Source organism: Pararhodobacter sp. (genome assembly GCF_036802785.1).
Taxonomy (GTDB): domain Bacteria; phylum Pseudomonadota; class Alphaproteobacteria; order Rhodobacterales; family Rhodobacteraceae; genus Pararhodobacter.
Genome location: NZ_DAIRVN010000026.1, coordinates 1 through 51315 on the forward strand (window position 1 = coordinate 1; position 51315 = coordinate 51315).

General features: G+C 62.8%; 45 protein-coding genes and 1 tRNA gene. 10 read left to right on the forward strand and 36 right to left on the reverse strand.

Annotated features, from left to right (window positions below):
- Window positions 1-524 precede the first annotated feature (524 nt).
- Genes xth through V7Q53_RS10740 form a run of 3 tightly spaced genes read right to left on the reverse strand, consistent with a single transcriptional unit; the run spans window position 525 to window position 4768 of the window.
- Window positions 525-1316: an exodeoxyribonuclease III gene (xth, locus tag V7Q53_RS10730; RefSeq protein WP_333828541.1), complete on the reverse strand. Its 792-nt coding sequence runs from the start codon at window positions 1314-1316 to the stop codon at window positions 525-527.
- Between the two features lie 26 nt (window positions 1317-1342).
- Window positions 1343-2863 (reverse strand): anthranilate synthase component I, encoded by a 1521-nt coding sequence (gene trpE, locus V7Q53_RS10735; RefSeq protein WP_333828542.1) that lies wholly within the window; start codon window positions 2861-2863, stop codon window positions 1343-1345.
- A gap of 45 nt (window positions 2864-2908) precedes the next feature.
- A complete protein-coding gene (locus tag V7Q53_RS10740) occupies window positions 2909-4768 on the reverse strand; it encodes a peptidylprolyl isomerase (RefSeq protein ID WP_333828543.1) in 1860 nt (619 codons plus the stop codon).
- Between the two features lie 213 nt (window positions 4769-4981).
- On the opposite strand from V7Q53_RS10740, the gene V7Q53_RS10745 reads away from it, so the two are divergent.
- Complete coding sequence (locus V7Q53_RS10745) at window positions 4982-5266, forward strand: hypothetical protein (RefSeq protein WP_333828544.1); 285 nt, start codon at window positions 4982-4984, stop codon at window positions 5264-5266.
- Here V7Q53_RS10745 and V7Q53_RS10750 read toward each other — a convergent pair.
- The 12 genes from V7Q53_RS10750 to V7Q53_RS10805 form a co-directional block, all read right to left on the reverse strand.
- Window positions 5194-5514, reverse strand: a complete 321-nt coding sequence (locus V7Q53_RS10750; protein ID WP_333828545.1) for a DUF167 domain-containing protein — start codon at window positions 5512-5514, stop codon at window positions 5194-5196. The two genes, V7Q53_RS10745 and V7Q53_RS10750, sit on opposite strands and share 73 nt — an antisense overlap.
- Window positions 5515-5517: 3 nt before the next feature.
- A complete protein-coding gene (locus V7Q53_RS10755; protein WP_333828546.1) occupies window positions 5518-6468 on the reverse strand; it encodes a threonine ammonia-lyase in 951 nt (316 codons plus the stop codon).
- Window positions 6465-7286, reverse strand: coding sequence for an alpha/beta fold hydrolase (locus tag V7Q53_RS10760; RefSeq protein WP_333828547.1), 822 nt, complete (start codon window positions 7284-7286; stop codon window positions 6465-6467). The genes V7Q53_RS10755 and V7Q53_RS10760 overlap by 4 nt, the downstream gene beginning before the upstream one ends.
- Before the next feature lie 180 nt (window positions 7287-7466).
- Complete coding sequence (gene ureG, locus V7Q53_RS10765; RefSeq protein WP_333828548.1) at window positions 7467-8084, reverse strand: urease accessory protein UreG; 618 nt, start codon at window positions 8082-8084, stop codon at window positions 7467-7469.
- Window positions 8081-8713: an urease accessory protein UreF gene (locus V7Q53_RS10770; RefSeq protein WP_333828549.1), complete on the reverse strand. Its 633-nt coding sequence runs from the start codon at window positions 8711-8713 to the stop codon at window positions 8081-8083. Before V7Q53_RS10770 ends, ureG begins: the two co-directional genes overlap by 4 nt.
- Window positions 8714-9217 (reverse strand): urease accessory protein UreE, encoded by a 504-nt coding sequence (ureE, locus tag V7Q53_RS10775; RefSeq protein WP_333828550.1) that lies wholly within the window; start codon window positions 9215-9217, stop codon window positions 8714-8716.
- Window positions 9218-9305: 88 nt separating this feature from the next.
- Window positions 9306-9527 (reverse strand): hypothetical protein, encoded by a 222-nt coding sequence (locus V7Q53_RS10780; protein ID WP_333828551.1) that lies wholly within the window; start codon window positions 9525-9527, stop codon window positions 9306-9308.
- 182 nt (window positions 9528-9709) lie between these two features.
- The gene (gene ureC / locus V7Q53_RS10785) at window positions 9710-11452 is read right to left on the reverse strand and encodes an urease subunit alpha (RefSeq protein WP_333828552.1); all 1743 of its coding nucleotides are present in this window, start codon (window positions 11450-11452) and stop codon (window positions 9710-9712) included.
- Window positions 11453-11763: 311 nt separating this feature from the next.
- Window positions 11764-12069, reverse strand: a complete 306-nt coding sequence (locus tag V7Q53_RS10790) for an urease subunit beta (protein ID WP_333828553.1) — start codon at window positions 12067-12069, stop codon at window positions 11764-11766.
- Between the two features lie 4 nt (window positions 12070-12073).
- On the reverse strand, window positions 12074-12616 hold the full coding sequence (locus tag V7Q53_RS10795; RefSeq protein WP_333828554.1) for a HupE/UreJ family protein: 543 nt from the start codon (window positions 12614-12616) through the stop codon (window positions 12074-12076).
- Between the two features lie 9 nt (window positions 12617-12625).
- Entirely contained in the window at window positions 12626-12928 is a 303-nt protein-coding gene (locus tag V7Q53_RS10800; RefSeq protein ID WP_333828555.1) for an urease subunit gamma, read from the reverse strand.
- Window positions 12925-13746 carry an urease accessory protein UreD gene (locus V7Q53_RS10805; RefSeq protein ID WP_333828556.1) on the reverse strand — a complete coding sequence of 274 codons (822 nt, stop codon included), beginning with the start codon at window positions 13744-13746 and terminating at the stop codon, window positions 12925-12927. The genes V7Q53_RS10800 and V7Q53_RS10805 overlap by 4 nt, the downstream gene beginning before the upstream one ends.
- 470 nt (window positions 13747-14216) lie before the next feature.
- On the opposite strand from V7Q53_RS10805, the gene V7Q53_RS10810 reads away from it, so the two are divergent.
- The 4 genes from V7Q53_RS10810 (at window position 14217) to V7Q53_RS10825 (ending at window position 18308) form a co-directional block, all read left to right on the forward strand.
- Window positions 14217-15521 (forward strand): UDP-glucose dehydrogenase family protein, encoded by a 1305-nt coding sequence (locus tag V7Q53_RS10810; RefSeq protein ID WP_333828557.1) that lies wholly within the window; start codon window positions 14217-14219, stop codon window positions 15519-15521.
- Entirely contained in the window at window positions 15521-16525 is a 1005-nt protein-coding gene (locus V7Q53_RS10815; protein ID WP_442954430.1) for an NAD-dependent epimerase/dehydratase family protein, read from the forward strand. The genes V7Q53_RS10810 and V7Q53_RS10815 overlap by 1 nt, the downstream gene beginning before the upstream one ends.
- A gap of 183 nt (window positions 16526-16708) precedes the next feature.
- Window positions 16709-17551, forward strand: coding sequence for a methyltransferase, TIGR04325 family (locus V7Q53_RS10820; protein WP_333828558.1), 843 nt, complete (start codon window positions 16709-16711; stop codon window positions 17549-17551).
- A 127-nt stretch (window positions 17552-17678) separates the two neighbouring features.
- Window positions 17679-18308 (forward strand): hypothetical protein, encoded by a 630-nt coding sequence (locus tag V7Q53_RS10825; RefSeq protein WP_333828559.1) that lies wholly within the window; start codon window positions 17679-17681, stop codon window positions 18306-18308.
- Between the two features lie 12 nt (window positions 18309-18320).
- Here V7Q53_RS10825 and V7Q53_RS10830 read toward each other — a convergent pair whose 3' ends face one another.
- Entirely contained in the window at window positions 18321-20033 is a 1713-nt protein-coding gene (locus tag V7Q53_RS10830; protein ID WP_333828560.1) for a peptidase G2 autoproteolytic cleavage domain-containing protein, read from the reverse strand.
- A 233-nt stretch (window positions 20034-20266) separates the two neighbouring features.
- Here V7Q53_RS10830 and V7Q53_RS10835 point away from each other — a divergent pair, with 233 nt between their 5' ends.
- Window positions 20267-21556: a nucleotide sugar dehydrogenase gene (locus tag V7Q53_RS10835; RefSeq protein ID WP_333828561.1), complete on the forward strand. Its 1290-nt coding sequence runs from the start codon at window positions 20267-20269 to the stop codon at window positions 21554-21556.
- A gap of 347 nt (window positions 21557-21903) precedes the next feature.
- Window positions 21904-22614, forward strand: coding sequence for a hypothetical protein (locus tag V7Q53_RS10840; RefSeq protein ID WP_333828562.1), 711 nt, complete (start codon window positions 21904-21906; stop codon window positions 22612-22614).
- A gap of 62 nt (window positions 22615-22676) precedes the next feature.
- Here V7Q53_RS10840 and V7Q53_RS10845 read toward each other — a convergent pair whose 3' ends face one another.
- The 14 genes from V7Q53_RS10845 to V7Q53_RS10910 all read right to left on the reverse strand — a co-directional run bounded on the left by V7Q53_RS10845 (window position 22677) and on the right by V7Q53_RS10910 (window position 39271).
- Window positions 22677-23570 (reverse strand): hypothetical protein, encoded by an 894-nt coding sequence (locus tag V7Q53_RS10845; protein ID WP_333828563.1) that lies wholly within the window; start codon window positions 23568-23570, stop codon window positions 22677-22679.
- Complete coding sequence (locus V7Q53_RS10850; protein ID WP_333828564.1) at window positions 23567-28948, reverse strand: glycosyltransferase; 5382 nt, start codon at window positions 28946-28948, stop codon at window positions 23567-23569. Before V7Q53_RS10850 ends, V7Q53_RS10845 begins: the two co-directional genes overlap by 4 nt.
- A gap of 2 nt (window positions 28949-28950) precedes the next feature.
- Entirely contained in the window at window positions 28951-30039 is a 1089-nt protein-coding gene (locus V7Q53_RS10855) for an FkbM family methyltransferase (protein WP_333828565.1), read from the reverse strand.
- A 443-nt stretch (window positions 30040-30482) separates the two neighbouring features.
- Window positions 30483-30559: transfer RNA gene (locus tag V7Q53_RS10860), tRNA-Arg, on the reverse strand.
- A 90-nt stretch (window positions 30560-30649) separates the two neighbouring features.
- On the reverse strand, window positions 30650-31870 hold the full coding sequence (locus V7Q53_RS10865; RefSeq protein ID WP_333828566.1) for a cysteine desulfurase: 1221 nt from the start codon (window positions 31868-31870) through the stop codon (window positions 30650-30652).
- Entirely contained in the window at window positions 31863-32438 is a 576-nt protein-coding gene (locus tag V7Q53_RS10870; protein ID WP_333828567.1) for a YIP1 family protein, read from the reverse strand. The genes V7Q53_RS10865 and V7Q53_RS10870 overlap by 8 nt, the downstream gene beginning before the upstream one ends.
- A gap of 9 nt (window positions 32439-32447) precedes the next feature.
- Window positions 32448-32954, reverse strand: a complete 507-nt coding sequence (locus V7Q53_RS10875) for a YIP1 family protein (protein WP_333828568.1) — start codon at window positions 32952-32954, stop codon at window positions 32448-32450.
- A gap of 20 nt (window positions 32955-32974) precedes the next feature.
- Complete coding sequence (locus V7Q53_RS10880) at window positions 32975-34294, reverse strand: SufB/SufD family protein (protein WP_333828569.1); 1320 nt, start codon at window positions 34292-34294, stop codon at window positions 32975-32977.
- Complete coding sequence (gene sufC, locus V7Q53_RS10885; RefSeq protein WP_333828570.1) at window positions 34291-35049, reverse strand: Fe-S cluster assembly ATPase SufC; 759 nt, start codon at window positions 35047-35049, stop codon at window positions 34291-34293. Before sufC ends, V7Q53_RS10880 begins: the two co-directional genes overlap by 4 nt.
- 44 nt (window positions 35050-35093) lie before the next feature.
- The gene (locus V7Q53_RS10890) at window positions 35094-35936 is read right to left on the reverse strand and encodes a polysaccharide pyruvyl transferase family protein (protein ID WP_333828571.1); all 843 of its coding nucleotides are present in this window, start codon (window positions 35934-35936) and stop codon (window positions 35094-35096) included.
- A gap of 6 nt (window positions 35937-35942) precedes the next feature.
- Complete coding sequence (locus V7Q53_RS10895) at window positions 35943-36137, reverse strand: hypothetical protein (RefSeq protein WP_333828572.1); 195 nt, start codon at window positions 36135-36137, stop codon at window positions 35943-35945.
- A gap of 59 nt (window positions 36138-36196) precedes the next feature.
- Window positions 36197-37708: a Fe-S cluster assembly protein SufB gene (gene sufB, locus V7Q53_RS10900; RefSeq protein ID WP_333828573.1), complete on the reverse strand. Its 1512-nt coding sequence runs from the start codon at window positions 37706-37708 to the stop codon at window positions 36197-36199.
- A 55-nt stretch (window positions 37709-37763) separates the two neighbouring features.
- Window positions 37764-38810 carry a cysteine desulfurase family protein gene (locus tag V7Q53_RS10905; protein WP_333828574.1) on the reverse strand — a complete coding sequence of 349 codons (1047 nt, stop codon included), beginning with the start codon at window positions 38808-38810 and terminating at the stop codon, window positions 37764-37766.
- Window positions 38807-39271, reverse strand: coding sequence for an Rrf2 family transcriptional regulator (locus tag V7Q53_RS10910; RefSeq protein WP_333828575.1), 465 nt, complete (start codon window positions 39269-39271; stop codon window positions 38807-38809). Before V7Q53_RS10910 ends, V7Q53_RS10905 begins: the two co-directional genes overlap by 4 nt.
- 212 nt (window positions 39272-39483) lie before the next feature.
- Between V7Q53_RS10910 and V7Q53_RS10915 the strand changes: the two genes are divergently transcribed.
- Together V7Q53_RS10915 and V7Q53_RS10920 are read left to right on the forward strand one after the other, a co-directional pair.
- Window positions 39484-40143, forward strand: coding sequence for an alpha/beta hydrolase (locus tag V7Q53_RS10915; RefSeq protein WP_333828576.1), 660 nt, complete (start codon window positions 39484-39486; stop codon window positions 40141-40143).
- A gap of 183 nt (window positions 40144-40326) precedes the next feature.
- A complete protein-coding gene (locus V7Q53_RS10920) occupies window positions 40327-41952 on the forward strand; it encodes an alpha-D-glucose phosphate-specific phosphoglucomutase (protein WP_333828577.1) in 1626 nt (541 codons plus the stop codon).
- Between the two features lie 48 nt (window positions 41953-42000).
- On the opposite strand, the gene V7Q53_RS10925 is transcribed toward V7Q53_RS10920, so the two are convergent.
- Genes V7Q53_RS10925 through V7Q53_RS10950 form a run of 6 tightly spaced genes read right to left on the reverse strand, consistent with a single transcriptional unit; the run spans window position 42001 to window position 51032 of the window.
- The gene (locus tag V7Q53_RS10925) at window positions 42001-42894 is read right to left on the reverse strand and encodes a hypothetical protein (RefSeq protein WP_333828578.1); all 894 of its coding nucleotides are present in this window, start codon (window positions 42892-42894) and stop codon (window positions 42001-42003) included.
- Window positions 42895-42931: 37 nt separating this feature from the next.
- Window positions 42932-44377 (reverse strand): hypothetical protein, encoded by a 1446-nt coding sequence (locus tag V7Q53_RS10930; RefSeq protein ID WP_333828579.1) that lies wholly within the window; start codon window positions 44375-44377, stop codon window positions 42932-42934.
- A gap of 44 nt (window positions 44378-44421) precedes the next feature.
- Window positions 44422-45516 carry a glycosyl hydrolase family 8 gene (locus V7Q53_RS10935; RefSeq protein ID WP_333828580.1) on the reverse strand — a complete coding sequence of 365 codons (1095 nt, stop codon included), beginning with the start codon at window positions 45514-45516 and terminating at the stop codon, window positions 44422-44424.
- The gene (locus V7Q53_RS10940) at window positions 45513-47834 is read right to left on the reverse strand and encodes a cellulose biosynthesis cyclic di-GMP-binding regulatory protein BcsB (RefSeq protein ID WP_333828581.1); all 2322 of its coding nucleotides are present in this window, start codon (window positions 47832-47834) and stop codon (window positions 45513-45515) included. Before V7Q53_RS10940 ends, V7Q53_RS10935 begins: the two co-directional genes overlap by 4 nt.
- On the reverse strand, window positions 47834-50242 hold the full coding sequence (gene bcsA, locus V7Q53_RS10945) for a UDP-forming cellulose synthase catalytic subunit (RefSeq protein WP_333828582.1): 2409 nt from the start codon (window positions 50240-50242) through the stop codon (window positions 47834-47836). Before bcsA ends, V7Q53_RS10940 begins: the two co-directional genes overlap by 1 nt.
- A 46-nt stretch (window positions 50243-50288) precedes the next feature.
- Window positions 50289-51032, reverse strand: a complete 744-nt coding sequence (locus tag V7Q53_RS10950; protein WP_333828583.1) for a hypothetical protein — start codon at window positions 51030-51032, stop codon at window positions 50289-50291.
- Between the two features lie 64 nt (window positions 51033-51096).
- Between V7Q53_RS10950 and V7Q53_RS10955 the strand changes: the two genes are divergently transcribed.
- The coding region (locus V7Q53_RS10955) for a hypothetical protein (protein WP_333828584.1) at window positions 51097-51315 on the forward strand (219 nt) is incomplete at its 3' end.

The window sequence follows — 51315 nt, forward strand, 5'->3', positions numbered from 1 at the left end:
CCCGGAGATGTCCAGCGCCCACCTCGCCGTCGACACCCGCGCCTTCGCCCAGGCCCTGCGCGACGCCGGTGCCCTGCCGGAATAAACCTTCCTCCAGCGCAGCGGGCATCCCGCTGACCTGCCCGTTGACCAGATTGCCTGCTGCGCAGAAGTCTCTTTGTTCAAGAGAAGGGGGCGCTGCCCCCGCCGCTTCTGCGCTGCAGAAGCGACTCCCCCGGGATATTTCCAGACAGAAAATGATCTGACCCGAATCTCTTCCATTTTCTGTCTGCAAATATCCTGGGGGTGAATGGGTCGCAGACCCAGAGGGGGCAACGCCCCCTGACGCCGCGTGGCGCAGCCGCGCGGCCCGGCCAAACGGGATGAGCGTTGCGGCGCAGCCGGAATGCGAAGACGGGCGGGAGCGGCACCGGGTCAGCGCAATTTCCGGAAAAGTTGACAGACTATTCCGGTCAGCATTTACGGAAAATCAACATTCTGCAAAGTTGCTCTGCTTCCAACAATAACAGAACCGGTGCAGGGCGTTACAGGTCCAGTTCAACCCAGACCGGCGTATGGTCCGAAGGTTTTTCCCAGCCGCGCGGGCCGGTTTCCACCCAGGCGTCGCGCAGGCGGTCGGCGGCCTGCGGCGAGAGCAGCAGATGGTCGATGCGGATGCCGTCATTGCGCGGCCATGCACCGGCCTGATAATCCCAGAAGGTATAGAGGCCCGGCCCCGGATGGCGCAGGCGCAAAGCATCCGAGAGCCCCAGCGCCAGAAGCCGCCGGAATGCTGCGCGGCTTTCTGGGCGGAAGAGCGCGTCTTCGACCCAGGCATCGGGGCGGGCGGCGTCGGCGGGCTGGGGGATGACATTGTAATCGCCCGCCAGAACCAGCGGCTTTTCCGCTTCCATCAGCGCGCGGGTGCGGGCCTGAAGCCGTTCCATCCACGCCAGTTTATAGTCGAATTTCGGCCCAGGCGCCGGGTTGCCGTTGGGCAGGTAGAGACCGCAGATGCGCAGCCCGCCAGCGCCATCACCAGTGCCCTCAACCGTCGCCTCGATCCAGCGCGCCTGCGGGTCTTCATCGTCGCCCGGCAACCCGCGCACCACATCCGTCAGCGGCGCCTTTGACAGGATCGCAACCCCATTGAACCCCTTTTGTCCATAGGTTTCAAGGTGATAGCCGCGATCCTCGATCAGTGCCCGGGGGAAGTTCTCATCCACCGACTTGATCTCCTGCAGCACCGCAAGATCAGGTGCGCTTTCATCCAGCCAGCGGCCCAGCACCTCGGCCCGGGCCTTGACGCCGTTGATGTTGAAAGTGGCGATCTTCATTCTGTCCCCCGGGTGCTGCGCAAGGTTCAGCCGTTGCCGCGCACGAAGAGCCCGGCATCCTCGGCCGCGCGGCGCAATGCGCGCGATTTGCTGACGGTTTCCTGCCACTCCGATTCGGGGTCGCTGTCAAAGACCACCCCGCCCCCGGCCTGAATATACAGCACCCCGTCCCTGACCACCGCCGTGCGCAGCGCGATGCACATATCCATCTCGCCATTGGCCGAGAAATAGCCGATCCCGCCGCCATAGACGCCGCGCTTTTCCGGCTCCAGCTCATCAATGATCTGCATGGCCCGCACCTTGGGCGCGCCCGAGACGGTGCCCGCAGGCAGCCCCGCCAGCAGCGCCGACAGCGCATCCTCGCCCTCACGGATCTGGCCCACCACATTCGAGACGATATGCATCACATGGCTGTAACGCTCGATGATGAACTGCTCGGTCGGGCGCACCGTGCCGATCTGCGCCACGCGGCCCACATCGTTGCGGCCCAGATCGAGCAGCATCAGATGCTCGGCCAGCTCTTTCTGATCACTCAGCAGATCGGTCTCAAGCGCCTTGTCTTCCTCGGGCGTCGCGCCGCGCGGGCGGGTGCCGGCGATGGGGCGGATCGTCACTTCGCCATCGCGCAGGCGCACCAGAATTTCCGGCGAGGCGCCGACGATGTGAAAGCTGCCCAGATCGAAATAGAACATGAAGGGCGAAGGGTTGGTGCGGCGCAGCGAGCGGTAGAGCGCGAAGGGCGGCAGCGGAAAATCCTGCGCCCAGCGCTGGCTGGGCACCACCTGAAAGATATCGCCCGCGCGGATATATTCCTTCGCCTTTTCCACGGCGGCCAGATAGTCGGCCTTGGCGAAATTCGAGCGCGCCTCGCCCACCTGCGCGGTATGACCCAGCGCGCGGCCCATGCCCGGCGCCTCGCGCTCAAGGTCGCGCAGCGCGTCCATCACCCGCTCGGCCGCCTGCGCATAGGCGGCGCGCGCCGACAGGCCGGGCTCATGCCAGGCCGGGGCGACAACCGTCACCTCGCCCTTGACGCCGTCCAGCACTGCCACGACCGAGGGGCGCATCAGCACCGCATCGGGCAGGTCCAGCGGGTCCGGCAGGGTGAGGGGCAGGTTTTCGACCAGCCGGATCATGTCATAGCCCAGATAGCCGAACAGCCCCGCGGCGATGGCGGGCAGATCGGCGGGCATGTCGATGCGGCTTTCGGCGATCAGCGCGCGCAGCGCGGTCAGCGGGTGGCCGGAAACCGGCGCATAGGCTTCGCCATCGAAACGCGCCTGCCGGTTGATGCGGCTTTCCCCGCCCCGGCATTGCCAGATCAGGTCAGGCTTCATGCCGACGACAGAATAGCGCCCGCGCACCTCGCCGCCGGTGACCGATTCCAGAATGAAGCTGTCGCGCCGGTTGCCCGCCAGCTTGAGCATCAGCGAAACCGGCGTGTCCAGATCGGCGGCAAGCCGGGCATGGACCAGACAATTCTCGCCGCGCGCCCAGCGGGCCTCGAACGCGGCAAAGGCGGGGGTAAGCTGGGCGGCTTCGGACACGGGGCTTCGGGCCTTGTTGCTGGCGGGTGGCGGGTTGGTTAGCAGTTAGCGGAAGTTGGCGTGGACCGCCTCGATGGCAGCCTCGTTGAACGAGATCCCGGCTTCGCGCTCAAGGGCGCGGGCGAAATAGCCGAAGACATCCTGCGCCAGCGCGCCGCCGATCTGCTCGTCGATCGCACCGACAAGGCGCAGGGTCTGCGCATCCTCGGTGTCAGGCGGCTGGCGGTCGGTGACGATGGCGATAAAGGCGCGCTGCTCAGTCACCTGAACCACGGGCGCGCCTGGCTCGGCATCAAAGACCGCGTCCAGCAGCGCTTCGGGCAGGCCCGGCAGCGTGTCGGCGCGGGTGACATGCTCGAAGCTGTCAAAGGGCATTTCCTGCGCCTCGGCAAAGGCATTCACTCCGTCGCTGGCCAGCGCCGCGCTGAGGGCCTGCGCCTGTTCGACCAGCGCCACCTCAACCGCCTGAGCGCGCGCGCCCTCTGCGGCCTCGTTGCGGACATCGGCCAGCGGGCGCGGGGCGGGCGGGGTGATGCTGTCAAGGCGCAGCGCGAAGATGCCGCCATCGGCAAGCCCCAGAACCTCAGGAAAATCGCCCTCGGCGACAGTCCCGGCGGCCTCGCGGAACTCGGTATAGGCGGCGACACCGTCGCTGGCACCGACCGACCAGTCAATCTGGCCCAGCTCCATCAGGGTTTCAGCCGCCAGATCCTCGATCGTGGCACCGCCGGCCAGAAGGTCTTCGTACAGATCCAGATCATCGGCGATCAGCCGGCGCGCGCGGTCTGCGGCCAGTTCGGTGCGCAGTTCGTCGGCAACCTCTTCCAGCGGCACTTCCTGCGCGCTGAGAATGGCATTCATGCGGAAGATCGCCGGGCCGACCGAGGTGGTATGCGGCCCCGTGACCGAGCCCGGCGCGGTCAGCGAAAACACCGCTTCGCCCGCCGCACCCAGCCCCTGCTGCGTGACATCGCCCATGTCGGTGTCATCCAGCGACAGGCCACGCTCTGCCACGATCGCCTCAAAGGTTGCCTCGCCCGCTTCGATCCGTGCCACGGCCGCCGCGGCGCTGTCGGCATCGGGGAAGACCAGACGCTCGACAAGGCGGCGCTCAGGCTGGATGTAATCGGCCAGACGGCTTTCATAAAGCTGGCGCAGTGCCTCTTCTTCCACCTCGATCGTGTCGATGACCATGGCCGGGGTCAGCAACGCATAGGTGATGGTGCGGATCTCGGGCGCGGTGAAGGTTTCCGGATTGGCGGCATAAAACGCCTCGATCTCGGCCTCGGCAGGGGCAGGAACGGGCGTTTGCAGCTGTTCCTCACCCAAAGTGAACACCGCGAAATCATTTCGTGCGGCGTAATAGTTCAGCAGCGCATCGCGCAGCGCGGCGGGGGTATCAACCCCTGCGGCGGTTGCGGTCTGAAGAATGCTGCGCGCGGCATCGCGGCGGATCTCGGATTCAAATTCCGAAACGCTTTGCCCGGCGTTCTGCAGCGTGAAGCGGTAAGTGTCACGATCAAAGCTGCCGCCCGGGCCCTGAAAGGCCGGAATGGCGGTGATGGTGCGCTGCACGCTCTCATCGCCCGCCGAAATGCCGATGCGCTCCGCCTCGGCTTCAAGGGCGGCCTGCGTCACCAGCCGGGCACGGACCTGCGTATCAAGGCCCATCGCCTGCAACTGCGCGAAGGGGATGGCCTGACCGACTTGCTGCTCGATCGCGCGGATCTCCTGCTGGAGGCTGCGCGCGTAGCTGTTGGTCGAGATGTCGCGCCCGCCGACCTGCCCGATGGACCGCACCGTCTGGCTGAGGAAGCCGTCGATGCCGAACCCGGCAAGGCCCACCACAAGCATCGCCATCAGAATCCAGACGAGAATGTTCTGCGCGCTCTTCTTCCTGGCCATCGGGCCCTCTCTGGCTGATCGGTTTCGTGCCTGTGTAAGGACAAGCGCGCGCCGGGGCAAGCGGTTGCGCTTGTGGGCCGCAAAGGGGGGCTTTTCGGCCCCCCTCTGGGCCTGCGGCCCATTCACCCCCCCCCGAGGATATTTCTGAACAGATGAAACCCCGGACCGCATCTGCCCCGTTTAACCACGGCGGAAAAGCGGGTATGATGGGGTATGTTTACCATCGAGCACGACTTTGACGCGACCGTGATCACCCTTGTGGACGAGGGTGCGGTGCATTTGCAGGAAGATGTGACGATCAGCAATTTCGAGGATTGCGTGACCGTCGAGCAATATGACCCACAGTCAGACCGGGTGATGAAGATCACCTTCTCGTTCACGCAGCTGCGCGAATTGCGCGCGGCGCTGAACCTGCCGGAGGGGATCTACCGGCTGCGCCCCGGCCCGGCGCCAGACGACCCGCCTGACGACCCGACACCGGACGAATCGTCAAGCTGAAAGAGCTTGTCGCGCGCGCTTGCGCCGCGCAGCAGCACCAGCCGGGTGGGCGCGACGCCCAGCGCAACCGCCAGAAGGGCGCGCACCGCCGCATTGGCGCGCCCGTCTTCGGGCGGGTCGGTGACATGGATGCGGATAGGGTCGCCCTGCTCCAGCGCGTTGCGCCGGGCGCGCGGCGTGGCGCGGACCGCAAAGCGCGCGCCCGGAACCGCCTGCGCGGAAAGGTCAGGCAGGCCCCTGACCGCCATCGCTCAGAGGCTCAGCGCGCGGGTCATCATGGCGCGGTCGACATTGCCGCCGGTCGCCACCGCGATCACCGCATCGCCCTGCTGCGGCAGAAACAGCGCCGCCGCCAGCGCCACCGCGCCGCCCGGCTCCAGCACGATTTTCAGCCGGTCATGCGCCAGTGCCATGGCCCTGAGCGCCTGTTCCTCGCTCACCACCGCGCCGGGGCCGCAGAGCCGCCGGATAACCGGCCATGTCAGCGCGCCCGGTTGCGGCGTGATGATCGCATCGCAGATGGAGCCGGAGAGATGCGCATTGCGCTGGACCGTCCCGCTGGCCAGCGAGCGGGTGACATCATCGAACCCCTCAGGCTCGGCCGGCCGCACGCGCAGGCCGGGCGCGCGGGCCTCCAGCGCCAGCGCGATCCCCGATGTCAGCCCGCCGCCGCCGCAGCAGACCAGCACATCGGCCTCGCTGACGCCCACCTCCGCCGCCTGTTCGGCAATCTCCAGCCCGCAGGTGCCCTGCCCCGCGATCACCTCGGCCATGTCGAAAGGCTTGATCAGCGTCAGGCCGCGCTCAGTGGCAAGACGCACACCAAGCGCATCGCGGTCCTCGGCCGCGCGGTCATAGAGCACCACCTCGGCCCCCAGCGCGCGGGTGTTGTCGATCTTGATGACCGGGGCATCGGCGGGCATGATGATTACCGCCTTTATCCCCTTGATCCGCGCCGCCAGTGCCACGCCCTGCGCGTGATTACCCGAGGAAAAGGCGATCACCCCTGCCGGTTCCAGCGCCGAGACCGCATTCCACGCGCCGCGAAACTTGAACGAGCCGGTGTGTTGCAGGCATTCGGCCTTGACCAGCACCCGCCGCCCCGCGACCTCGTCCAGAAAGGATGACGACAGCATCGGCGTGCGCCGTGCATGCCCGGCCAGCCGCGCGGCGGCGGCTTCGATCATGGTGATATCGCTCATAGCAGAAGCCCCAGAAAACGGTTGATGGCACGAAGCGATTCCGCTTCATCCAGAAAGGGAATATGGGCGCGGTCCGGCACTTCCTCGCAGATCATGGCAGGGCAGCGGCTGGCCATCTCATCGGCGGTGGCCTGCGTCAGCAGATCGGAATTCGCGCCCCGGATCAGCGCCAGAGGCCGGGCGCAGGCCGCATCAAAGAGCGGCCACAGATCGCCGGTCTGGGCGTTCAGACTGTCCAGAAACGCCTGCCGCAGCGCCGGGTCATAGTTGATATCCAGCCCCTGATCGGTGGCGATGAAATGGCGCTTCGCCTCTTCCATCCAGCGGCTGGGCGGGACATTGGCAAAACCCTCGGCGGTATGTTCCAGCGCGACAGCGGCGGCGGCATGGCTGTGCGCGGCGGGGCGACGGCCGATGAATTCCTTGATGCGCTCCAGCCCCAGCGGCTCCAGCACCGGGCCGACATCATTGAGGATCAGCCCGCGCAACCGCTCGGGCGCGGTGGCCGACAGATACAGGCCCAGTATCCCGCCGCGCGAGGTGCCCAGAATGGCCGCGCTTTCAAGGCCCAGATGGTCCAGCAGGGCCAGCGCGTCAGTGGCCTCCTGCGGGACGGTATAGGTTTGCGCGCCGGTCCAGTCAGACTTGCCGCGCCCGCGATAATCCATGCGGATCAGCCGCAGGGGCGGCAGATGGGGGGCGAGATAGTCAAAATCGCTGCTGTTGCGGGTCAGCCCGGCAAGACACAGCAGCGGAATGCCATGCCCTGCATCGGTGTAGAAAAGCGAGGCGCCATCGGGGGCGGTGAAATGCGGCATGGTCTGGCCTTTCAGGAGCGTCGCCGGGCAATAGACCATGCCTTCCCGGTGCGGGCAATGGGGCGCCGTGGTTAGCGGAAACTTACGGCACCGTGCGCTGTGGCGCTGTGGCGCGAAGGTCAGGCACGGAGGTTTCGCATGCGAAACCTCCCGGTCCGGCAGGGGGGCGAGGGGTGAGCGTCAGCGCAGCACCAATCCGCCCTCATGCACGAGAAAATCGACAATCGCGCCGATGCCGTCGCCCTGACGCAGCCGCGCCATCACATAGGGCCGCGCGCCGCGCGCGTGTTTCGTGTCGCTTTCCAGAAGCGTCAGGTCGACGCCGACATGGGGCGCAAGGTCGGTCTTGTTGACCACCAGCAGGTCCGATTTCACCACCCCCGGCCCGCGTTTGCGCGGAATGTCCTGCCCGGCGGCGGTGTCGATGACATAAAGCGTCAGATCAGCCAGTTCGGGCGAAAAGGTCGCGGCCAGATTGTCACCGCCCGATTCGATCAGGATCAGGTCCAGATCGGGGAATTTGGCGCGCAGTTCGGCCACGGCGGCCAAGTTGATCGAGGCATCCTCGCGGATGGCGGTATGCGGGCAGCCGCCGGTCTCAACGCCCCGGATGCGGTCCGCAGGCAGAACCTGTGCGCGCATCAGGTATTCGGCATCCTCGCGGGTGTAGATGTCATTGGTGATCACCGCCATCGAGCAGCGATGCGCCAAAGCGCGGGCCAGATGCTCGGTCAGGGTGGTCTTGCCCACGCCGACCGGGCCGCCGATGCCGACGCGCAGGGGTCCGTTAGTGCTCATGTTCGGAAAAGCCTCACGTCTTTGGTTTCGTGGCGAAACGCTGCCAGATCGGCGGCAAGCGCGCAGCTGCCCAGCGCATCCAGCGTGGCCACCGCCGCGCGCGGGGCGAGTTCGGCGATCACGGGGGCAAGGCGGGCAAGCACGCCCTGCCCCTCGGTCTGGCCCAGCGGGATATGGCGCACGGCGATGGTGACCAGATTGGCGGTGAAGCCCTGCAAAAAGAGCGCGACCACCTGTTCCGGCGGCAGGCCAAGGGGCGCTGTGGCCTCACCCACCGCGACGGGCAGGGCACGCGGCAGCAATGCGCGCCCGGTCATCGCGGCCACCGTCCGGGCAAAGGCCGCGCCCTGTTCCAGCGTCTCCTGCAGCCGCTCAAAGCCCGGCTGAAGGGCGCGGGCCGTGGCATCAAGCGCAGTGAGGTCCGCGCCCGGCGCAAGCGCCTGCACCAGCAGCACCGCATCCTGCCAGCCCGCGCCATAGCGCAGAATATCGGCCAGCCACAGCTCCAGCGAGGCAGCGTCGGAGACCACATCGTCATGGATCACCTGCTCCAGCCCGTGCGAATAGGCGAAAGCGCCGGTGGGAAAGCCGGGCGACAGCCATTGCGTGAGGGTCAGGAGCGGGGTCATTCAGGGGTGGTCATGGTGGTGATCATGGGTGTGGTGATCATGGGCGGGCGTGTGGCTGTGCCCATGGTCATGCCCCATCGTGCGGCCATGGCCATAGGCGCCCCCCTCGGGCGTGAAAGGCAAGGTGGCGGGCACCACCTGCGCGCCCAGTTGGCGCAACATTGTCTCAAGCACATGGTCGGCGCGGATCACCAGATGGTCAGCGCCGATCTGGCACGGCGTGTGGCGGTTACCGATATGCCATGCCAGCCGCGCCAGTTCGCCCCTGACCAGCAACACCGGCTCGGCGGCGGCACGCACGGCAATCGCGCGCCCGTCCTCCAGCGCGAAGGCGTCGCCGTCAGACAGGCTCACGGTCTCAGGCAGGTCGACCAGAAAGCTTTCGCCCCCCTCAGCCTGAAGCCGTTTGCGGCGCAGGAAGCGGCTTTCATAGTCCAGAAGGACGGTCCCGGCGGCCACGGACCAGCTGCCCGCAGGGTGGATGGCAACAGCGCGCGGGGTCATGCAAGGCCTCCTTCATAGTACAAAAACAAAGGCCCGCCCGGCAGCCATACGCTGCCGGGCGGGCCAGAAAACTGCCTTGGTGAGGTGTTCAGCAGCCCAGACGGTCGCGGAAGACGTGATTCACGATCCGGTCGCGGCTGATGCCCCGCTCGGCCAGTTCCGCGTCGCTCAGCGACTGAAGAAATTCGATCTCGCCCGAGCGCGAACGCGCTTCGAGATAGGCGTTGAAACCCTGACCGATGCTGGCAAACAGGCGATCCATCTGCGCACGCAGATCGGTGCCGACCTCTGATTTGGATACATATGCCATTGGAAACCCTTATGGTTCGAGGTTTACTCCCATGGCAGTCAATATAGGGCACCATTGCTGACTTAACCACCCCGCATGCCGCAACGCAGCATTGCGCAAAGGACATGGCTTTGCTGCCCGATGCGCGGGCGCATACGGCAGCATATGCGGTGTTTATAAGCACGTTTTGCACGAAAACCCCGTCAGTAGAGAAAATAGCGCTGCGCCAGCGGCAGTTCGCTGGCCGGTTCGCAGGTCAGAAGCACACCATCGGCGCGCACTTCATAGGTTTCCGGGTCAACCTCGATCATCGGGGTGGCGCTGTTGCGCTTCATGTCGGCCTTGCGCAGGCCCCGGCAGCCCTCAACCGCCAGCGTCTCGCGCGCCAGCCCCAGCCGCGCGCCCACGCCATCGGCCTGCGCGCTTGCGCTGACGAAGGTGACCGCCGAGCGCTCAACCGCGCGGCCCATCGCACCGAACATGGGGCGCGAATAGACCGGCTGCGGCGTCGGGATGGAGGCGTTGGGGTCGCCCATCTGAGCCAGCACAATGGAGCCGCCCATCAGCACCATCTCGGGCTTGGCACCGAAAAACGCGGGTGACCAGAGGACCAGATCGGCGCGCTTGCCCTCGGTGACCGAGCCGATGTGGCGGGAGATGCCGTGCACGATGGCCGGGTTGATGGTGTATTTGGCGATGTAGCGCTTGACGCGTTCGTTGTCATTATCGCCCTGCTCTTCCGGCAGGCGCCCGCGCTGGACCTTCATCTTGTGCGCGGTCTGCCATGTGCGGGTGATCACCTCACCCACCCTTCCCATCGCCTGACTGTCCGAGGCCATGACCGAAAACGCGCCCATGTCGTGCAGGATATCCTCGGCCGCGATGGTCTCACGCCGGATGCGGGATTCGGCGAAGGCCACATCTTCGGGCACCTTGCGGTCAAGGTGGTGGCAGACCATCAGCATATCGAGGTGTTCCTCGATGGTGTTGACCGTGTAGGGCATGGTGGGGTTGGTCGATGAGGGCAGGATGTTCTGGCTGCTGACAACCTTGATGATATCAGGCGCATGACCGCCGCCCGCCCCCTCGGTATGAAAGGCGTGAATGGTGCGGCCCTTGATCGCGGCCAGCGTGTTCTCGACAAAGCCCGATTCGTTGAGCGTGTCGGTATGGATCATCACCTGAATATCCATCGCCTCGGCCACGGTCAGGCAGCAGTCGATGGCGGCGGGGGTAGTGCCCCAGTCTTCGTGCAGCTTCAGCGCCGCTGCGCCTGCCCGCACCTGTTCCTCAAGCGCGGCAGGCAGGCTGGCGTTGCCCTTGCCCGCAAACGCAAGGTTCATCGGCAGGCTGTCGGTGGCCTGAAGCATCCGGGCGATGTGCCACGGACCCGGCGTGCAGGTGGTGGCCAGCGTGCCATGCGCAGGCCCGGTGCCGCCGCCCAGCATGGTGGTGAGGCCCGAGTGCAGCGCATCGTCGATCTGCTGGGGGCAGATGAAATGGATATGCGCATCGAAACCGCCCGCTGTGAGAATTTTCCCCTCGCCCGCGATGATCTCGGTGCCGGGGCCGATGATGACATCGACGCCCGGCTGGGTATCGGGGTTGCCCGCCTTGCCGATCTTTGCGATCAGCCCGTCACGCAGGCCGATATCGGCTTTGCAGATGCCGGTGTAATCGACAATCAGCGCATTGGTGATGACCGTGTCCATCGCCCCGTCGGCGCGGGTGATCTGGCTTTGCCCCATGCCATCGCGGATCACCTTGCCGCCGCCGAATTTGACCTCTTCGCCGTAGCGCGGGGCATTGCCGCCCATTCCCGTGCGCTCGGTGATCAGGTCGCGCTCAACCTCGATGATCAGATCGGTATCGCCCAGCCGCAGCCGGTCGCCGGTGGTGGGGCCGTACATATCGGCATAGGCAGCGCGGGAGATGGTGTAGGGCATTACTTAACTCCGTGGATGGACCCGACTTGCTTGGCTGCACAAGTTCGACGTGCTCACCTGCAAGCTTTCACAGAAGAATTTATAATATTTTTCAATCATTTACAGATACAGAGGAATGTTTTGGATCTTTAACCAATTTTCAACCTCCCCCCCGTTGAGCTACTTTTCAGATAGAGCGAAACATGATTCTCTTTGTTAAGGCAGAACGCACATGACTCAGCTAGAACTCGTGCTCACATGCTTCGCTGCGGCTATCCCGGTTGGCATAGCCTTGGGCAAATATTTTGGTTGGATGTAATGTGTACCTCTCATCACAGATCCCCCATGACCTGCGCGTTGAACCCATAGACCCGCCGCGCGCCGCCCAGCGGCACCAGCGAGACCTCGCGCTTCTGGCCCGGCTCGAACCGGACGGCGGTGCCGGCGGGGATGTCGAGGCGCTGGCCGTGGGCGGCTTTGCGGTCGAAATCCAGCCCGGCGTTGGATTCGGCAAAGTGGTAGTGCGAGCCCACCTGCACCGGGCGGTCGCCGGTGTTGGCGACCATCAGCACCGTGACCGGCGCGCCCTCGTTGAGGATGTGGTCGCCAGCTGCGGGCAGGATTTCACCGGGAATCATCGGCTTACACAAAGGCCAGCGCGACGCCTGCCAGCGCCACACCCGCCCCCATGATCCGCGCTGCCCGCAGGCCAAACGCACCCAGCCCGATGCCCGCCAGATGCAGCGCGCCGGTGGCCAGCACGAAGCCCGCCGCATAAGCGGCACTGCCCGGCCCTTCCAGCCCATGCGCCACGCCATGCGCCGCGCCAAAGACCGCCAGCGCCAGCGCCGCCGCCCAGAGGGGTGCCTTCAGCGCGATGCCCGCCGCCGCGCCAGTGATGATGACCGAGGCGAGAATGGTATGTTCGGTCAGCGCGAACGCCATCCCCTGCGCGCCCAGAAGCCCGCCCGCCAGCATCGCCGCCATGAAGGTCAGCGGATAGACATAAAGCGCGCGCCCGCCGCTGATCACGGCCCAGAGGCCCACGGCCAGCATGGCCAGCAGATGGTCAGGGCCCAGCAGCGGGTGCAGGATGCCTTGCGTGAAACCGCCCTCGGGCCCGTGGCCGGGATGGGCCATCAGGGGCGTGGGAAGCAGCAGAAGAAGGGGGAGCAAGCGGCGCATGGCAATACCTCAGCGGATCGGATGGTGAACGGTGACAAGTTTGGTGCCGTCAGGAAACGTGGCCTCGACCTGAACAGTATGGATCATCTCAGGGATACCGGCCATGCATTGATCAGCCGTGATCACATGCGCGCCCGCCTCCATCAGGTCAGCGACGCTGCGGCCTTCGCGCGCGCCCTCGACCACGAAATCGGTGATCAGGGCGATGGCTTCGGGGTGGTTGAGGGCCACGCCGCGTTCCAGCCGGTTGCGCGCCACCATGGCGGCAAGGCTGATCAGCAGCTTGTCCTTCTCGCGCGGGGTCAGATTCATGCAACATTCTCCTGCATTTGCCAGACACGCGGCAGCGGTGCGCGGCGCAATACGCGTAACAGCCGCGCGATCTGGCGGCGCAAAGGCCAGCCGTCGGCGGCCAGAAGCCTGATCACCAGCTTGCCATCAAAGGCCGAGGCGCCGCTTTCAACCCCCGGCTCGGTCAGGGCGGCGCGGGCCGGGGCCAGCGCGGCCTCAGCCCCCTGCCCCACCATCACAAGGCTGGCGATTGCCCGCGCCCCGCCCAGCACCGCCGCCCCGGCCCCAAGGCGCGCACTGTCCAGAAAGAGCGGCTCCAGAAACACGGGGTGCGCGCCGCGCCGGATCTGGCGGGTGTCGCGGAAATGGAGCTGGCGCAGGGTTTCGCCCATGGCGGCGCGGCCCAGCACCACCGCCTCAAGCGCCAGACAGCTTGCGCCCTCATCCAGCGTGATGGTGCTGCGGCGTTCGGCGGCGCTGGCGTCAAAGAGGATGGTTTCCTGCGGCAGCCAGTCCAGATGCCCGCCCGCACCGACCCCCAGTTGCAGATCAATCCGCGCCACCCCTTCCGAAGCGCGGTAGATCCGCTCTGCCGTCTGGGTGGTGGCAACGGCGCGCAACCCCGCGCCCAGATCGAGCGCATAGCGCAGCCGGTCGCCGCCGGTCAGCCCGCCTGCGGTGTTGAGAAACACCACCTCCGGCCCCGGCAGGATGATTGCCTTGGCCGAACCCTGCTGGCGCAGCCCGTGCAGCGCCGCCCTGCCCCCACGCGCAATGAACGAGACATAGGCCTCGCCCCGGGTGCGTTGTTGGCGTGTGGTGATCGCTGCGGCAAGCATGCGGGCCCTCCTGCGCCCACCAGAAGCGGCGCGCGCGCCGCGCTGCAATGGATTTCCGGCCCAGGGCGGGTTGCGGACGGTCGTTGCACAAAATTAGGGCGCAAAAGGCAGGCGATTGCCTGCATGGCAAACATATGATGAAAAAATCGGCGCAAATGGGCACCCTGCCCCGCAATTGGGCGCCGAAGGGTCGTACAAGCCCGCTCGCCAGCTCTGGGCTGAACCGGAACGCAAGCGCGGCCCCCGGAAAATCCGGCCGGTCGCCCGCAGAAGCCGCACTGCCCCGGCTGGCTTCTTGTGCTTGGTCGCCCCATCTGGCAAGGATTACCCGCCACGACCCGCCCCGTTTCACATGGCTGTGAGAAACGGCACGCATGTTCCGCAGGGAACCGGCCGGTGCGAATGGTCGGCGCAGGCGCGATTCGGCGCGCGGGAACATTGATTGCAACATCGGACGAAACGGGTTTGACATGAAGATAGCGATGATCGGCACCGGCTATGTCGGTTTGGTATCGGGGGTTTGTTTTTCCGATTTCGGGCATGACGTGGTCTGCGTGGACAAGGACCCGGGCAAGATCGCCAAGCTGGAGCGCGGCGAGGTTCCGATCTATGAGCCGGGCCTTGATGCCGTTCTGGCGCGCAATGTCGAAGCCGGACGGCTGCGTTTTACCACCGACATCAAACAGGCGGTGGACGGGGCCGAGGCGGTTTTCATCGCCGTGGGCACCCCCACCCGGCGCGGCGATGGCCATGCCGATCTGACCTATGTAATGGCCGCCGCCGAGGATATCGCCCGCGCGCTGACCGGCTATGCGGTTGTCGTGACCAAATCCACCGTGCCCGTGGGCACCAACCGCAAGGTGGCCGAGGTGATCCGCGCCACCTGCCCCGAGGCCGCCTTCGATGTGGCCTCGAACCCTGAATTCCTGCGCGAGGGGGCGGCGATTGACGATTTCATGAAGCCTGACCGGGTGGTTGTCGGTGTGGAATCGGAGCGTGCGACAGAGGTGATGGGCGATGTCTATCGCCCCCTTTTCCTGCGCGATTTCCCCATTGTCTATACCGACCTGGAATCGGCCGAGATGATCAAATACGCGGCCAATGCCTTTCTGGCGACCAAGATCAGCTTCATCAACGAGATCGCCGCGCTGTGCGAGCGCGTGGGCGCCGATGTCAAATCGGTGGCGCGCGGCATGGGGCTGGATGGCCGCATCGGCAACAAGTTTCTGCATGCCGGGCCGGGCTATGGCGGATCATGCTTTCCCAAGGACACCTCGGCGCTGGCCCGCATCGGGCAGGAGCATGGCGTTCCGCAGCGCATCACCGAGACGGTGATCATGGTCAATGACATGACCAAGCGGCGGATGATCGACAAGGTGATGGAGCTGTGCGGCGGCTCGGTCAACGGCAAGACGGTGGCGGTGCTGGGCGTGACCTTCAAGCCCGAGACCGACGACATGCGCGAGGCCCCCTCGCTGACCATCGTGCCCGCGCTGGTGGGCGGCGGTGCTGCCGTGCGCGTGGTCGATCCCCATGGCCGGCGCGAGGGCGAGGCGCTGCTGCCAGGCGTGATCTGGGAAAGCGACCCCTATGCCGCCGCCGCCGGGGCCGATGTTCTGCTGATCCTGACCGAGTGGAACCAGTTCCGCGCGCTTGACCTCAAGCGGCTGGCAGGCAGCATGACCACCGCCCGCATGGCCGATCTGCGCAACATCTACAGCCGTGACGATGTGCTTGAAGCGGGCTTTGTGGAATACGCATCGGTCGGGCGCTGATGCGGGTTTTCATCACAGGCACGGCGGGTTTCATCGGCTTCCATCTGGCCGAGTTACTGCTGCAGGAGGGGTTTACCGTCCACGGCTTTGACGGGATGACCGATTATTACGACGTGGCGCTGAAGCGCGACCGCCACGCCCTTCTGGGCCAGCACCCCCGCTTTACCGCTACCGAGGCGCTGTTGCAGGATGATGCCGCGCTTCAGGCCGCCGTGGATGCCTGCGCGCCCGATATCATCGTGCATCTGGCCGCGCAGGCGGGCGTGCGCTATTCCATCGAGAACCCGCGCGCCTATGTCGAGGCCAATCTGGTCGGCGCCTTCAATGTGATGGAGGCCGCGCACCGCCACAAGGTGCGCCACCTTCTGATGGCCTCCACCAGTTCGGTCTATGGTGCCAATACCGAGATGCCCTATGCCGAGACGGATAAGGCCGACACGCAGATGTCGTTCTACGCCGCCACCAAGAAAGCCAACGAGGCGATGGGCCATTCATGGGCGCATATCCACGGGCTGCCGATCACCATGTTCCGTTTCTTCACGGTCTATGGCCCATGGGGGCGCCCCGACATGGCGCCGATCAAATTCACCCGGGCGATTCTGGCCGGGGAACCGATCGACGTTTACAACCACGGCAAGATGTGGCGCGATTTCACCTATGTGACCGATCTGGTGCGCGGTATCCGGCTGTTGATTGATGCAGTGCCGGGCGGGCCTGAGACGGCGGTGGCAGGCGACAGTCTGAGCCCCGTGGCGCCCTTCCGGGTGGTCAATATCGGCAATTCCGACAAGGTGCGGCTGGAAGATTTCATTGCGGCGATCGAGGAAGCCACGGGCCTTCCCGCCACCCGCAACTATATGGACATGCAACCCGGCGACGTGCCCGCCACCTGGGCCGATGCCAGCCTGCTGCGCGCGCTGACCGGCTATGCCCCGGCCACCGATGTGCGCGAAGGCGTGGCGAAGTTCGTGGAATGGTATCGCGGGTATTACACCGCGCGCTGAGCGTTGTTTTCCGGGGGCGATAGCCACACAGAGGCTGCGCGACCGGCCCTCGTGGCGACGCTCTGACGGACGCCGACGCGCCACATCCTGCACGAAACACTTGATCGGCGGGCGGGATCAGGCATCCTGTCAGCCTGCGGCAGGCCGCTGGGGGCAAGCCGGTGTGTGTAAATGGTGGGCCGCATGACGGAGCGTTTGGATAGGGCAGCAAGCCCCGGCCAGAGGGCCAAAGTCACTATCAGAGCCATCGAGGCCGCGCTGCGGCGGCATGCGGTTCTGCCGGTCAAGGTGGGCCTGTCCCGGCTGAAACGCTGGAACCCGCGCCAACCCCGGATGCTGGGCGCCTTCCCCGACCGGGAGGCGGCACTGAGGGGCGTGCCGCGCCGGTGGCTTGCCACCTACGATCATGCCGATGTCGCGGCGGTGAACTTTCAAGCGATGTGCGCGCTGCGCGTGTGGGATTATCCGGTGATGTTCTGGCTGAACCGGCTGAACGAACCGGGCCTGCGGATTCTGGATGCCGGGGGGCATTTCGGCACCAAATACATCGCCTTTCGCGGCCACCTTCCGCTCGACGAGGTTGTGTGGACGGTTTTTGATCTGCCCGAAACGGTGCAATCCGCCCGCAACGCCCAGCGTCTGGGTCAGGTGCCTGCCGGGATCGGTTTCACCGATGATCTGACCACAGCGGGGCGGGTGGACCTGTTGCTGGCCTCAGGATTGCTGCAATATCTCGACATTCCGTTTGCGCAGTTCGTAGCGCAGTTGCCGGACCGGCCGGAGCATATCATCCTGAACAAGGTGGCAACGCGCGAAGGGCCGTCGGTGACCACGCTTGAACGGATCGGCCCCGCCCGCGTGCCCTATCAGATGCGCTGCCGTGCGGAATTTGAGGCGCAGCTGGATGCTGCCGGCTACAGGGTTCTGGACAGCTGGGACATTCCCTCACTGGGCCATGTCATCGACACCCACCCCGAACTGGGGCGCAGCATCAGCCGGGGGTATGTGCTGAAGCGGGATGACTGAGCGACGCTGATACTGACGAAGGCGCGCAGGCATTTACGCGCGGCGCAAAAGCATTGCTCACAGCATTACGCTGAAATAGAAAAGCCGGGCTCCATGTCGAGCGATCTGCGGGCGAACCGGACATAAGATGGCGAAGGTTCTGAAGAACGGGCTGGTCTATCTACATATCCCGAAAACGGGTGGCAACTGGCTGACCGATATTCTGGAAAGGCAGGATCTGATCACCGGGGAAATCGGCCACAAGCACGCAACCTATGATGCGCTGATTTCAGAATGCCTGCCCGAGGCGGGCACCCTTCCCGTCAGGTTGACCGGCTATTTCTGCGTCGTGCGCCACCCGCTGCGCTGGTATGAGAGCTGGTTCAAATATCAGACGGCAAGAGGGTGGAAAACCTGGGGCAAGGCAGGCAAGCCGCATCGCTGGCATGTCATGACGGAAATGAACCGCAACAAGGCCGTAGATTTCAATGATTTCATGCAGCTGGTAAACCGGAACACGCCGGGTTTTGTGCACCAGCTTTACGGCAGCTACACCAATGGCTCGAACGCCGTTATTCTGAAAAACGAGTCAATCGCGCAGGACTTCACCGCGCTGTGCGAAAGATCGCGCCTCGGTATAGATCAGAAGGCGGTGCTGAGCGCACCGCCCTTGGGTGTCAGCCCCAGAATGGAAATAAGCTGGGACAGGGATGTGTTGCGGGAAACCATTGAAAACGAGGCGCCCGCGTTCAAACGCTATGGCTATGAGCGCCCCTGACTGACATCCCGCCTAAACGCTCACGTTAATTAGACAGCGCGCAACCGCATATCCCTTTCGGGCATCAAAGGGCTGGGTGATGAACATGCAGCGCAACCCGGTACGCGCATCCGACCTCACCCCGATGCCCGCCACTGCTGCAAGCCGGTCTCCGGGCACGACATCCTTGCCGACGCGGGTGAAGACCTGCCCCAGAAGGCCCACGCGGGTCCATTGTCCGGGGCGCTGCGAACGCGGAATCTGGGGGGCTTCGGGATCCCAGTCAGGGTTTTCCGCCTGCACCCGGACCATCGGCGCAGGGCCCTCGCCGTCATGGTCGGGATCGGGGATATCAACCATCACCGGTTGGCCCCACTCATCCGACAGATAGCGCCCCTGCCAGGCAAAAGGCGTATCACCTGCCGTAACCACCGCCGTGTTCGTAACCACCCCCGCGACCTCGTCGCCCGGCCCGGCGGGGCGCACGGCGCCGCCAGCCTCGGTCACAATTGTGCCCAGCGGGATCTCTACCCCCGTCGCATTGGGAAACATCTCGGCGAAGTCGCTGAAGGTGTGGCTGCTAGTCAGGCTGCCCGCGATCTGGATATTGCCGCTGCCGGCAAACAGATGGATCTTGCGGTTAGCGCTCAGCGGGCCGCCGCTGCCGGCATCCCCCAGCGCAACGCTCCGCTCGGTGGTGTTGATCACCCTGCGCCCGGCAAGGATCATGGCCTGACTGGCCGTCAGGGTGCACGAAAGCGAGGCCAGAATGGCAGAGGTATTCGCGCCGTCGATCGTGCAGATGTTGCCCGCGGCGATGAGGTTGCGGTTGCCGTTCTGGATCAGCCCGTCGCTCATGCCAAAAATGGCATTCCGGTCGCCCGCCGCATGCGACGCGCCGCTGGCCCCGACCAGCGTGTTGACCCCGCTCGCGCGACTGCTGCCCGCGGCGATCACCGCGCGGTCATCCGATGTGGAAACCGCACCCGTATCGGCTGAGTCGCTGCGCAGGGCAGGATACACCCGGTGCCCCGTGCGCAGCACCCGCCCCGCCGTGGTGTCGGTATCCGACTGGGTGACGGCTGTGCCGGTCAGCGCCGTGGCTGTCACCTGCCGCATCACCGCATTCCCGGTGGCGCGCTCCAGCGTCAGGCCGGTATGCCAGGATGAACCGTCAGCGCTGACCTTCACCGCAAAATCGTCATCGCCTGCGGTGCCCAACTCGGCCCGGCCTGACCAGTCGGTCTGAAACAGCAGACTTGCCGTGTCGCCCGCAGTGGCCTTGTTGATCTTCATCTGGTGCCCGGCCCCCTCATGCGTCAGCAGCGTGGCGGGCGCGCAAACCGCCAGCCGGTTGATGCTGTCATGGTTGGTGTTCACTCCCACACCCGGCAGGTTCTGCATGTCTGACGCAAGTGGCGCCACCCATTCGGCCCCGTTCCACAACCGCAGCTCACCCGCCGAGGTGGCAAGCCAGCCCTCAGCCGGGGTCAGAAACAGCCAGCCGCCACCCGCCCATGCCGCCAGATGGTTCCCCTGCCCCGCCCATGCCCCGGAAGGCGCTGCACCCAGCGCCCAGATCTGCCCCTCTTCCGGCAGCGCCGGCGGCGTGCTGGCATCAAAAGCCTCAACCACCAGCTGAACCAGCAGATCAAGCCGCTCGATCGCTTCATTATGGGTGACGTGTTTCTGGGCCTGTGCCTGCTGAATGAACGGCAAATTCAGGCGGGGGGAATACTCGCTCATTGTGTCGCGCTCCGATTGGTGTTGGCGCAGCGGAAGCTAGCCTGAAACCCTGATCAGCACCCTAAACCAGCGCGCGATCCCGTCCCTTTGCGCAACACCCTCCCGGTCATATCCCCGTCGGCCAAACGCCGCCGGAAAATCGCGAAAGCCGGGCAATGACTTGCCACTGCCTCTATTTCATAGGAGAAAGCACCGGCGCGGCGGCTGGCCACGAGTAAGTTCGAGGAGTGAGCATGATTTTTCAGCTCCGTAAAGAAGACATCCGCATCGCTGTCATTGGCCTTGGCTATGTCGGCCTGCCGCTTGCCGTCGCCCTCGGCAGGCAGTATCCGACAATCGGCTTCGACGTGAAAGCGGAGCGTGTCAAAGAGCTGAACGCCCGGCAGGATAAAACCGGCGAGGTTGATCCTGCCGAGCTTGCGCATTCTGAAAACCTTGTCTTCAGCAGCGATGAACAAAGCCTTCAGAACTGCAATGTCTTCATCGTCGCCGTGCCCACGCCCATTGACAACTCCCGCAAGCCCAACCTTGCGCCGCTTATCTCTGCCTCACGCCTTGTCGGCCGGGCAATTGCGAAAGGCGGGATCGTCATCTACGAATCAACCGTCTACCCCGGCGCAACCGAGGAAGACTGCCTGCCCGTTGTCGAAGAGGCATCTGGCCTCGTGTTCAATCGCGATTTCTTTGCCGGTTACAGCCCAGAACGCGTCAGCCCCGGCGACAAGGAGCGCACCCTGACCAAGATCGTCAAGGTCACCTCGGGCTCAACGGCTGAGGCGGCGGATTTCGTCAATCAGCTTTATGCCAGCATCATTACCGCAGGCACCTTCCGCGCCAGCTCCATCCGCGTCGCCGAGGCCGCCAAGATCATCGAGAATACCCAGCGCGATGTGAATATCGCCCTGATCAACGAGCTGTCGATCATCTTCTCGCATCTCGGTATCGACACCAATGAGGTGATCGAGGCCGCCGCCACCAAATGGAACTTCATCCGCCTCACCCCGGGGCTGGTCGGCGGGCATTGTATCGGCGTCGATCCCTATTATCTGGTCCACAAGGCCATGACCGTCGGCTACATCCCCGACATTATCCGCCAGTCGCGTGAGATCAATGACGGCATGCCCCGCAATGTCGCCGCACGGCTGGTCAAGGCGATGATCCAGCGCGATCTGCCGATCAAGGGGGCGAAAGTCCTGCTGGCCGGTTTTACCTTCAAGGAAAACTGCCCGGATACCCGCAATACCAAGGTGGTGGACCTGATGAAGGCCCTTTCCGAATATGGCATGGCGGTGGAGATCTGCGACACCTGGGCAATTCCTGATGAAGTGGCCGAGGAATACGGGCTGACAATCCGCACCAGCATCCCGGAAAGCGGCGATTACAGCGCCGTCGTGCTGACCGTACCCCACCGTGACATGCTCGACGGAGGCGCAGCCCGCTGGCGCGGCCTGATGCGCGCCGACGGGGTGCTGTTCGATATGAAGGCGGCGTTTTCCAAGGATGAGAGTGATTTGCGGTTGTAGAATCGCGCGTTGATGGCCGTGCTTGGTCAAACCCGCACGTGGCTCCGGAGGAGCCAAGTGTAATTATGTGCGCCGCAACTGTAACAATCTTGTCACGATCCTAACGCTACGCCGCACCAATAGGCTGTTTTAAGTATGCATTTTTTGGCAGGCCCGTTAGTAACAGTTTTGTGACAATCCAGTTTCTTGCGAGACCGCTCCGGTACGTTGGTAGTCACGCAACTAATTGAGGCCTCGATCGCTTAAAAAATATGGCGCTTATGTGAAGCATGGTCCAAAGGCAGAAAAGCCTTCAGGGCCTGAGCGCACAGTTGCATCCCGGGCCTCCAGATCCGAATGGAGGAAAAATGGACTACCCGGATTTCATTGTGCGCGACAACCAAGATATTTGCACACTCGTTTCTCCTGAAGGGGTCGTTTACGTACCACCGACGCCATTCTACAAGTTCAAGAATAAGCGGGCGACCCTGAAAGCTATCAAGTTCAAGAAAGAACAGCGACTCACCTTGGTAAAGGGTAACTTCTTCTTGATGACTGAAGAAAGAGACGCTTCAAAACAGACGAATACCCGCGCAAGCTACATTAGACGGTCCGTAAGCGAGGGACACAGCTTTAGGGAATCTGGAGCACTCGAGTACTTCCTTGATCTATTGCAACGCCGACCCGGCGTAGACAGAATGTACTCAGAAGAGGATGTCCACAAGCGCATTGATGGCCTTGACGCTGTTGTGGCGTATGCACGCCAGTACAGTACCCTTGCACTTCAGGCCGATTTAAACAACGATCCTTCTAACACTGATGATATATGGGTGCATATCGGCGGCGATGGTCGGTTGATTACCTGCTGGGGAGGCGGGCATCGCTTGAGCATTGCTCAGATCATGGGTCTCGAGTCAATTCCAGTTAGAATCGGATTGGTACATTATGACGCATACAGAGATGGAATCGTGGAGAATATTCTTGCACGCTCCAGGAACTTCGAGAAACGATTGCACGAACGGATTCAGTGCTGTGCGTTAACAACAATTCAATACCCCCGAAAGAATCTTCGAAGATAAACATCGAACCGTAAATTAATCTTCTTCCAAAAAAGGCAGCTGGACAAACGACATCTAACAAATCATTTCTCCAAATCTCCCTCAAATGCAGGCATATTCTTGCGCCGCTCCACAAATTCAAAAAATTGCCTGCATGCCTCCCCAACCTTGGGATACGCGGCAAGCAGATCACGACAACGGTCGAACAGGTCCATGTTCCGCATCTGGATATAGATATCCGTCTGATACAAGGTCTGGCTCCTCGACAACCGGTTTGCTGCCACACAGTCGCTCAGATACCGATAGGCCTTGCTGTCTGTATTACGGAAATTCCCCATATGCGCTCCGTGATAGGGCCTGAAGTTTGAGGTCTTTATTCTCTCGATCCATTCCGGCCGCACATCATTGACCATCCGGTACAGCACCTTCTCGTCGCTCTTGGGATAGTACTTGCTCATCGCAGCCTCATTCCCCTCAAAACCCATGATCTCGGCGTCAAGTTCGGAAATCCGCTCCCCTAGCGCATCAAAATACGGCTCGCAAACGAAGAAATGCAGGCCGGTCAGCCGTTCTTGATTTTCACGCACCTTGTTAGAAATCGGCACGCCCAGCTTTTGAGTATGGTTCAGATGCTGACGAAACAGATCATTCTCGCCTTCATCGGCAAGAAACATGTCAATATCCCCGATATACGCCAGATCATAACTTCGGATCAGGTCGTGATCCATCGTCCAACGCGCCAGTTTCGCACCAATCACCGCCTGCCCGTACCCAAGCTTGTAATTCTCGATGATCTTGTACCGCGAGCGGTCGGCCCCGAGTATATCGAGCGTCGCCGGGATAATAGGGTCAACCGGCCCCATGACATGAACCAGAACATCGGCATCAGGACAGGCGCGCAAAGCAAAATGGATATAGAGCGGTATATAACCCTCATACCAACTTTTGTTGGCATTTACCGCAATAACCTTCCTCATGCGCGCTTTCCTCCACCCGGTGCTTCCAGGACCGGCCGCAAATTGCAGGCCTCCCGAATATGGCTTTCCCAAACCGCATCAACATGAGCCGGCGTGAACTGGCTGATATAGCGCCGCGCCTTCGTGCCCAGTTTCAGCCGCTGCGACGGTTCTCTGATCAGGTCGGAAAGTGCGTCAGAATAAAGTATTTCATCATCCGGCGTAACGATACCGCCGCCACTCTCTTGAATAAAGGTGCGTGAGCAAATACAGTCTTCAATCGCCACAGTGGGAAGCCCGTGCATCATCGCCTCAGAAAGCGCCCGGGAAAATCCTTCATAAAGAGAAGGAAAAGCAAATATCTTGGCATTCCGGTAGGCTGGCATAATATTCTGTGTCGTCCCTTTGAGAAGTACTCTTTCACCCAGATTATATCTGTCAATCAAGCGCTCCACATCAGCCCTCAGGGGGCCGTCCCCATAAATATGGATATCCCAGTCAGTAAACTCCTCAGCAATCCGTGCAAATGAACGGATCATAAGCTCCTGGTTCTTTGCCGAAGCGAGACGCGCCACATTGAGAATAATATTCCGCACGGCCGGCACATCAGGCTTCGCTCTCAATGCATCCGGAACCGGGTGGACGGAATTCGGAATGACCACCGCTTTACTTCTGGCAAACTCAGGCAACAGCTCGACATACGTTTGCATCTGAACCGTGAGCATCTGCGCGCGCCGGTTGGCGAATTCTATATGCGCAAGCCGGTTGGGATAGCGCTCGGCGACGTTCTGCAATTTTTCCTTCGGATCGTTCCGATGAGACAAGACAAGCGGAACATCGAGCCCCTCTACGCCCCGCGCAATAAATCCGAACTCAGGCAGGAAGAAACCAACGACGACATCAGGATCGATCTGCCTGATCTTATCCTTCAGAAGGAGGTCACGTCTTTGTTCAGAAGCGACCGTTTCTCCATTCTCCCAACCCAAAATATTACAAAGCCGAACGTCCGGATGAAGGGAATAAAACGCACTCTCATGGCTTTCAACACCAGGTTCCTTGATAATCAGGAACACCTCGTGGCCCCGCATCACCATGGCATTGACGAGAGAGGTCAAAGACTTCTCACCCCCGCCGCCCTTGTTGCGAACCATCTTGTCCGCCGCAAATGCGAGTCGCATCTGGCGGGCCGGGGCGGCTTTCTGCAAACTATAATCGAGGAAGCAGCTGTGATACTGTCTTGCTATCGCTCTCCAATCGAAACGCCGCCGAACGTGACGTTTCCCTTCTGCCGAAAACTCCATGCGCTTCTCAGCGCTCCCCAATAGGGATGTGATAGCCTGCGCCATTCCCTCCACATCGCCATATGGAAGAATGAAACCCGTTTTCCCTCGAACGATCTTGTCTGCATTTGCCCCGTAATCAAATTCCACACAGGGCAAACCTGCCGCCATAGCCTCGACCGTGACATTTCCGAAGGTTTCAAGCCGGGAGGGAAAGACGAAAATATCTGCAGAAGCATAAATGTCGGGCATATCGAAATAATTCGCTTCCCCATATTGGAAAAACGCATCTGACACACCGTGCTTTGCAGCAACCTCAGTTAAATCATCGCCATTTCCTTCCTTCCCCACATGAACCAAAACAGCGTCCGGATGCAACCGACGAACTTTAGCAAGTGCCTCTATCGCGAGAGGAAAGGATTTCGCCGCAATGTTCCGGCCGACGGTGAGTAGAACAGCCGTTTCGGGTGGGAGACTGAACCGTTCGTGCAGTTTCTTGTTGCGCGGTCGGTCAAAGTGATCGGCATCAACACCGTTTGAAATTACTCGGTGATCGGAAGCCGGCGCAAGAGGGCGCGCTTGTTTTAAGACATGCCGACTGATTGAAACGTTCAGGTCCGCTTTCCGCATATTTTCACGGATCACAGCGGCCTTCTTGGGATTCAATCGTAGACCATAGCCTATCTCATCCTCAATCTGAATATCTTCGCCGTGGGTTCGCAAGATTAACGGAAGACCAAACTCTTCTTTCAGCTCGTGAGCAAGCGTAGCTGCGGCATATGCTCCCTGAACATAGATTGCATCAAAAGGAGCTTCACGGTGTTTCTTTGCAAACATTTGACGCAGTTCCGTCTGCTCCATGGGAACGCGGATCAGATCGTATTCGTGCTCGATCTCGACATAATCTCCCACCACCGACCTTGTGAATAAGACAGCGTCGTTTCCCATTCTCTGTAGAGCAGTCGCAAGGTTATGAACCATCATCTCCATTCCAGCGAACTTAGGCCAGAAAGTGGTAGATATCATAGCGATTCGAAGTCGAGGACGCACGCGTTTGAAATCCGCGCCATCGTTCAGAGTTTCAACAACTGCACGTCGGAATTTATGCGCGACAGTATCAATATCATGATGAACGCGAGCGAATTTCGCCCCGGAGAGTCCGAGGCGTCGGGCGAAACCCGGATTACTCTTCAATCGAATGATCTGCGCCGCGATGTTCTCTGTTGATCGCTCGCAAAAAAGCACGTTGGCGCCATCGGTGAGCATTGCGCCATGAAATCCACATTCGCGCGTGGTAATTACCGGAACACCGCAGGACAGGGCTTCCATAACCACGTTTGAACAGCCCTCTTTCCCGGTCCCAACCGGATGGACCAGGCAGTCAATCTGAGAATAGAAATCTTCGACCATACGCTCATGCGGGATCTGATTTTCCCCTTTTTGAAGCGTTTTTAATATAACCCCCGCTCGTTTTGAGGCAACCTCCAACAGATCAAGTCCTTTGAACTCTCTTTCCATTCGCGACACGCAATTCCCGGCAAAACCCACGGTAAAATCACGGTGTTCGGAATTGCTGCTACCCGGTCGGAAGCGTTTCAGATTCAGACCGTTCGGTATCGGAAAGAGCGTGGCGGACGAAAGCTCTGCCATCTCCGTGAGTTCCTGACTCAAAGGAATGATCGCATCAAAGACCGAGAGCCCCTCCGCGATTGCCTCGGGATCGTTACCGAAGCGCCGCCTGACCGGATTTGGACCGCCGAGACGTAAAATAGAATGCTGCGCCGGTTTTGGGTACTCCTGATGAATCAAAGTGTCGAAATAGACGGCACAATCACTTGGCTCAGGATCATTAACAACATGGTCAAACTCCGGCATTCGCGACATAAGTCTGCGGGCATTGTTTTCATAAGCCCATCCTTTACTGGATGGCCCCCCGATGACCCAATTGATCCGCGCCTTCATACCGTCGACATTAAGAGCAGGATCGGGCGCACCCGTATGCGCCTTGAACCGCACATGAGGACTCTTGCGGAATTGTGCCGCGTTATCGAGGCGGCGCCATTTGATCTGGTGTTTCCATAGGAGATACATCAAATGAAACTGGTCACGTCCCGGACCTTTCTGAAACTCCTTATGCCAGGCGTCATTCAACCTGCGCATCTTTGGAGTGTCTCGCCGAATAAGAAACGCGTTTTCAAGGAGTCCGTGCTCGGCAGGGAATCCTTCTGCCTTCAAACGCCCGATCAGGGAATGCGCGGCTATAGCATCGACTTTGTCTTTCGAAATGCACTCATCAATCTCAGCGAAAATACAATCGCGTTGAAAATGCGGGTAAGCAGCGATGTCGGCTTCCAGAAGTGACTGTGAAACCATCTCTCGGACATTCGGCTCGACAATCTCAAGGCTGGCGTCCAGATAAACACTGACGTCATGATCAGGTAAGTAGCGATGCGGCAGAAGCTTTGGCAGACGGGACGCTTTTCGCGGGCTCAGGCCAAGTGTGTCTATTGGAATAACTTCCCAGCGGTCCGCTTTTAATTTTGGGTTATCGGTGAACAGGATGTATCGCACCGCCGGATCAAGCACCGCCGGCTCTTTAATATCCTCATAGTCACCAATCAACACTGAGTAGACGACGATCTGCGCTGGCACCTTCTGCGTATACTCCGTCTCTGTCTGTGAGTTCTGCCGCCCCTGTCCGGCAGAAGTCAGCACCCCGCCCCAACCGCCCAGCACATCGAACAGTTGCTTCTGTCTCGGGCTTTCCAGCAGCAAGCGCGGGTTTGGCAGTGGTGTCTGGTTCTCCAGGAATGCGGTCAGTGTCGGTACGCAGGCTTCAACCGAAAGGTTTGTTCGAAAATGCTTTTTTCCGTTTTCGCGTACACAATCAGCCGCCATCGGATCCGCCAGCGCGCGCCTGAGCGTTTGGGTCAACAGATCCGCGCTGGTCGGAATTACCACGCCGCGCTCCACAAATTCCATCGTTGCAGGCGTCGGTTGCAGAAGCACCAGAATTCCGGCAGCGAGTGCGTCCGTCAGTTTGGCGGGCACCTGATAGCGAGCCATTAAAGACGTCTCGCTTTGCAGCAGGACGCAAATATCGCCCAGTTGGGTGATTTCGGGAATCAGCTCGTATGGCTGGTCCGGAAGAAAACGAATATCGAGGCCTCCGACTTCTTCCAGCGCTGTTTTCAGTTTCTCGTCGGGAAAATCACCTACGATCAGAAAGCATAAATCCTCTCTGCCCATCGCGGCGATCGCCTGTGCTGTTTCAAGAAGGCCCTTGTGCCTGCGTGGTGTGCCAAAGAAAAGCACTACGGTTTTATCAGGTTCGATGCCATGGGCGGCACGGATTTGTTTGCGCCGCTCATCCGTCACGTTAAACCAGGAGGCCGGTCGCGCATGTGGCACGACAACGCCTCCATACTGGTCCTGCAACGCAGCATTTGAAACGGTCACCGCGTCGAAATGACTGGTGTATCCGACCGCAACGCCGGTCCATTCCGCGTGCGCGAGCTTGTCCCAACGCAGGGTACCGCCCTGCCCTTCAATCATCGCCTCCAGTGATCGCGGTCTTGCTTCCTTGAAAGCGCCCAGTTCCTCATCATCGATATCGACAATAACCTTCGCATCCCAGATAATCTTGTAGAGAAGCCCGAACAAGATATTAGGCATACGTGGCTTGGAGAGATGGACAAGGTCATAGGGATGCGCCAGAACCAGCTCAAGCGCGTTTCGCAAAAACTGACGATCATCGGAAACGTGAATTCTATGGCAGGGAATATCCATATTTCCAAGCGGCGCCCAAAGCGTGTCTGACCAATGCTCAAAGCTGGCACCGATAATCTCGGTAGAGGTGATTTCCCGCCAGATATCAGCAAGTGATCTTACACGTCCGGCGGCGTTATGCGACAGTTCCCAGCCGCAAACGGCCACAGTTGGCGCTTTGCCCGAACGCTCGGACCGCCAGCGCCTCCGGGCGAGCGCCAGATTAAAACCAAGGAGATCCGCGTATTCCGGCTGTTCAAGAATTGAAGCGACATAGGCACGAATGGAATCCGGGTAGTTTCCACGCAACAAAAGTCTGTCTGCGATTACCTTGTTTTCAGAAAAACTCATAGTCACCACCTAAGCTTCAAAGTATTCCGGCGAACCCGCTTGATATCTTTGATTATTCTCTTCCGGATCTGCAACTGCTCTTCAGTATCCGCTGGCGCAAGCTTGAAAACAGAATAGTGAGAATCCCATGGTTCAACGTGGGTAACGGCCCGGGCGCGGGCCAGTATGTCGCGATGGCGCGACAGTTCGATATCCATTTTCTCATGATGAAATTCGCAATAGAGCTGATCTACCAGTGAGAGCGTTTCGTCTTCGAGCATCTTTTCCAGAATGTCGTATTCCGCGCCTTCGACATCCAGTTTCAAGACGATCTTGTCATATTGGGTCGCCATCCGTTCAACGAAGGCAGACAAATCAATGCACGGCGCAAGGATTAGGGGGCTCTCTTCATTTGTCATTATTCCCCGGTTGTCTACCTTCTTGCTTTCAACAAGCGAGCTTCCGGTTCCGTCAATGGCATCAATCCGGAAACTGACGCTGCCATCATAAGTATATGCGGCCTTCTTGATTAACTGCGTCGGAATGTCCGTGAAGTATCGCCACATCGCAGGGTTAGGTTCAAAGGTAACCACGTCAAACTCAGGAAATGAGAGCAGGAACTTGAGCGCGGAACAGCCATCAAAGCCGCCACAATCAATGAAGAGCTTCCGCTGCGCCGCGCTATGTTCAAACTCTTCGCCAGAAGGGGTTTTAACCCGGGACCATTCATTGCGCGCCCGCATTTCAGCGATTGCCTCACCGTCGCCGCACCCGCCACTCCGTTCCGCTGCCGCCGCAATGGCAGACCTTGCGGCCTTCCCGTTTCCTGACAGCATGGCGATCCGGGCCAGCGTGCTTTGCGCGCCGCTCCACAGGCTTTCCAGTATCAGAGATCTGCTGATACCCACCGCCGCCAGTGAGCGTACCAAGGCGCTTCCCTCGTCGATTTCGCCGATCTGGAACAGGGCATGAGACTTATAAAGCGCGAGTTCCACATCCTCATCAGACATTGCGTCAGCGGTTGAAATGGGTACCTCAATCGCTGCCAGATCTTCCCACCGGCCCAGCTGCCAATACAAACGGGAAGCCGCGATCACCGATGCATTGCTCATTTGGCACCAACCCTGAGTTCTGAATATCTTGGGGCGTCAAGGCCAGTTTCGGATATCCGCTTTGTCTGATTGAAAAGCGGCATGTTGCGCGCCACCGGGTAGCCGTTTTGCACCACCTTCACCCTACTCCGTATCATTAGACGGCCCCATTTCTGAGGGTCTGTCACTTCACAAAATACCGCTCAGGCTACCCGATACCGCAAATGCGTTCATCGATCCAGCAGATTGGCGCCGGGATGGCGGAGGCACGCCGCTGAAAAGGGGCGCGCCGCAAAGCACCTGTGCCACCGCAGCGCCGGGGAATGATGTTGAGGAGAGAAGGCAAACGGGCCGGACCAAGCGCGCGCGCTTTGCGCATCCGGGGGCTGGTTCGCCGGGCAGGCACCAACGGGGCCCGCAACCGACGCGACCTGACGAAAAAACCGCTTAAGCCTTTGAAATGATGGTGGTCGCAGCAGGATTCGAACCTGCGACCCCTACCTTCGGAGGGTAGTACTCTATCCAGCTGAGCTATGCGACCATCATTTCCTGCGCACCACGCCAAGGCATTGGTGCGCGCTTCGTCTATACCCTTGCGGGCGCCATGCCGCAACGGCGAAAATGCCGGAAATCAGGCAAAGAGTTCGTGACAGAACTCCAGCGCGTCGACCAGTGCGTCAACCTCGGCCTCGGTGTTATACATCGCGAAAGAGGCCCGGCACGAGGCATTGACGCCCAGATGCTCCATCAGCGGCGCGGCGCAATGCTGGCCTGCGCGCACGGCGATGCCCTTCTTGTCCAGCACGGTGGAGATGTCATGCGCATGCGCGCCCGATGTCATGGTGAACGAGAATATCGCCCCCTTCCCCGGTGCATCGCCCTGAATTTGCAGCCAGTTCAGCCCCTTCAGCCGCGCGCGGGCATAGGTGCCAAGACGCTTCTCATGGGCGGCGATGTTCTCCATCCCCAGCGCCATCAGATATTCCAGCGCCACGCCCATGCCGATCTGCTGCACGATGCCCGGCGTGCCTGCTTCGAATTTGTGGGGCGGGTCGTTATAGGTAACGCTGTCGCGCGTCACCTCGCGGATCATGTCGCCACCGCCGATGAAGGGCCGCATCTCGGCCTGCCGCTCACGCCGGATATAGATCGCGCCAGAGCCGGAGGGGCCGTAAAGCTTGTGCCCGGTGATCGGGTAGAAATCCACCCCCAGCGCCTGCACATCCACCGGCATATGCACCACCGCCTGGCTGCCATCGGCCAGCACCGGCACGCCGCGCGCCCGCGCCCCCTCGGCAATGGTGCGGATGTCCACCACCGTGCCCAGCACATTCGACATATGGGTCAGCGCCACCAGCTTTGTGCGGGGGGTGATCGCCTCCAGCACCGCCTGCGGGTCCAGCGAGCCGTCAGGCGCGGTATCGACCCAGACCAGCTTCACACCCTGCCGCTCACGCAGAAAATGCCATGGCACGATATTGGCGTGATGCTCCATCACCGAGAGCACAATCTCATCGCCCGCCTGCAGCCGGGGCGCGGCCCAGCCATAGGAGACAAGGTTGACCCCCTCGGTCGTGCCCGAGGTGAACAGGATCTCATCCTCATGCCCGGCATTCAGGAAGCGCTGCACGGTCCCGCGCACGGCCTCGTATTTGTCGGTGGCAAGGTTGGACAGATAGTGCAGGCCCCGGTGAACATTGGCATATTCGTGGCTGTAGGCGCGGGCCACGGCATCAATCACCACCTGCGGCTTTTGCGCCGAGGCACCGTTGTCCAGATAGACCAGCGGCTTGCCATTCACTTGGCGCGACAGGATGGGAAAGTCAGCGCGCACCTTATCGACATCAAACATCGCCCAGCTCCGGCAGCTCAAACCCCAGAAGGAGCAGGACGAATGACAGCACGAAGGCGGCCGCGAAAAGCGTGCCCAGCGTGCCCAGCAGCACCATGAAGCGTGACTTGAAGCCGTGCAGCGTGCTGACAAAGCCGCTGAGAAGCCAGAAGAACAGCGCGACCGCTGCCACCATGATCAGCCCGGCCAGAGGCGGCATCACCAGCATGGCGACAAGCTGGATCAGTTGCACCCCGGACATCAGAAGCTGCAGCCAGCCGACCAGCAGCAGCGCATCCTCGAACCGGCCGCGACCGCCGAACATCCGCCCCACGGTGGTGGCCAGCACGACGGCGGCAATGTTCATGCCGCCCTGAACGCCTGCCGCCACGAAAGGCATGGGCAGATCGCCGCCGCGCCCGGAAAGCACCGGCAGCAGGTAGGCCAGCACCACACCCAGCGTGACGGCAAAGCCCATCAGCATCCAGCGCGCGGGCAGCGGCGGGTTGAGGGCAAGAATGGCCGCCGCGCCCTTTTCGGGCTCGGTTACCGAGAGGCGCACCAAAGTCTTGAGGTCAGGCTTGATCATGTCGCTCCCTTACGCCTGTGCATCACCGGCAGCAAGCGCCGCGCGCAGCCCGGCGACAAGGATCGCCAGAAACGCCGCGACCACCGCCAAACCCGTTATCAGCACCAGAATTCCCGGCCCCACCAATGCGGCAAGCGCGCCCTGAGCCAGAACCAGCGGGCTGACCGCCAGCAAAGCCCAGAACAGCGCCAGCCGCGCGGCGAAAGGGTCCGTACCACGCCGCACAATGCGCAAAGCCAGACCCAGAAGCGCCCCGACGGCATAGAAAAACAGAGGCGCCAGAAACATCCAGCCAAACAACGCTCCCGCCATCAGCGCCTCGAACGGCACTTCGTCGGTCAGATGCGCCTGCCGCGCCAGACGGGGCCACTGCGCCACAAAGATCAGACCGCAGGCGATCATCAGATAGACCAGCGCTCGCCCCTCGCGGCCCGCATGCGGGCCGCGGGCGAGGCGGTCGCGCAGCACCGCGCGCGGGGCGCGGTAGCTGCGCAGGATGTCGGCACTGACGGCCATTTCAGCCTCCTGTCAGCGCCTCAGCGCCGGTGCCGGTTGACCCAGCCCTGAAGCCGGTTGCGGATCTCATCGGCCAGCACGTCGCTTTCGATCTCTTCCACCGCCTGGGCCAGGAAAGCCAGCACCAGAAGGCCCTGCGCCTCGTTCTCGGAAACACCGCGCGCGCGCAGATAGAACAGTTGGTCCGGATCAATCTCACCCGAGGTGGAGCCGTGCGAGCATTTCACATCATCGGCATAGATTTCCAGCTCGGGCTTGGCCAGAAACTGGCTGTTCTCATCAAGCAGAAGCGCCTGGCTGATCTGGTAGCCATCGGTCAGCTGCGCGATCTGTTTCACCAGAATCTTGCCCTGAAACACGCCCACCGCACCGTTATGCAGCACCTTCTTGAACACCTGACGGCTTTCGCAATCGGGGGCGGCATGGGTGATGAAGACCGTGTCATCATGATGGAAAGCGCCGTCGCCCATCGCCGCACCGGCGACATGGGCCGAACCGCCCTTGCCATTGAGCCAGATCACCGCCTCGTTGCGCAGCACGGCGCCATTGGCCGACATGGTGAACGACTTGAACACGCTCTTCTCGCCCAGCCGGGCAAAAAGATGGGTGATGCCGCTGCGCTCATGGTCGCGGCCCTGCGCGCGCACATGGTGCAGCGTCGCACCATCGGCGATACAAGCCTCAAGATCGACCGAGAAGCGCGCCGCGACGGGGCCGTTTTCCAGCAGCGTCAGCTCGGCGCCCGGTTCCAGCCGGATCACATGGTGCAGCACGGCCTCGGCCTGCTCGGACGCACGGCGATAGACCAGCGACACGGGTTTCGAGGGCTTGCCGGTCACCCGGATCAGCACGCCATCGCTTGCCAGCGCCGTGTTGCGCACCGCCAGCGGGCGCTCCACGGGGTGCTGCCCATCGGCCTCAAGCGCGCCGTAAAGGTCTTTCGCCCAGTGGATATCGCGCTGCCCGGCATCCACCAGACGCGAAATCTCGATCCCTTCCAGCGCCAGTTCGTCCGAGGCACCGGCGTCAAACACACCATCGACAAAGACCAGCTTCAGCCGGTCGATATTGTCAAAAATGGCTTTCTCATCGGTGGCCTGAAACACCTTGGCGGGTGCAACCGTGGCCCCGGCAAGCCGCGCCGGGTCGGTGTAGCGCCAGTATTCGTCGCGCTTCTCGGGCAGGCCCATGGCCTTGAGCCGCGAAAGCGCCCCTTCGCGCGCGCGCTTCAGCCAGCCGCTGCTGGCGGGCAGTGCCAGCCCCGAAAGCTGCGTTTCGGTGGCGGCCAGTTTCGCCTGAAACCGCGCCGCGCGCGTCCCTGCTCTGGCCTGCGCGCTCATGCCTGCACCTCGGCCAGAATATCGGCATAGCCGTTATGCTCGACCTCAAGCGCCAGTTCCGGTCCGCCGGTCTTGATGATGCGGCCATCGGCCATGATGTGCACGACATCGGGTTTGATATGGTCCAGCAGGCGCTGGTAATGGGTGATCACCAGAAACCCGCGCCCGTCCTTGCGCAGCGCGTTCACGCCGTCAGCCACCAGCTTCATCGCATCCACATCAAGGCCCGAGTCCGTCTCATCCAGCACACACATGCGCGGCTCAAGCATCGCCATCTGCAGGATTTCGTTGCGCTTTTTCTCGCCGCCCGAAAAGCCCACGTTGACGGGGCGCTTGAGCATCTCGGCGTCGATCTTCAGATCCTTGGCCTTGGCGCGGATCAGCTTGAGGAACTCGGTCGAAGACATCTCTTCCTCGCCGCGCGCCTTGCGCTGCGCATTCACGGCGGTACGCAGGAAGGTCATGTTGCCGACACCCGGAATTTCGACCGGATATTGAAACGCCAGAAACAGCCCCGCCGCGGCGCGCTCTTCCGGCTCCATGTCCAGCAGTTCGGCGCCCTCAAGCAGGGCCGAACCTTCGGTCACCGCATAGCCTTCGCGCCCGGAAAGCACATAGGCCAGCGTTGACTTGCCCGAGCCGTTGGGGCCCATGATCGCATGCACCTTGCCCGCCTCGACCGTCAGGTCAACGCCCTTGAGGATCACCTTGTCCTCTTCTTCAAGTTTGACGTGCAGGTTTTTGATTTCCAGCATTTTATTCCTCATCCATCTTCCGTTGCCAGCCCGGTCGGACCGGCTCAGCTTTCCATTGCCGGCGCTTTGGCGGCCATCGCCGCCTTCAGCACCGAAGTCAGATCTTTCTGCGCGCGCTCAACCCCGGCGGCGCAGTCAAAGCCCACAGCGCCGCGCGCGGCCAGCCTGCGGGCCTCATCCAGCGGCACGGGGCCCGCGCCCCTGCGCCCGACCGAGGCGAAGTAATCCGCGAACTTGAACGCACCTTCGCGCGCCATCCAGTCACTCGCCGGTGCCCAGAGATTGGGGATACCATAGGCATCGGCCACCACCAGCCCGTGCAGGCTGGCGGAAATCACCATCTCACAACCAGCGATCTGCGCGACGACATCCCAGGGGTCAGCCTGCCGCACATCGATAAGGCGAAGGCCTTCGGCCTGAAGCGCCTCCAGCTTGTCAGGGTTCTTCCATTGCGCGTGATGCGGCACATAGGCCATCTCGGCACGCACCCCTTCAAACGGCAGGATCTGCGGGCAGAGCAGCCCGGCATCCCCCTGAACCCCGTCAAACCCGGGCAGCTTTTCCGCCGTCAGCGGGCCACGCACCGCAAGACAGCGCGCACCCACCCGTACCCCGGCAAAGCTGTCGCCCGGATCGGTCAGCAGTCCCGAACCCCAGATCAGCGGCTGTTGCGCTGGCGGAAGCTGCAAACGCCGGATCGTGGCCTCAAACCCCAGAACGCTGCCGATGGCCAGAATACCGGCCTTGTCGATGCGCGCCCATTCCACATCGCGGCCCGCCACCTGCCCCACAATCCGGGCGTTGATCGCATCGCCGAAATTGGGCTGCGCGCGCCACCAGTACAGCTTCAGCGGCGGCATCGGGCCATTTTTGGGTTCATCTGACATCGCGGCTTACTGCTTCATGATCAGCTTGGCGGAGACATGGCTGATGACGACAGCCGCAACGGCCGCGAAGGCCGCCATGATCCGCCCGCCGGGCGCCCAGATCGAATAGGTCACCGTCATCATCACCACCACACCGACCGCCACCAGAAGCACATAGCGCGCGCGCGGCTCAGCGGTGCTCAACAGCCATTTCCAGTTCATCGCGACCCCCGTTCACCATACCGGCCGGAACGGCGCGCCACCGCGCGCCGCCGCACCCGTCAACCCACGCTGCCTTCAAGCGAAATGGCGACCAGCGCCTGTGCTTCCATGGCAAATTCCATCGGCAGGGCCTGCAACACCTCGCGGCAGAAACCGTTCACCACCAGCGCCACGGCCTCTTCCTCATCCATGCCACGCGAGCGGCAGTAGAAAAGCTGGTCATCATCGACCTTCGAGGTCGTCGCCTCATGCTCAACGCGCGACGACGAGTTGCGCACCTCGATATAAGGCACCGTATGCGCGCCGCACTGATCGCCGATCAGCAGACTGTCGCACTGGGTATAGTTGCGGCTGTTCGTGGCCTTGGGATGCATCGACACCAGCCCGCGATAGGTGTTCTGGGCATGGCCGGCGCTGATCCCCTTGGACACGATGCGCGAGCGCGAGTTCTTGCCCAGATGGATCATCTTGGTGCCGGTATCGGCCTGCTGCCAGTTGTTGGTGATGGCGATCGAATAGAACTCACCCGAGGATTCCTCGCCGCGCAGAATGCACGACGGGTATTTCCAGGTGATCGCCGATCCGGTCTCCACCTGCGTCCACATCACCTTGGCGCGGGCCTCGCGGCAATCGGCGCGTTTGGTGACAAAGTTGTAGATGCCGCCCTTGCCGTCCTCATCGCCGGGATACCAGTTCTGCACGGTCGAATATTTGACCTCGGCATCTTCCAGCACCACGATTTCGACGACCGCCGCATGCAGCTGGGCAATGTCGCGCTTGGGCGCCGTGCAGCCCTCAAGGTAACTTACGTAAGCACCTTTTTCGGCAATAATAAGCGTGCGTTCAAACTGGCCGGTGTTTTCGGCGTTGATGCGGAAATAGGTGCTCAGCTCCATCGGGCAGCGCACCCCGGCGGGCACATAGACGAACGAGCCGTCCGAGAAGACCGCCGAATTGAGCGTGGCAAAGTAGTTGTCACTGACCGGCACGACCGAGCCGAGATATTTCTTCACCAGTTCCGGATGCTCGCGGATCGCTTCCGAGATCGAGCAGAAGATCACCCCGGCCTTCGCCAGCTCATCCTTGAAGGTGGTGCCAAGGCTGACCGAGTCGAACACCGCATCCACCGCAACCTTGCGGTTTTCCGTGCCCTCGACGCCTGCAAGAATCATCTGCTCTTTCAGCGGGATGCCCAGCTTCTTGTAGGTGGCCAGCAGCTTGGGGTCCACGTCATCAAGCGATTTGGGCTTCTCGGCCATGCTTTTGGGGCGGGCATAGTAATACTGGTCCTGATAATCAATCTCAGGGATGTTCAGCATCGCCCAGTCAGGCGATTCCATCTGCTGCCAGCGCCGGAACGCGCCAAGGCGCCACTCAAGCATCCATTCCGGCTCGCCGTTCTTTTCCGAAATCAGGCGCACGATGTCTTCGTTCAGGCCCTTGGGCGCGAACTCCATCTCGACATCGGTTTCCCAGCCGTGCTTGTATTTGCCCGCCATGGACTGCACGGTTTCAACTGTTTCGCGGTCCACGCCTTCGCGGATATCCATCGTGTTGTCCAAAGCCGCCATATTATCAAATCCCGTTTTTTTCATTGTCCTGCGGGCGGTGCCCGCGCATCTCATCTCATTTCAGGCGCGCGCGCGCCCTTTTCCACGCCGCTGCATAGGTCTGCGCAAAGCGCAACGCGTCCTCACGCGTGATCTGCGGTCCGATCGACACCCGAAGCGCCGAACCCGCCGCGACCACATCCAGCCCCATGGCCCCCAGCACCCGGCTGACCGCCACCTTGCCGGACGAACAGGCCGAACCGGCCGAAACCGCAAAGCCCGCAAGGTCCATCGACATGACCTGCGTTTCGCCCTTCCAGCCGGGGGAAACAAGGCACAGCGTGTTGGGCAGGCGCCTGAGGCCCTTACCGACTGAGATAATCCCTGCGCAATCTGCTTCCAGTGCCTGTTCCAGACAATTTCGGGTGTCTGCAACCTGTTCCCAGACGCCATCGGCAAGATCACGCGCAGCCGCCTCGGCCGCCGCGCCGAAGCCGATGATGCCCAGCACGTTCTCAGTGCCCGCGCGCCGCCCCAGTTCCTGCCCGCCGCCGCGTATCTGCGCCGACAGGTCCAGCCCCTGCCGCAGCGCCAGTGCGCCCACGCCCTTGGGCCCGCCCAGCTTGTGCGCGGAAACCAGCCCCATGGCGCAGCCCAGCCAGTTGAAGGCCACCGGCAACTTGCCAAAACCCTGCGTCAGGTCTGACACCGCCAGCCCCTCCGGCAGATCCTGCACAATGCCGGTTTCCGAATTGGCCAGTTGCAGCGCCGTCTGCGCGGGGTCCGTCACCATGACGATGCCCTGTGCATCGACCGGCAGATCTGCCGCGCACCAGGCTGCGACCGCATCATGCTCGATGCCGCCGCAATGCAGCCCGCGCCCGGCACAGGCCAGCGCCGCCGCCTCGGTCGCGCCCGAGGTAAAGACAATATCCGCCCCGTCAGCCCCCAGCGCCATGGCAACCTGCGCGCGCGCCCGCTCGATCAGGCCGCGCACCGCGCGCCCCTCAGCATGGATGGAACTGGCGTTGCCGGTCACATCCATGGCCGCAATCATCGCCGCGCGCGCCTCGGGGCGCAGCGGGGCTGAGGCGTTCCAGTCCAGATACAGCCTTGCGCTCATCCCACCACCCTGAACAGGCCGGGCACCGCCGGGCAGGGCTTCAGCCCGTTGCCCGCGATATCAGCCAGCGTCGTCTGGTGCAGAAAGACGTAAACCTGCGCCGAAAGGCTTTCCCACAGGCGGTTGGTCATGGATTGCGCCTGACTGCCGGAAATCGCGCCCGAGGCTCCCGCCCCGGTTTCCAGCGCCGAAACCGTCTCTTCGACCGCCTCCAGCACTTCGGACACCCGGATGTCCGCAGCCGGGCGCGCCAGCCGGTAACCACCGCCCGGGCCGCGCACCGATTCGACCAGCCCGGCCCGGCGCAGCTTGACGAAAAGCTGCTCCAGATAGGCCAGCGACACGTCCTGACGCCGCGCAATCTCTGCCAGAGAGACGTGGCGCCCCTCCTCGCCCTTCAGGATAAGGGCGAGATCGACCATCGCCACCATCGCATATCGGCCTTTTGTCGAGAGCTTCATTGCCTTTTCCCGCCTGACGCGGCACAAGCGCGCATGGATTTCACCAAATTCATTGACGCGCGACCGGGGCTTGCTTAACTGCTATCCCGCGCGCGCCGGTCCCGCCTCGGTTATCGACGCGGTAAGTTAGAAACGTTCTAGGTTATCCGACTTCTTGAGTCAACGAAGAAGCCGGACGCCTGACCAGATGCCGATTGTGCAAAGGTGGCCCGATGCCCGAAGTGATTTTCCCTGGACCCGAAGGCCGTCTGGAAGGACGCTACCACCCTCAACCCAACCGCGATGCACCCATCGCCATCGTCCTGCATCCGCATCCGCAGTTTGGCGGGACGATGAACAACAAGGTTGTCTATAACCTGCATTACGCGTTCCATGCACTCGGATTTTCGGTGCTGCGGTTCAACTTCCGCGGCGTCGGGCGCAGTCAGGGCGAGTATGATCAGGGCATCGGCGAGCTGTCCGATGCGGCCTCGGCGCTGGATTACCTTCAGGCGATGAACCAGAACGCGCGGCATTGCTGGGTGGCGGGCTTCAGCTTTGGTGCGTGGATCGGTATGCAACTGCTGATGCGCCGCCCTGATATCACCGGCTTCATCTCGGTCGCGCCGCCCGCGAATATGTATGATTTCAGCTTCCTCGCGCCCTGCCCGGCCTCGGGCCTGATCATCAACGGCACTGCCGACCGTATCGCCCCGCCACGCGATGTGACGGGGCTGGTGAACAAGCTTCATGAGCAGAAGGGAATCACCATCACCCATACCGAGATCGAAGGCGCCGATCACTTCTTCCGCGACGAAGAAACGCATATGAAGCCAATGATCACCCATGTCTCGGATTATGTGAAACGCCGGCTGACCGAAGCCAGCCGCTGACCCTGCTGCTGCGGCGCGCTCCACCGTGCTGCAGCCTTTGCCTGCCTTTGCCGCTTTCCGGCCTTATCCCCGCCCGGAGCCTGTTACAGACCACGGGTATCAAGGACGAATCAGGCCAGACCCCGCACAGACACCTTCCCAGCCGGGCGTCACAGCAACGGGCCGTAACCGACAGGAAAGACGATGGAAACGCTTCGGACCCCCACCCGCCCGATCGCCGGGCAGAAACCCGGAACCTCGGGCCTGCGCAAGAAAACCCGGGTCTTCATTGAGCCGGGCTATCTGGAAAACTTCGTCCAGAGCATCTGGAACGGTATCGGCGGCGTTGCGGGCAAGGTTCTGGTGCTGGGCGGCGACGGGCGCTATTTCAACGAACATGCCGTGCAGATCATCCTGCGCATGGCGGCGGCCTCAGGCGCGGCGCGGGTGATCGTGGGGCAAGGCGGGCTTCTGTCCACGCCCGCAGCCTCGCATCTGATCCGCAAACGCGGCACGGACGGTGGGGTCATCCTGTCTGCCAGCCACAACCCCGGCGGGCCGGATGAGGATTTCGGCATCAAATTCAACACCCCAAACGGCGGCCCGGCCCCGGAAAGCGTGACACAACAGATTTATGAGGCCAGCACCCGGGTGGAGGAAGTGCTGTCGCTTGATGCGCCCGACCTGCCGCTGGACCGACTGGGCGAGCAGCAACTGGGCGCGATGATCGTCGAGGTGGTTGACCCGGTCTCTGACTACGCCGACCTTATGGAAACCCTTTTCGATTTCAATGCGATACGCGCGCTTCTTCAGACCGGATTTGAACTGCGTTTTGACGCGATGCACGCCGTGACCGGCCCCTATGCCGTGGAAATTCTGGAGCGCAGGCTGGGCGCGGCACCCGGCTCTGTTCTCAATGCCGTTCCGCTGCCGGATTTCGGCGGTGGTCATCCTGACCCCAACCCGGTCTGGGCGAAAGCGCTGGTGGATGCGGTCTTTGCACCCGATGCACCGGATTTCGCCGCCGCCTCGGACGGCGACGGTGACCGCAACATGATTCTGGGGCGCGGGGTTTATGTGACGCCCTCGGACAGTCTGGCGGTGCTGGCGGCAAATGCCCATCTGGTGCCGGGCTACCGCACCGGGCTGAAGGGCGTTGCCCGCTCGATGCCGACCAGCCGCGCGGTTGACCGGGTGGCAGAGGCGCTGAACATCCCCGCCTTTGCCACGCCGACCGGCTGGAAGTTCTTCGGCAACCTCCTGGACGCGGGCATGGCCACGCTGTGCGGCGAGGAATCGGCGGGCACCGGGTCAGACCATGTGCGCGAGAAGGACGGGCTCTGGGCAGTGCTTCTGTGGCTCAACATTCTGGCCGAGCGCAAGATGCCGGTGGCCGATCTGATGGCCGATCACTGGGCGCGCTTCGGGCGCAACTATTACTCGCGCCACGATTATGAGGCGCTGGACAGCGGGATCGCCGCGCAACTGATGCGTGATCTGCGCAGCGCCCTGCCCGCCCTCAAGGGCCGCACCGCCGCCGGGCTGGCAGTCACCGAGGCGCGCGACTTTGCCTATACCGACCCCGTCGATGGCAGCACCGCCACGGCGCAGGGTATCGAGATTGATTTTGAGGGCGGGGCGCGCGCCGTGCTGCGCCTGTCCGGCACGGGAACCGAGGGGGCGACACTGCGCGTCTATCTTGAGCGCTATGATGCACAGGACACCGCGCAGGACCCGCAACACGCCCTCGCCCCGGTCATCGCCGCCGTTGATGCCCTTGCCGGTGTTCAGGCCCGCACGGGCCGCAATGCGCCGGATGTCATCACCTGACGCCGGAAGCCGCCGGTGCTGAAAATGCCAAGCGCCCTCAGCCCGCCGTCAACTTAGCGCACGGACGCCCTCAAGGCTGGCGATATCGGCCCATTCGGTGTCATAGCTGCGCTCAAGCCGGGCAATCTGCTGAAGCGCCCAGCCGGGAAGGGCCGTGTCGATGGCGCGGTCCGGCTGGTTGCCGAAACGCCCGCTGAACAGGGCCATGACCTTTTGCAGCGCCGCCGCGTCGCCGGGCGGATTGGTGGCAAGGTAGCGCTCCGCGCGCAATCTGCCCTCGGCCGAAAGCCCCATGGCGGCGAAATCGACCATCCCTTCGATCGGCACCTGACGGCCTGCGCCGACCAGCGAGGCCAGAACCTGCGGCCAGACCTGTGGCAGATCCTCATGGCGCCAGACGGTCAGCCGGGCGGCGGGCGCCTGCTGGCGCAGGGTGGAGACCAGAAGCGACCAGGGCAGCACATCCTCGTCCAGATGCGGCAGCAGGGTATCGGCAGCGCCCTCGGGCATCGGCGCCAAAAGCGCGGGCAGAAAGCCCCCGGCCCCGCGGACGGCCAGCATGAAATGCAGCCTCGTCCGGGGAAACAACACCCGCAGGCCATAGACCCGGCGCGCGACATCCTTGATATAAAAGCCCTCAGGCGCGATGACCTGCCCGACAGGCCCCAGCAACCCCGGCGCGCTGACCACCAGACGCCGCCGCCCTGCTTCGCCCGCCGCACCCAGCCCCAGTTCCCGCAGCAGCGCGTTTTCGCGGGCCTCCGATGCCGGGCCGCCCGGGCCATGGGCAGCCAGTGCCTGCGAGATCATCGCCAGAAAGCGGCGCGGTGCGGGAAGCGCCAGCCCCTGATTTTCAAGCGTGGCGGTGTTGCGCGCCAGCCATTGCGCGATCTGCCCCTCATCGGTGGCATGGGCGCCGAGATGCAGAACCACCTCGGGCACAGCGCCCCCCGGGCCGGGGGGCTGGGGCGCGGGCGCGCTACTCACCGCTCGCCATCCCGGCAAGCGCCTGAAGTGCCTCGCGGGTCTCGGGCGTGGCGAGCTGTGCATGCAGGCGTGAGAACTGGTCGCGCGCGGTATCGATGTTGCGCAGGTTCATATGCGCATAGGCGCGCAGCATCGCCAGATCGCGCCGCAGTGTCCCATTGAGAGTTTCGAGCGCGTCAAAATACGCGATGGACTGCTCATATTCGCGCAGGTGATAGGCGCGCACCCCGCGCTGGTCCAGAATGATGGTTTCAACCTCTATCCGCTGGGTGCGTTCAAGGTTGGTTGCGGCAGCGACGCGCGCGGCCTCTTCGGTCATGGTATGGGCCAGATAAGCCAGCGTCAGGCCGAAATTCGCATCCCGCACCACGGTACCGCCCAGCCCGGAACCCCCGCGGGCAACGGTGGCGAAGGCCGAAAGCGCCTCGCCCGCGCGGTCCAGATTATAGGCGCACCAGGCGCGCTCATACAGCAGCTCCAATGAGCGCGGATTGGCGGAATGGGCAAGGCAGCTGGCCCAGTCGCCCGCTTCCTTGAGGGCGCGGGCGCGGGCAATGCGCGGATCGCCGCGCAGCGCCAGATTGCCCTGAGCCGAAGGCGGCACGCTGGCCGGCACCGCAGCCCCCGAGGGCGCGGCAGTGGCAGGCTGAATGGCGGGGGCTGCAGGGGCGGCGGGTTGCGTGCCGGTGCGCGGAGCGGCAGCGACGACGGGTGCCGAAGCCCCCCGGCCCGCGCGCAGGCGCAGCTCCAGCGCGTCAAGGGCGCTTGAGTTGCCCGGCGCCGTGGTGCGCGCGGTCTGGAACAGGGCGCTCAGCTGGTCAAGCGAGGCGATTTCATTGGCCTTCTCCAGCGTCGGCACCACTTCGGCGGGGCCGGTGCAACTGCCCAGCACACCGCGATAGGTGGCCACGGCGTTCTCTGTCTGGCCCGCGCCATGATACATTTCAGCCAGTTGCCAGGCGTTGTTGATCCGGTCACAGCGCATCAGCCCGGGGCTGCGGCGGGCGGCGGCGATTGCGGCGCCATGATCACGGCGCGCAACCGCCGCGTCAAAGGCCTGCTGGCTTTCGTTGAGTTCCAGCACCCTGAGCATTTCCGCATCCGGCGACCAGCCCGGGACGCGCTGGCGGTTCTGGTCGATCAGCGCGCGCGCGCCGGAATGGTCACCGCGCTCGATCCGCGCCCAGATGCCCGCAACATCGGCACTGGCCGCAGGGGCCTGCCCCTGACTGCGCAACTGCTGCAGATCGCCGGGTGGGGTCCAGCCCGGGAACTGGGCGCGCAGGCGGCGCATCTCGGCCTGAACAGAGCGCTGGTCGTTATGGTCAAGGTAGTAGATGAGGGCGCGCAGGTCTTCGGAACCGGGCACCTGCGCCATGGCGGGCAGGCCCGGCACCAGTGCCAGCGCAATCGCAAGGGCAGCGGCTGATGCCCTCATACGCGGGAGGTCGGAGAGAGGAAACAGGCGGGGAAATCGAAAAGTCACACAGGCACGCATTCAGGAGATACCTCATTGGCGGCGATCATCACGAACATCTGCAGTGTCGCCGGATAATACGGTTGGGCATGGTCAAAGGCGGGCATGTCAGCCCCGACACGTCCGACCCGCCCGGCACAGGAAATCAGCCCCGCAAGCGCACGATACCCCGGATCATCCGAGGCCTCCAGCACAACGCCCGAGGCGGGCTCGATCAGCGTGGGAACCGGCAGGCCGGGGCCCACCGTGCGCTCATAGACGCGCATCATCTGCTGCACGGCGGGATGGCTGCCATGCCCAGACCAGACAAGGAACAGCGGCACACGCATCGCCTCATACCCGGCATTCGGGCTGAAGCCCTCGGCGGCCGAGATGCCGTCGCGGGTCACGCTGATCCAGTCCGGCACCAGCCCGTCAAGCGCCAGCCGCATCGTCAGCGCCTCGCCGTGCTGCGCGGCGACCGCCAGCGCGCTGACCCCGGTCGCGGCAGCCAGTTCGCGCATCGCCAGCGGCATCAGGTAGCTGGGATTGATCACCATGCTGCCCTCATGGACAAAGCCATGCACGGCGGGCAGGAACAGCAGCTCGCCCGTGTCGGCGGGGCTGGGCAGGATGCACTTTTCGGCCAGTGTCGTTGCGATCCGCGTGGCGCGGGTCAGATAGTCATTCTCAGAGAACTTGCGCGAGGCGCGCAGCAGCGCCCAGGCAAAGAACAGATCGCCATCCGAGGCGTTGTTGCGGTCCGGCACCTGGTCCGGCGCCTCGGGCAGGTAGCGCCATGCCAGTAGCCCGTCTGCGCGCACCGCAAGGTTCATCTCAGTCCAGTCCAGCATCCGGCGAAAGGCCTCATGATCACCGAATTCAGTGGCCAGAACCATGCCATAGCCCTGCCCCTCGGAATGGCTGGCGTTGGATTGCAGCCGGTCAACCACCCGCCCGTCCGGTTGCAGATAGCCGCTTTTCCAGCTTTCCCAGGTGGCGCGGGCGCTGACCGCCAGATCACGCGGCTGCAACAAGATTCCCTGCCCCCGGGCCATTCCTGACGCACCGGCAAAAACCGGGGCCGCACCCAGCAATGTCAGGAAATTACGACGATTCATTGCTGCTGCTCCCGCGTGGAAATGACAAGCCGCAGGGCTACCAGAGCAGCGACAAGGGCCAGAAGAAAAAGGACTGAAACATAACGGATGGGCATGGCCGAAACCAGATTGCCCAGAACATGGCGCAGGTTGCGCGGTGAAATCGGTTCCAGCAGCACCGGCTGGCGGTCTGGTGCGATCCAGTTCTGCCAGCGCCCGGCGCTGTCCAGAACCGACACCTGCCCGCGTGGTCCGTCGGCCATGGTGCGCGCCGCCACAATGGCCGAGGCAAGCCCGGCAATATCGGTGCCCGCCGAGCGCAGAAGCCAGAGATTGTCAGGGCGCTCAGTGTCAAGCTGAAGCAGGATCGCCTGACCGCGTTGCTGGCGCAGCCATTGTTCCAGCAGTCCGCCGGAACGCGGGTGCATCCACTGCAGCGCGGTGTTGAACAGGCCCACTGCCCGGTCCCAGCCCGACGAAACCGCCGCCGGGGGCTGGCGCATGCCGCCGGTGTCGCCGGTCATGCGTAACAGGCTGCCACCCAGACCCTCGCTGGCCATGGGCTGTACCGCGGTATCGTCGCCGCCCAGAAGCACGTTCTCAATCACCTGACGGTTGACCGGATGCCCCCCCAGCGGCAGACTTGCCAGATCATCAAGCGACAGAAGATGCAGGCGCGCGCCGGTATCGCTCCGGCCGGTCATGCTTCCCGCCAGCGCGGCGCGCAGGGTGATCAGGTCATCCGCATCATAGGAGCGCGCTGCATGGGCCTGGGGCTGCACGCTTTGCGGGGTCAGGGCGCGGAAGGCGAAATGCATGTCCGGCAGATACATCGACGGGCTGTAGGGCACGTTGATGGTGGATTCCGCGCCGATCGCCAGCACCGGGTTGTCCCAGACCGGGCAGGGAAGATCAGGCGGGTCTCCGGGGACCATCACCTCGAACGCGAGGTTGTTGGCTCCGGCTTGCAGATAGCGCGCCTCAAAACGCAAGGGAAATTGTTCGATCAACCGCCCGGCCTCGCCCCTGAGTGGCAGAAGGCGGATGTTGTGGCCGTTGACATGGACCAGCAGCATCGAGCCGGCGGGGAGATCATCGGCATAGATGTAATCCAGCCGGATTTCCGCCTTGGCATTGGTCAGCACGACGTAATCATCCGGCAGGCGGAAGCGCTGTTCGATCAGCGCATAGCGATCCTGCACCTCGACCGGGCGGAAGCCGAAGGCCGAAAAGGGCACCGGCCGGGTCGCCTGTATCAACGTGGGTGCGGCGCGTGCAGGCAGCGCGGGCAGCGCCAGATCAAGGCCGGGCAGACCGGAGGCGGGCTGGCCAGGCACATATTCAATGACCATCACCTGTGCCCCGTCGCCGCCGGTGCGGTAGCTGATGCGCCCGGTGTTGCCGGGCAGGAAGGTGATCCGCCCGCCGGCGGCCGTATCATCGGGCTGCACCGTCCAGAAATCGGTAAAGCGGAACGGGACCGGGTCACCGCCCAGTGCCGCTGTCAGGCGCTGGGTGATCAGAGAAACCCAACCCTCGCGCTGATCGCCCAGCCCCGATGTGCCGCGGATTTCGATACCGCTGCCGGTCGCCGCAGACAGGGCCAGCCCCATCAGGAAGCTGCTTTCGGTGCTCTCAGCGCTCATCCCGGTGATCACCGCGCCGCTGCGCGAAAGGTCAATGTCGGTCCAGAGCGAAAAAGAGGCCTCGGGGCCGCAGAAGATGCGATGGTATTGCCGCAGGCGGATCTGCACCCGGTTATGGCCCGCCGTCAGAATGCCCGGGGGAACGGCCAGATCGGTGGTGCCGGTCTGGGTGAAATTCTCCAGCCGCCCCTCGCCGACAAACTGGTCATTCACATAGACCTGAAAATGCGAGCGTTCGGGCAGCACGTTGATGGACGAGAGCGTCGCAAGGCGCAGGCTTTCTGCGCGCGCCGGATCGGGCACGAAGAGCGCGAAATCCAGCGTACGACTTTCGCCATCGAAGCGGATGGCACTGCCCTGCGGCTGGCCGCGCGCGATGACCGGGCGCAACGGGCTGACCAGCCCCTGGGGCGCGCCGCTTGGCGCCACCTGCGTCCCGCGTGCGCGGTCAGGGGCGACGCGGTCCTGCAGCAGGCTGTCAGAGATGGCATCGTCCACCTCGGCCTCGCCCGGGCCCAGCGGCACAACGATCAGCCCCCCGCCGCCCTGCGCCAGAACGGCGGGGGCCGTGAAGGTGGCACAGAGCGCAAGAACCGCCAGCGGGGTGGCCGCACGGGCCGGGATGAGGGCGGCGGTTGCGACACGCCTGAGCGCGCCGTGCAGGCCCTGAAAAAGAGCGTCTACCGGGGCCATCAGTGGGCCCCTCCTTCCAGCGGGTTCTGATCCGGGCCCTTGCGGGTTCCGGCACGCTGCGCCGCGTCCGGCTGCATCAGAGGGACAGGCCGCGCGACGGGCGGATCAAAGGCCTCACCAAAAGCCAGAAGATGGGCGGGTTGGCCCTGCGTGTAGCTGGTATCCACCGCGCGCCTGCGCTGGCGGGCAAGGCGGGCAGGTTCGGCGGCAAGCGCGCGGGTGGTATGATAGATGCCCGCAAAGGACAGGCCCAGAACATAGACCATACCGCGCAACAGCCCCATCTTCTTGTTGCGCGTGGCGCGCACAGCCTCCCACGAAGCGGAGTCGCCAAAGATCAGATGCGCCACGGTTTCGCGCACGATCATCGGCTGGCTCGGGTCGAATTTGACGCCGACAACGATGGCCCCGCCCTCAGGCTTGACCGACATCGCCTGCACCCGCACAGCGTTCTCCAGATGCGGCGATTTGGGGAATTCGGGGGTGAAATAAAACGTCTCGCCCTTCTGAAGCCGCGGCAATTCGCCGGTATCCGACAGCGACTGCGGCCGGATCGCCAGCCGCGCGCCGGTGGTGGAAGCATCCAGAACAGTGGCGCGGGCAAAGACCGGGCTGTCCTGCCCCAGCGCCACAACGGCGGGCACATTCACCGGCACCCGGGGCACGGAGCGGCGCTGCTGGCGCTCAGCCACAGCGCGGATCGCGGCACCCACCAGAAGCAGGTTGAACACCGCCCAGCCGCCCACGACCATGATGATGTTCTGATCGCCCGGGTAAAGCACCCAGCGCACCACCGCCGCCGCCACGCCCAGCACACAAAGCGCGAAGATGAACAGAAGCGGCTTGAAGATCGGCGAGATGAAGTTTTCTTCCAACACCTCGTCCTTGGCGGTCACGTTGAACTTGGCGCCGCGCGGGTTGAGGATGGTCTTGAAGATCGCCTTTGACAGATAGGGCGCCTGCGCCACCTCATAGACCTCGGAAATCAGCGGCCAGCGCACCCGGGCATAGAGCGCGTTCTGCACCATGAAGCTGACGGCCATGTAGCTGGTCATGTAAACCGCGACTTCCTGAATGGTGGCCACGAAGATCTGAAGGCCGAAGAACAGATAGGCCAGCGGCGCCAGAATGAAGGTCATCCGCACCAGCGGGAACAGCCAGAAGGTCATCGAATTGAGGTAGCACAGCCGCTGCGACAGGCTGAGCCCCTTGCCGCGCAGCGGGTTCTTGAGGATCAGAAGTTGCATCATGCCCGTCGCCCAGCGCCCGCGCTGCTGCACGAAGCTGACGAAGGTTTCAGGCTGAAGCCCGGCGATCATGGCGTGATCGACATAAAGGCTTTTCCAGCCGTTGCGGTGAATGCCCAGCGCGGTTTCGGCGTCCTCAGTAATGGTGTCCCCGGCAAAACCGCCCGCCTCATCCAGCGCCGCGCGCCGCAGAACGGCGGCCGATCCGCAGAAAAACGCGCCGCCCCAGCGGTCAAGCCCACGGTGGCTGAGGTGATAGAACATCTCGTTTTCCGGCGGGCAATCGTCGCTGAAGCCGACATTGCGGTCAATCGGATCGGGGTTGAGGAAGAAATGCGGGGTCTGGACGAGGAACAGTTTGGGGTCTTCGACGAAAAAGCCCACGGTGCGGGCCAGAAAATCGCGGCTGGGAACGTGGTCGGCGTCAAACACCACCACCAGCTCACCCTCAAGCTTTTCCAGCGCCGCCGACATGTTGCCCGCCTTGGCATGCTCGTTGCGCGGACGGGTCGAATAGATCACACCCAGTTCGTTGCAAAGCGCGATCAGGTCACGGCGGCGCTGGCGCGAGCGTTCCGCAAGTTCGGGGTCGTCGCTGTTGCAGCGCTGATCGGTGCCGCCGTCATCACACAGAACCACCGTGCGCTTGTGGGGCGGATAATGCATGTTCTTGGCCGCCGAAAGCGTGACCGCCAGCATCTCGGTTGGCTCGTTGTAGGAGGGCACCAGAATATCGACGGTCGGCAGGTCGGCGGCGGCCACCTTGGGCGGCAGGCCGCGCTTGATGGGGTCAGCAGTCAGGAAAGCCGACAGGAAAAACACGCCGATTGCATAGGTTTCGACGATGAACAGGATCAGCGCCGGAATGAACGAGACGGTATCGGCGACCGGCGGCAGCGTCTCGGTCGCGCGCCAGGCCCAGTAGCGCAGCACCAGCGTCGAGGCCACAGCCATCATGGCAAAGCGCGCAACCATGTTCGAGCTGACAAAGGGTTTGAGCACCGCCACCGTCAGCACCGCGGCAAGGCCGAGCATCGCCTGAACGGCGATGGAGGTCGGCACGCTGACCAGCACCCCGATCACGCCCAGAAGGAACAGCCAGGCAAGGAGGTTCAGCACCTCGAAACCCCGCAGCGGTCGTGTTCCGATGATCTTTGCCATTTAATCCTGTCCGATCAGATACCAGTAAAACCGTCTGCCGCTGTGCTCAGAGCCGCGGCGCAGCATGGGGTGACAAGGTGTAAACCGACCCCTGCGCGCTGCCACTTACCCCCAGCGCGCGCGCGCTGATGGGGGCCAGCGCCTGCTCAACCGGGCCGTCAACGCAATTGCGCATCATCACGTCCAGCGCCTGTGTGCCGCGCGGAAGCGGTCGCGCGCCGATGGTCATGCGGCGCAGAACCAGAACACACAATGTGCCGGCGCCGATTGCCTCACGGGCATAGACATAGCCGCCAAGGCTGTCCTCGCCGCTCAGCAGCGCACTGTCCGTCAGCCGCTGAAACGGCGCGGGCAGGCCGCCAAAGCGTGTCGTGATCTCGCTGAAATTGAATTCGCCCAGCCGGGCGCTGGCGCCGGTCTGGGCGCGGATGTGAATGGCATTGTCGCCGCGCACCGCCGTCGCATTGGGCAATACGATGCGCTGCTCGACCGCCGCGCCCAGATTGCGCTCCAGCACCACCAGCGCGTCCGGGGCATGCACCATGGCCCGCGATGCGGGCACGACCGAGTATTCGACAGTTTTCTCAAGAATTTCCATCGACGGTGCACGCTGACTGCCTGCCACCCGGTACACGCCGGAGGCAAAGCCGTCACCACTCCCCTCAGAACAGGCCGCGACAAGCGCAGCTGCCAAGCTCACCCCCGCGACCCAGCCGAAGCGGCGTCGCAGGCGGGCAGCACGGCTTTGCGCCGGAAAAGTACGGATCGGATTACTGATATCAAACACCATGGCTGTCGCTCTGTCATTGCACGTCGTTTTTACAGGCAACAGAACGACTCTGCCGCACGCGAGGATGCAAGACATCCGCGCGCGGCGGACCGCTTTCGCTCATACCGGAGCTGATATTTCTGCTCGTGCCTGTTTTCTTATTATTCCCTTAACTCTAGTTAAAATGCACGAATCGCGCAATCCACTTTGTCACCCTGCGGCAGGCATTGTTGAGAATGTCTTGATTTTGCCTGATTTAGGGGAGGGATTGTTTCCCGTCCCGCCCCTGCCCCCATATCTGGCC

What these genes read in the sequence shown, in the direction of transcription:
- V7Q53_RS10760 (WP_333828547.1), bottom strand. Translation starts at nt 7,286, where the DNA reads ATGCCGCATTTCACCGCCCCCGATGGCGCCTCGCTTTTCTACACCGAT.
- V7Q53_RS10855 (WP_333828565.1), bottom strand. Translation starts at nt 30,039, where the DNA reads ATGAGCAATGCATCGGTGATCGCGGCTTCCCGTTTGTATTGGCAGCTG.
- V7Q53_RS10740 (WP_333828543.1), bottom strand. Translation starts at nt 4,768, where the DNA reads ATGGCCAGGAAGAAGAGCGCGCAGAACATTCTCGTCTGGATTCTGATG.
- V7Q53_RS10815 (WP_442954430.1), top strand. Translation starts at nt 15,521, where the DNA reads ATGCGGGTTTTCATCACAGGCACGGCGGGTTTCATCGGCTTCCATCTG.
- V7Q53_RS10880 (WP_333828569.1), bottom strand. Translation starts at nt 34,294, where the DNA reads ATGAGCGCGCAGGCCAGAGCAGGGACGCGCGCGGCGCGGTTTCAGGCG.
- V7Q53_RS10910 (WP_333828575.1), bottom strand. Translation starts at nt 39,271, where the DNA reads ATGAAGCTCTCGACAAAAGGCCGATATGCGATGGTGGCGATGGTCGAT.
- V7Q53_RS10905 (WP_333828574.1), bottom strand. Translation starts at nt 38,810, where the DNA reads ATGAGCGCAAGGCTGTATCTGGACTGGAACGCCTCAGCCCCGCTGCGC.
- V7Q53_RS10745 (WP_333828544.1), top strand. Translation starts at nt 4,982, where the DNA reads ATGTTTACCATCGAGCACGACTTTGACGCGACCGTGATCACCCTTGTG.
- V7Q53_RS10830 (WP_333828560.1), bottom strand. Translation starts at nt 20,033, where the DNA reads ATGAGCGAGTATTCCCCCCGCCTGAATTTGCCGTTCATTCAGCAGGCA.
- V7Q53_RS10805 (WP_333828556.1), bottom strand. Translation starts at nt 13,746, where the DNA reads ATGCTTGCCGCAGCGATCACCACACGCCAACAACGCACCCGGGGCGAG.
- V7Q53_RS10930 (WP_333828579.1), bottom strand. Translation starts at nt 44,377, where the DNA reads ATGAGGGCATCAGCCGCTGCCCTTGCGATTGCGCTGGCACTGGTGCCG.
- bcsA (WP_333828582.1), bottom strand. Translation starts at nt 50,242, where the DNA reads ATGGCAAAGATCATCGGAACACGACCGCTGCGGGGTTTCGAGGTGCTG.
- V7Q53_RS10810 (WP_333828557.1), top strand. Translation starts at nt 14,217, where the DNA reads ATGAAGATAGCGATGATCGGCACCGGCTATGTCGGTTTGGTATCGGGG.
- V7Q53_RS10935 (WP_333828580.1), bottom strand. Translation starts at nt 45,516, where the DNA reads ATGAATCGTCGTAATTTCCTGACATTGCTGGGTGCGGCCCCGGTTTTT.
- V7Q53_RS10850 (WP_333828564.1), bottom strand. Translation starts at nt 28,948, where the DNA reads ATGAGTTTTTCTGAAAACAAGGTAATCGCAGACAGACTTTTGTTGCGT.
- V7Q53_RS10755 (WP_333828546.1), bottom strand. Translation starts at nt 6,468, where the DNA reads ATGAGCGATATCACCATGATCGAAGCCGCCGCCGCGCGGCTGGCCGGG.
- V7Q53_RS10800 (WP_333828555.1), bottom strand. Translation starts at nt 12,928, where the DNA reads ATGAATCTGACCCCGCGCGAGAAGGACAAGCTGCTGATCAGCCTTGCC.
- V7Q53_RS10870 (WP_333828567.1), bottom strand. Translation starts at nt 32,438, where the DNA reads ATGATCAAGCCTGACCTCAAGACTTTGGTGCGCCTCTCGGTAACCGAG.
- V7Q53_RS10875 (WP_333828568.1), bottom strand. Translation starts at nt 32,954, where the DNA reads ATGGCCGTCAGTGCCGACATCCTGCGCAGCTACCGCGCCCCGCGCGCG.
- V7Q53_RS10895 (WP_333828572.1), bottom strand. Translation starts at nt 36,137, where the DNA reads ATGAACTGGAAATGGCTGTTGAGCACCGCTGAGCCGCGCGCGCGCTAT.
- V7Q53_RS10750 (WP_333828545.1), bottom strand. Translation starts at nt 5,514, where the DNA reads ATGGCGGTCAGGGGCCTGCCTGACCTTTCCGCGCAGGCGGTTCCGGGC.
- V7Q53_RS10820 (WP_333828558.1), top strand. Translation starts at nt 16,709, where the DNA reads ATGACGGAGCGTTTGGATAGGGCAGCAAGCCCCGGCCAGAGGGCCAAA.
- ureC (WP_333828552.1), bottom strand. Translation starts at nt 11,452, where the DNA reads ATGCCCTACACCATCTCCCGCGCTGCCTATGCCGATATGTACGGCCCC.
- ureG (WP_333828548.1), bottom strand. Translation starts at nt 8,084, where the DNA reads ATGAGCACTAACGGACCCCTGCGCGTCGGCATCGGCGGCCCGGTCGGC.
- V7Q53_RS10920 (WP_333828577.1), top strand. Translation starts at nt 40,327, where the DNA reads ATGGAAACGCTTCGGACCCCCACCCGCCCGATCGCCGGGCAGAAACCC.
- sufC (WP_333828570.1), bottom strand. Translation starts at nt 35,049, where the DNA reads ATGCTGGAAATCAAAAACCTGCACGTCAAACTTGAAGAAGAGGACAAG.
- V7Q53_RS10770 (WP_333828549.1), bottom strand. Translation starts at nt 8,713, where the DNA reads ATGACCCCGCTCCTGACCCTCACGCAATGGCTGTCGCCCGGCTTTCCC.
- V7Q53_RS10825 (WP_333828559.1), top strand. Translation starts at nt 17,679, where the DNA reads ATGGCGAAGGTTCTGAAGAACGGGCTGGTCTATCTACATATCCCGAAA.
- V7Q53_RS10865 (WP_333828566.1), bottom strand. Translation starts at nt 31,870, where the DNA reads ATGTTTGATGTCGATAAGGTGCGCGCTGACTTTCCCATCCTGTCGCGC.
- V7Q53_RS10890 (WP_333828571.1), bottom strand. Translation starts at nt 35,936, where the DNA reads ATGTCAGATGAACCCAAAAATGGCCCGATGCCGCCGCTGAAGCTGTAC.
- V7Q53_RS10845 (WP_333828563.1), bottom strand. Translation starts at nt 23,570, where the DNA reads ATGAGGAAGGTTATTGCGGTAAATGCCAACAAAAGTTGGTATGAGGGT.
- V7Q53_RS10780 (WP_333828551.1), bottom strand. Translation starts at nt 9,527, where the DNA reads ATGGCATATGTATCCAAATCAGAGGTCGGCACCGATCTGCGTGCGCAG.
- V7Q53_RS10835 (WP_333828561.1), top strand. Translation starts at nt 20,267, where the DNA reads ATGATTTTTCAGCTCCGTAAAGAAGACATCCGCATCGCTGTCATTGGC.
- V7Q53_RS10950 (WP_333828583.1), bottom strand. Translation starts at nt 51,032, where the DNA reads ATGGTGTTTGATATCAGTAATCCGATCCGTACTTTTCCGGCGCAAAGC.
- V7Q53_RS10790 (WP_333828553.1), bottom strand. Translation starts at nt 12,069, where the DNA reads ATGATTCCCGGTGAAATCCTGCCCGCAGCTGGCGACCACATCCTCAAC.
- xth (WP_333828541.1), bottom strand. Translation starts at nt 1,316, where the DNA reads ATGAAGATCGCCACTTTCAACATCAACGGCGTCAAGGCCCGGGCCGAG.
- V7Q53_RS10915 (WP_333828576.1), top strand. Translation starts at nt 39,484, where the DNA reads ATGCCCGAAGTGATTTTCCCTGGACCCGAAGGCCGTCTGGAAGGACGC.
- V7Q53_RS10795 (WP_333828554.1), bottom strand. Translation starts at nt 12,616, where the DNA reads ATGCGCCGCTTGCTCCCCCTTCTTCTGCTGCTTCCCACGCCCCTGATG.
- V7Q53_RS10940 (WP_333828581.1), bottom strand. Translation starts at nt 47,834, where the DNA reads ATGGCCCCGGTAGACGCTCTTTTTCAGGGCCTGCACGGCGCGCTCAGG.
- sufB (WP_333828573.1), bottom strand. Translation starts at nt 37,708, where the DNA reads ATGGCGGCTTTGGACAACACGATGGATATCCGCGAAGGCGTGGACCGC.
- V7Q53_RS10840 (WP_333828562.1), top strand. Translation starts at nt 21,904, where the DNA reads ATGGACTACCCGGATTTCATTGTGCGCGACAACCAAGATATTTGCACA.
- ureE (WP_333828550.1), bottom strand. Translation starts at nt 9,217, where the DNA reads ATGACCCCGCGCGCTGTTGCCATCCACCCTGCGGGCAGCTGGTCCGTG.